Source organism: Exiguobacterium aurantiacum (assembly GCF_001766415.1).
Classification (GTDB): domain Bacteria; phylum Bacillota; class Bacilli; order Exiguobacteriales; family Exiguobacteriaceae; genus Exiguobacterium; species Exiguobacterium aurantiacum_A.
On record NZ_MKXO01000003.1, the window covers coordinates 1 to 55,299 of the forward strand.

The 55,299-nt window shown below is 53.5% G+C and carries 61 protein-coding genes, 1 riboswitch and 1 other annotated feature (1 of these 63 only partly in view); of the genes, 30 read left to right on the forward strand and 31 right to left on the reverse strand.

Annotated elements, in window-relative coordinates:
• Positions 1-269 precede the first annotated feature (269 nt).
• From BJU60_RS07635 to BJU60_RS07650, 4 genes are all read right to left on the reverse strand, one after another.
• Positions 270-1,694, reverse strand: a complete 1,425-nt coding sequence (locus tag BJU60_RS07635) for a dihydrolipoyl dehydrogenase family protein (protein ID WP_070328307.1) — start codon at positions 1,692-1,694, stop codon at positions 270-272.
• Positions 1,691-2,056 (reverse strand): DUF1499 domain-containing protein, encoded by a 366-nt coding sequence (locus BJU60_RS07640; RefSeq protein WP_070328308.1) that lies wholly within the window; start codon positions 2,054-2,056, stop codon positions 1,691-1,693. The genes BJU60_RS07635 and BJU60_RS07640 overlap by 4 nt, the downstream gene beginning before the upstream one ends.
• A gap of 65 nt (positions 2,057-2,121) precedes the next feature.
• The gene (locus tag BJU60_RS07645; protein ID WP_070328309.1) at positions 2,122-3,501 is read right to left on the reverse strand and encodes a sensor histidine kinase; all 1,380 of its coding nucleotides are present in this window, start codon (positions 3,499-3,501) and stop codon (positions 2,122-2,124) included.
• Entirely contained in the window at positions 3,498-4,190 is a 693-nt protein-coding gene (locus BJU60_RS07650) for a response regulator transcription factor (protein ID WP_016509883.1), read from the reverse strand. The genes BJU60_RS07645 and BJU60_RS07650 overlap by 4 nt, the downstream gene beginning before the upstream one ends.
• 125 nt (positions 4,191-4,315) lie before the next feature.
• Between BJU60_RS07650 and BJU60_RS07655 the strand changes: the two genes are divergently transcribed.
• Together BJU60_RS07655 and BJU60_RS07660 are read left to right on the forward strand one after the other, a co-directional pair.
• On the forward strand, positions 4,316-5,137 hold the full coding sequence (locus BJU60_RS07655) for a Cof-type HAD-IIB family hydrolase (RefSeq protein WP_070328310.1): 822 nt from the start codon (positions 4,316-4,318) through the stop codon (positions 5,135-5,137).
• 32 nt (positions 5,138-5,169) lie between these two features.
• On the forward strand, positions 5,170-6,159 hold the full coding sequence (locus BJU60_RS07660) for an alpha/beta hydrolase (protein ID WP_070328311.1): 990 nt from the start codon (positions 5,170-5,172) through the stop codon (positions 6,157-6,159).
• 39 nt (positions 6,160-6,198) lie between these two features.
• Here BJU60_RS07660 and BJU60_RS07665 read toward each other — a convergent pair whose 3' ends face one another.
• The 4 genes from BJU60_RS07665 to BJU60_RS07680 all read right to left on the reverse strand — a co-directional run bounded on the left by BJU60_RS07665 (position 6,199) and on the right by BJU60_RS07680 (position 10,074).
• Positions 6,199-7,761: an aromatic amino acid hydroxylase gene (locus BJU60_RS07665; protein ID WP_070328312.1), complete on the reverse strand. Its 1,563-nt coding sequence runs from the start codon at positions 7,759-7,761 to the stop codon at positions 6,199-6,201.
• 53 nt (positions 7,762-7,814) lie between these two features.
• Positions 7,815-8,009 (reverse strand) — a binding site (T-box leader).
• A gap of 123 nt (positions 8,010-8,132) precedes the next feature.
• The gene (locus tag BJU60_RS07670) at positions 8,133-8,810 is read right to left on the reverse strand and encodes a uracil-DNA glycosylase (RefSeq protein ID WP_070328313.1); all 678 of its coding nucleotides are present in this window, start codon (positions 8,808-8,810) and stop codon (positions 8,133-8,135) included.
• A 78-nt stretch (positions 8,811-8,888) separates the two neighbouring features.
• Positions 8,889-9,524 carry an FMN-dependent NADH-azoreductase gene (locus BJU60_RS07675; protein WP_070328314.1) on the reverse strand — a complete coding sequence of 212 codons (636 nt, stop codon included), beginning with the start codon at positions 9,522-9,524 and terminating at the stop codon, positions 8,889-8,891.
• Between the two features lie 118 nt (positions 9,525-9,642).
• Entirely contained in the window at positions 9,643-10,074 is a 432-nt protein-coding gene (locus tag BJU60_RS07680) for a MarR family winged helix-turn-helix transcriptional regulator (protein WP_016509745.1), read from the reverse strand.
• Between the two features lie 159 nt (positions 10,075-10,233).
• Between BJU60_RS07680 and BJU60_RS07685 the strand changes: the two genes are divergently transcribed.
• The 3 genes from BJU60_RS07685 to BJU60_RS07695 all read left to right on the forward strand — a co-directional run bounded on the left by BJU60_RS07685 (position 10,234) and on the right by BJU60_RS07695 (position 12,158).
• A complete protein-coding gene (locus BJU60_RS07685; RefSeq protein WP_070328315.1) occupies positions 10,234-10,608 on the forward strand; it encodes a hypothetical protein in 375 nt (124 codons plus the stop codon).
• Positions 10,609-10,699: 91 nt separating this feature from the next.
• A complete protein-coding gene (locus BJU60_RS07690) occupies positions 10,700-11,584 on the forward strand; it encodes a diacylglycerol/lipid kinase family protein (protein WP_070328316.1) in 885 nt (294 codons plus the stop codon).
• Positions 11,585-11,633: 49 nt separating this feature from the next.
• Positions 11,634-12,158: a GNAT family N-acetyltransferase gene (locus BJU60_RS07695; protein WP_070328317.1), complete on the forward strand. Its 525-nt coding sequence runs from the start codon at positions 11,634-11,636 to the stop codon at positions 12,156-12,158.
• Between the two features lie 33 nt (positions 12,159-12,191).
• Here the strand turns inward: BJU60_RS07695 and cbpA are convergent, their stop codons facing one another.
• Positions 12,192-12,827, reverse strand: coding sequence for a cyclic di-AMP binding protein CbpA (gene cbpA / locus BJU60_RS07700; RefSeq protein WP_070328318.1), 636 nt, complete (start codon positions 12,825-12,827; stop codon positions 12,192-12,194).
• 186 nt (positions 12,828-13,013) lie between these two features.
• Here cbpA and pdxK point away from each other — a divergent pair, with 186 nt between their 5' ends.
• Genes pdxK through bshB2 form a run of 3 tightly spaced genes read left to right on the forward strand, consistent with a single transcriptional unit; the run spans position 13,014 to position 14,916 of the window.
• Positions 13,014-13,838: a pyridoxine/pyridoxal/pyridoxamine kinase gene (pdxK, locus tag BJU60_RS07705; RefSeq protein WP_070328319.1), complete on the forward strand. Its 825-nt coding sequence runs from the start codon at positions 13,014-13,016 to the stop codon at positions 13,836-13,838.
• 56 nt (positions 13,839-13,894) lie between these two features.
• The gene (locus BJU60_RS07710; RefSeq protein ID WP_016509734.1) at positions 13,895-14,266 is read left to right on the forward strand and encodes a YojF family protein; all 372 of its coding nucleotides are present in this window, start codon (positions 13,895-13,897) and stop codon (positions 14,264-14,266) included.
• Entirely contained in the window at positions 14,263-14,916 is a 654-nt protein-coding gene (gene bshB2 / locus BJU60_RS07715) for a bacillithiol biosynthesis deacetylase BshB2 (RefSeq protein ID WP_016509728.1), read from the forward strand. Before BJU60_RS07710 ends, bshB2 begins: the two co-directional genes overlap by 4 nt.
• Positions 14,917-15,081: 165 nt before the next feature.
• Here bshB2 and BJU60_RS07720 read toward each other — a convergent pair whose 3' ends face one another.
• The 4 genes from BJU60_RS07720 to nhaC all read right to left on the reverse strand — a co-directional run bounded on the left by BJU60_RS07720 (position 15,082) and on the right by nhaC (position 18,701).
• A complete protein-coding gene (locus tag BJU60_RS07720; protein WP_070328320.1) occupies positions 15,082-15,915 on the reverse strand; it encodes an undecaprenyl-diphosphate phosphatase in 834 nt (277 codons plus the stop codon).
• Between the two features lie 154 nt (positions 15,916-16,069).
• The gene (locus BJU60_RS07725; protein ID WP_070328321.1) at positions 16,070-16,582 is read right to left on the reverse strand and encodes a type 1 glutamine amidotransferase domain-containing protein; all 513 of its coding nucleotides are present in this window, start codon (positions 16,580-16,582) and stop codon (positions 16,070-16,072) included.
• A gap of 71 nt (positions 16,583-16,653) precedes the next feature.
• On the reverse strand, positions 16,654-17,244 hold the full coding sequence (locus tag BJU60_RS07730; RefSeq protein ID WP_070328322.1) for a DNA-3-methyladenine glycosylase: 591 nt from the start codon (positions 17,242-17,244) through the stop codon (positions 16,654-16,656).
• Between the two features lie 80 nt (positions 17,245-17,324).
• Positions 17,325-18,701 carry a Na+/H+ antiporter NhaC gene (gene nhaC, locus BJU60_RS07735; RefSeq protein ID WP_070328323.1) on the reverse strand — a complete coding sequence of 459 codons (1,377 nt, stop codon included), beginning with the start codon at positions 18,699-18,701 and terminating at the stop codon, positions 17,325-17,327.
• 208 nt (positions 18,702-18,909) lie between these two features.
• Here nhaC and queC point away from each other — a divergent pair, with 208 nt between their 5' ends.
• From queC to queF, 4 genes are read left to right on the forward strand one after another with little or no spacing between them, the layout of a single operon-like run.
• Entirely contained in the window at positions 18,910-19,554 is a 645-nt protein-coding gene (queC, locus tag BJU60_RS07740; RefSeq protein ID WP_035386372.1) for a 7-cyano-7-deazaguanine synthase QueC, read from the forward strand.
• Entirely contained in the window at positions 19,551-20,006 is a 456-nt protein-coding gene (gene queD, locus BJU60_RS07745) for a 6-carboxytetrahydropterin synthase QueD (protein WP_016509716.1), read from the forward strand. The genes queC and queD overlap by 4 nt, the downstream gene beginning before the upstream one ends.
• Complete coding sequence (queE, locus tag BJU60_RS07750) at positions 20,006-20,701, forward strand: 7-carboxy-7-deazaguanine synthase QueE (RefSeq protein WP_254281671.1); 696 nt, start codon at positions 20,006-20,008, stop codon at positions 20,699-20,701. Before queD ends, queE begins: the two co-directional genes overlap by 1 nt.
• A 13-nt stretch (positions 20,702-20,714) precedes the next feature.
• A complete protein-coding gene (queF, locus tag BJU60_RS07755) occupies positions 20,715-21,203 on the forward strand; it encodes a preQ(1) synthase (protein WP_070328325.1) in 489 nt (162 codons plus the stop codon).
• A gap of 31 nt (positions 21,204-21,234) precedes the next feature.
• Here the strand turns inward: queF and BJU60_RS07760 are convergent, their stop codons facing one another.
• Entirely contained in the window at positions 21,235-21,891 is a 657-nt protein-coding gene (locus BJU60_RS07760; protein ID WP_070328326.1) for a TVP38/TMEM64 family protein, read from the reverse strand.
• 115 nt (positions 21,892-22,006) lie between these two features.
• Here BJU60_RS07760 and BJU60_RS07765 point away from each other — a divergent pair, with 115 nt between their 5' ends.
• A complete protein-coding gene (locus tag BJU60_RS07765; protein ID WP_070328327.1) occupies positions 22,007-22,516 on the forward strand; it encodes a hypothetical protein in 510 nt (169 codons plus the stop codon).
• 33 nt (positions 22,517-22,549) lie between these two features.
• On the opposite strand, the gene BJU60_RS07770 is transcribed toward BJU60_RS07765, so the two are convergent.
• The 3 genes from BJU60_RS07770 to BJU60_RS07780 all read right to left on the reverse strand — a co-directional run bounded on the left by BJU60_RS07770 (position 22,550) and on the right by BJU60_RS07780 (position 24,424).
• Entirely contained in the window at positions 22,550-23,053 is a 504-nt protein-coding gene (locus BJU60_RS07770) for a hypothetical protein (protein WP_070328328.1), read from the reverse strand.
• A 92-nt stretch (positions 23,054-23,145) separates the two neighbouring features.
• Positions 23,146-23,601: a GNAT family N-acetyltransferase gene (locus tag BJU60_RS07775; protein ID WP_236633530.1), complete on the reverse strand. Its 456-nt coding sequence runs from the start codon at positions 23,599-23,601 to the stop codon at positions 23,146-23,148.
• A 58-nt stretch (positions 23,602-23,659) separates the two neighbouring features.
• Entirely contained in the window at positions 23,660-24,424 is a 765-nt protein-coding gene (locus BJU60_RS07780; protein WP_070328329.1) for a TrmH family RNA methyltransferase, read from the reverse strand.
• 221 nt (positions 24,425-24,645) lie between these two features.
• On the opposite strand from BJU60_RS07780, the gene BJU60_RS07785 reads away from it, so the two are divergent.
• From BJU60_RS07785 to BJU60_RS07795, 3 genes are all read left to right on the forward strand, one after another.
• A complete protein-coding gene (locus BJU60_RS07785; RefSeq protein WP_070328330.1) occupies positions 24,646-26,274 on the forward strand; it encodes a PTS transporter subunit IIBC in 1,629 nt (542 codons plus the stop codon).
• Positions 26,275-26,326: 52 nt separating this feature from the next.
• The gene (locus BJU60_RS07790; protein WP_070328331.1) at positions 26,327-27,118 is read left to right on the forward strand and encodes an endonuclease/exonuclease/phosphatase family protein; all 792 of its coding nucleotides are present in this window, start codon (positions 26,327-26,329) and stop codon (positions 27,116-27,118) included.
• Between the two features lie 91 nt (positions 27,119-27,209).
• On the forward strand, positions 27,210-28,415 hold the full coding sequence (locus BJU60_RS07795; protein ID WP_083274074.1) for an MFS transporter: 1,206 nt from the start codon (positions 27,210-27,212) through the stop codon (positions 28,413-28,415).
• Positions 28,416-28,447: 32 nt separating this feature from the next.
• Here the strand turns inward: BJU60_RS07795 and BJU60_RS07800 are convergent, their stop codons facing one another.
• Positions 28,448-29,152 (reverse strand): alpha/beta hydrolase, encoded by a 705-nt coding sequence (locus BJU60_RS07800; RefSeq protein WP_070328333.1) that lies wholly within the window; start codon positions 29,150-29,152, stop codon positions 28,448-28,450.
• A gap of 75 nt (positions 29,153-29,227) precedes the next feature.
• On the opposite strand from BJU60_RS07800, the gene BJU60_RS07805 reads away from it, so the two are divergent.
• Complete coding sequence (locus tag BJU60_RS07805) at positions 29,228-30,493, forward strand: purine/pyrimidine permease (protein ID WP_070328334.1); 1,266 nt, start codon at positions 29,228-29,230, stop codon at positions 30,491-30,493.
• Between the two features lie 25 nt (positions 30,494-30,518).
• Here the strand turns inward: BJU60_RS07805 and BJU60_RS07810 are convergent, their stop codons facing one another.
• The 4 genes from BJU60_RS07810 to BJU60_RS07825 are packed head-to-tail and all read right to left on the reverse strand — an operon-like array spanning position 30,519 to position 33,471.
• Positions 30,519-30,911 carry an RDD family protein gene (locus BJU60_RS07810; RefSeq protein WP_070328335.1) on the reverse strand — a complete coding sequence of 131 codons (393 nt, stop codon included), beginning with the start codon at positions 30,909-30,911 and terminating at the stop codon, positions 30,519-30,521.
• A complete protein-coding gene (locus BJU60_RS07815; protein WP_070328336.1) occupies positions 30,908-31,555 on the reverse strand; it encodes an NAD(P)H-binding protein in 648 nt (215 codons plus the stop codon). The genes BJU60_RS07810 and BJU60_RS07815 overlap by 4 nt, the downstream gene beginning before the upstream one ends.
• Before the next feature lie 33 nt (positions 31,556-31,588).
• Positions 31,589-32,893, reverse strand: coding sequence for a nucleobase:cation symporter-2 family protein (locus BJU60_RS07820; RefSeq protein WP_070328337.1), 1,305 nt, complete (start codon positions 32,891-32,893; stop codon positions 31,589-31,591).
• Complete coding sequence (locus tag BJU60_RS07825) at positions 32,890-33,471, reverse strand: xanthine phosphoribosyltransferase (protein ID WP_070328338.1); 582 nt, start codon at positions 33,469-33,471, stop codon at positions 32,890-32,892. The genes BJU60_RS07820 and BJU60_RS07825 overlap by 4 nt, the downstream gene beginning before the upstream one ends.
• A 78-nt stretch (positions 33,472-33,549) precedes the next feature.
• A riboswitch (purine riboswitch) is annotated at positions 33,550-33,651 on the reverse strand.
• Positions 33,652-33,783: 132 nt separating this feature from the next.
• Between BJU60_RS07825 and BJU60_RS07830 the strand changes: the two genes are divergently transcribed.
• From BJU60_RS07830 to BJU60_RS07840, 3 genes are read left to right on the forward strand one after another with little or no spacing between them, the layout of a single operon-like run.
• Entirely contained in the window at positions 33,784-34,392 is a 609-nt protein-coding gene (locus tag BJU60_RS07830) for an NAD(P)-dependent oxidoreductase (RefSeq protein WP_070328339.1), read from the forward strand.
• A gap of 60 nt (positions 34,393-34,452) precedes the next feature.
• The gene (locus tag BJU60_RS07835; RefSeq protein ID WP_070328340.1) at positions 34,453-36,006 is read left to right on the forward strand and encodes an ABC-F family ATP-binding cassette domain-containing protein; all 1,554 of its coding nucleotides are present in this window, start codon (positions 34,453-34,455) and stop codon (positions 36,004-36,006) included.
• A gap of 21 nt (positions 36,007-36,027) precedes the next feature.
• Positions 36,028-37,152, forward strand: a complete 1,125-nt coding sequence (locus BJU60_RS07840; protein ID WP_070328341.1) for a DUF418 domain-containing protein — start codon at positions 36,028-36,030, stop codon at positions 37,150-37,152.
• A gap of 46 nt (positions 37,153-37,198) precedes the next feature.
• Here BJU60_RS07840 and BJU60_RS07845 read toward each other — a convergent pair whose 3' ends face one another.
• From BJU60_RS07845 to BJU60_RS07860, 5 genes are all read right to left on the reverse strand, one after another.
• Positions 37,199-38,128: a manganese-dependent inorganic pyrophosphatase gene (locus tag BJU60_RS07845; protein WP_070328342.1), complete on the reverse strand. Its 930-nt coding sequence runs from the start codon at positions 38,126-38,128 to the stop codon at positions 37,199-37,201.
• Between the two features lie 97 nt (positions 38,129-38,225).
• Positions 38,226-38,360, reverse strand: a complete 135-nt coding sequence (locus tag BJU60_RS15445) for a hypothetical protein (protein WP_016507966.1) — start codon at positions 38,358-38,360, stop codon at positions 38,226-38,228.
• Positions 38,361-38,456: 96 nt separating this feature from the next.
• Positions 38,457-38,741: a HesB/YadR/YfhF family protein gene (locus BJU60_RS07850; RefSeq protein WP_016507928.1), complete on the reverse strand. Its 285-nt coding sequence runs from the start codon at positions 38,739-38,741 to the stop codon at positions 38,457-38,459.
• 67 nt (positions 38,742-38,808) lie between these two features.
• On the reverse strand, positions 38,809-39,768 hold the full coding sequence (locus tag BJU60_RS07855; protein WP_070328343.1) for a LacI family DNA-binding transcriptional regulator: 960 nt from the start codon (positions 39,766-39,768) through the stop codon (positions 38,809-38,811).
• Between the two features lie 11 nt (positions 39,769-39,779).
• Entirely contained in the window at positions 39,780-40,013 is a 234-nt protein-coding gene (locus BJU60_RS07860) for a hypothetical protein (RefSeq protein WP_016508014.1), read from the reverse strand.
• 236 nt (positions 40,014-40,249) lie between these two features.
• Between BJU60_RS07860 and BJU60_RS07865 the strand changes: the two genes are divergently transcribed.
• From BJU60_RS07865 to BJU60_RS07880, 4 genes are all read left to right on the forward strand, one after another.
• On the forward strand, positions 40,250-41,539 hold the full coding sequence (locus BJU60_RS07865) for an NCS2 family permease (protein WP_070328344.1): 1,290 nt from the start codon (positions 40,250-40,252) through the stop codon (positions 41,537-41,539).
• A gap of 238 nt (positions 41,540-41,777) precedes the next feature.
• Positions 41,778-42,515, forward strand: a complete 738-nt coding sequence (locus tag BJU60_RS07870; RefSeq protein ID WP_070328569.1) for a (Fe-S)-binding protein — start codon at positions 41,778-41,780, stop codon at positions 42,513-42,515.
• Between the two features lie 2 nt (positions 42,516-42,517).
• Positions 42,518-43,921: a LutB/LldF family L-lactate oxidation iron-sulfur protein gene (locus tag BJU60_RS07875; protein WP_070328570.1), complete on the forward strand. Its 1,404-nt coding sequence runs from the start codon at positions 42,518-42,520 to the stop codon at positions 43,919-43,921.
• On the forward strand, positions 43,918-44,613 hold the full coding sequence (locus BJU60_RS07880; protein ID WP_070328345.1) for a LutC/YkgG family protein: 696 nt from the start codon (positions 43,918-43,920) through the stop codon (positions 44,611-44,613). Before BJU60_RS07875 ends, BJU60_RS07880 begins: the two co-directional genes overlap by 4 nt.
• Before the next feature lie 112 nt (positions 44,614-44,725).
• Here the strand turns inward: BJU60_RS07880 and BJU60_RS07885 are convergent, their stop codons facing one another.
• Positions 44,726-44,983 (reverse strand): PadR family transcriptional regulator, encoded by a 258-nt coding sequence (locus BJU60_RS07885; protein WP_070328346.1) that lies wholly within the window; start codon positions 44,981-44,983, stop codon positions 44,726-44,728.
• A 155-nt stretch (positions 44,984-45,138) separates the two neighbouring features.
• Here BJU60_RS07885 and BJU60_RS07890 point away from each other — a divergent pair, with 155 nt between their 5' ends.
• Positions 45,139-47,094, forward strand: a complete 1,956-nt coding sequence (locus BJU60_RS07890) for an ATP-binding protein (RefSeq protein ID WP_070328347.1) — start codon at positions 45,139-45,141, stop codon at positions 47,092-47,094.
• Between the two features lie 41 nt (positions 47,095-47,135).
• Here the strand turns inward: BJU60_RS07890 and BJU60_RS07895 are convergent, their stop codons facing one another.
• Entirely contained in the window at positions 47,136-47,933 is a 798-nt protein-coding gene (locus BJU60_RS07895; RefSeq protein ID WP_070328348.1) for a glucose 1-dehydrogenase, read from the reverse strand.
• A gap of 201 nt (positions 47,934-48,134) precedes the next feature.
• Between BJU60_RS07895 and BJU60_RS07900 the strand changes: the two genes are divergently transcribed.
• Together BJU60_RS07900 and BJU60_RS07905 are read left to right on the forward strand one after the other, a co-directional pair.
• Positions 48,135-49,445, forward strand: coding sequence for a hemolysin family protein (locus BJU60_RS07900; RefSeq protein WP_070328349.1), 1,311 nt, complete (start codon positions 48,135-48,137; stop codon positions 49,443-49,445).
• A gap of 193 nt (positions 49,446-49,638) precedes the next feature.
• On the forward strand, positions 49,639-50,631 hold the full coding sequence (locus BJU60_RS07905; RefSeq protein ID WP_070328350.1) for a 5'-3' exonuclease: 993 nt from the start codon (positions 49,639-49,641) through the stop codon (positions 50,629-50,631).
• A 12-nt stretch (positions 50,632-50,643) separates the two neighbouring features.
• Here the strand turns inward: BJU60_RS07905 and BJU60_RS07910 are convergent, their stop codons facing one another.
• Positions 50,644-51,444: a VOC family protein gene (locus BJU60_RS07910; RefSeq protein ID WP_070328351.1), complete on the reverse strand. Its 801-nt coding sequence runs from the start codon at positions 51,442-51,444 to the stop codon at positions 50,644-50,646.
• A gap of 106 nt (positions 51,445-51,550) precedes the next feature.
• Between BJU60_RS07910 and BJU60_RS07915 the strand changes: the two genes are divergently transcribed.
• Positions 51,551-51,877: a winged helix-turn-helix transcriptional regulator gene (locus BJU60_RS07915; RefSeq protein WP_070328352.1), complete on the forward strand. Its 327-nt coding sequence runs from the start codon at positions 51,551-51,553 to the stop codon at positions 51,875-51,877.
• Positions 51,878-51,941: 64 nt separating this feature from the next.
• Positions 51,942-52,949, forward strand: coding sequence for a S66 family peptidase (locus BJU60_RS07920; protein ID WP_070328353.1), 1,008 nt, complete (start codon positions 51,942-51,944; stop codon positions 52,947-52,949).
• A 4-nt stretch (positions 52,950-52,953) separates the two neighbouring features.
• Here BJU60_RS07920 and BJU60_RS07925 read toward each other — a convergent pair whose 3' ends face one another.
• Entirely contained in the window at positions 52,954-54,144 is a 1,191-nt protein-coding gene (locus tag BJU60_RS07925) for a helix-turn-helix domain-containing protein (protein ID WP_070328354.1), read from the reverse strand.
• 110 nt (positions 54,145-54,254) lie between these two features.
• Between BJU60_RS07925 and BJU60_RS07930 the strand changes: the two genes are divergently transcribed.
• Positions 54,255-55,299, forward strand: the 5' portion of a protein-coding gene (locus BJU60_RS07930) for an MFS transporter (RefSeq protein ID WP_070328355.1). The gene runs 221 nt beyond the window's last position; 1,045 of the gene's 1,266 nt are visible here — the first part of the coding sequence; its start codon is at positions 54,255-54,257; the stop codon falls past the right edge of the window.

The following is a 55,299-nucleotide window of genomic DNA, read 5'->3' on the forward strand; positions in this document are numbered from 1 at the left end:
GTTATAGCCAGTTTAGTCCGAAACGGCAAGGACGTACAGCGTCGCCCCGAGGGCACGCCGACTCCCGGGGGAACAGCGGGCAAGGCGAGACCCAGCAGCGACATCGTCGCGATGCGGCTCGCTGACCGCCCCCAGGAAAGCGGCGTGCCGGACAGGGCGGCTTTAAAGGGCAATGAAAGCAGAGGAGCGCCATCCCATCCGGGATGACGCTCCTCTGCTCAAAATTATTTGAAGTTTTTCAGTGCCCTCGCGACAGAGTGGGCTTTTTGTTAACGTGTCCATTCAAAATATTTTCGGGCGAGCTCGGTGAGCGGGCTCTCGAAGAGCCGCTTCCGCCAGTATAGATCGGCCGCTTTCTTAACGGCCTCGCTCCGCGAAGGATACGGATAGATCATACGTGACAACTTGCCGATCTTATCACCGCGTTGCATCGCATAGACGACAATCTGCATCCAATCGCCAGCCGTCATCCCGACCGCGTGTCCTCCGAGAATCTTGCCGTTCTTCCGGGTAATGATTTTGACGAAGCCTGTCTCTTGGCGATCGGCGACGAACCGATCGACTTCGGACAGCTTCGCCTCAAAGATTTCGATGTCATCCCCGTGACGCTCACGCGCCTCGGCCTCGGTCAATCCGACATGGAACACTTCCGGGTCGGTGAACGTGATCCAAGGCATCTTGCTGTAATCGACCTTGTTCCATAGCCCGAACAAGGCGTTGGCGACGACCGCCTTGCCTTCTTCGCCGGCCGCATGTGTGAACGGTAACGTCTTGATCGTATCTCCGATGGCGAAGATGTGGGACTGTGACGTCCGATACGTCGACGTCACATCGACATAGCCGTCTTTCACGTCGACTTTCGCCCGATCAAGACGAAGTTCTTCGATGCGTGGAGCACGTCCTGTCGCCATGAGCAGTTTTTCCGCTTCATACTCGACAGTTTCCCCATCGACTTCGGCTGTGACTTTGATGCGTCCTGCCACTTCAGCAATCTGTTTGACCTTGACACCGATTTCTAGATGCAGCGCCATCTCAAGCTGTGAGCGGAGCAACGCACTGACAGACTCGTCTTCTTTCGGCAAGAACGCGTCTTGCGCCTCGAGCACGGTCACTTGGCTACCGAGCCGCGCGAACGACTGTGCCAGCTCAAGTCCGACCGTGCCGGCCCCGATGACGATGATGCTCTCTGGGAGCGTCTCTTCTTCAAACACGTTTTCATTCGTTAAGTAGGAAACGTTGTCCAATCCATCGATTGGCGGGACGGTCGGTTTCGACCCGGTCGCGATGACGAACTTTTTACCGATCAGTAAATCGTCACCGACTTTCAGTTCGTACGGGCTTTGGAACGACGCTTCTCCGATGTATACATCGACCCCGATCTTTTCGAAACGCTCCGTCCCATCGTGTTCTTGAATGATCGCCCGCGCTTTGTCGACTCGTGCTTTCGTCGTCTTATAATGATCGCGCCCGTCAAACTCGGCTCCGAGCACACGTGCGGCCTGCATCATCGAACTCGCATCTTTCGAGGCTGCGATGAGCGCCTTCGACGGGATACAGCCGACGTGGAGACAATCGCCACCCAGATGTTTTTTCTTCTCAATCAGTGCGACTTTCACACCTAAATTCGCGGCACCGGCTGCGACCGTCATCCCGGCCGCGCCTCCCCCGATTACAATCAACTGATAGTCCTTCATCCCATCAACCTCCGATATCGTTTGCTTACGTCGTCCATCCGTTTCCGGTTCACACCGAAGTCGGAATGACCGAGTCGTGAAGCAGAACGAAATTCTACTTGTCTCGCTTCATCGTCAAATAAAAATTCCACATCATCTTTAAAACGCATCACTTTCGAAGAGACGACGTAATGGAGCGTGTCCGTCGTCTCCTCGGCAAGCTCCGTCCGAGGTAGCTGCCCCATCACCATTTTGATGGTTTCGACCGTTTGATCGCGGTCTTTTCCATACGGAAGCGGGTCCATGTGCAGCGCTTTGATCGACGTTTGTGTCGATACGGCATTCGGACTTCCTTTCAACGGTTTCAATGTTTTTGCGGCCACGACAAAAAACCTCCCTCATTCTACATACAATTGTATGTATCCTGAATTCGGAAGGTTTAACCCTTTTATTGCAGTTCGCTCGGGTCGAGCGGTAACAGAACTGTCACAGTCGTCCCTTGTCTGACTTCACTTTCGATGACAAGTTTCCCTTCATGCGCCTCGATCAACTCCTTAGCGATCGCAAGGCCGAGGCCGCTGCTGCCTTTCGTCACTTGCGCTTGATAGAACATTTCCGTGATGCGCTGCAAGTGTTCTTTCGAGATGCCAGGCCCTTGATCGATAATCGAGATGAAGGCGACCCGCTCCGACTGGACGAAGCGAACCGTGAGCGTCCCGCCGACTGGTGAGAACCGGATCGCGTTTTCAAGTAAGTTTAAGAATACTTGCTTGAGCCGGTTCTCATCGAATAGACCGACCGACTTGGCCGGGTAGCGCTCGATCAACGTAATCTGCTTATCTTCAAGCGATTGTTTCAGTTGAATCGTTACTTTGCGTAACAGTGAGACGAGATCGAGCTCTTGACGATAGAGCACGAGACGACTCTCCTCGATTTTCGTGTAGTCGAGTAATTGCTCGACGAGACCGATCATTCGCTCGGTCTCCGAATGAATGATACTCAGACCGAGCTCTGTCTCGTCTGACAGTTGTTCATCCCCGCCTCGGATCGTCTCAGTCCAGCCTTTGATCGAAGTGAGCGGCGTCCTGAGCTCATGGGAGACGTTCGACAAGAATTCGTTGCGCGTCGATTGGTGCTGTTGCACTTTAGCGCCTAAGTAAGTCAGCGTCCGGGCAAGCGCCCCGAGCTCGTGCTTCTCGTTCGAATATACCTCGACGTCGAAATCACCTTGCGCCATCTCGTCAGCCGTCTCAATAATCTCGCGGATCGGACGGACGAAACGGTCCGCGATTCGGATGACCGCGTATAGTGCCACGAGCCAAATCAAGACACCGATCATGAGGACCGCCATCCAAATCTCGCGGATGAGCGTGTCTAAGTCTGCGAGCGGACGCGTGAAACTGATGGCGAACTCACCCGTTCCCTCGGTCATGATTGGGCTCGTCACCGACAGAAAGTGTTCTTCGTTCACGTCATAGTCTTGGACGACCGACTCTCCTCTAGCAAGACGCTCGAGCTGCTCAGGTGTATACGACGCTTGTTGTGCTCGCTGTCCGGTCGTTTTTATAATCGCGCCAGAGCGGTCGACCATCGTCAAATCGGTACCCGGATACCCGAACGTCCGGACGAGGACCGAGAACGCGCTCGGTGTCTCAAATCCGACTTGCGCCTGTGGATACAAATAAGCGCTTGTCGTCGCATGGCTGACCAACGCATCGGACTCATACTCGTAGTAATAACGGTACGTACCGTACGACAGGACGCTTACGAGCAGTAAGAGCACGAGTGTCACGACAATCATCATGCGGATGACGAGCTGTTGTCTCATCCGTCATGTCTCCGCCACTTATAGCCATGCCCCCATAGCGTCTCGATATAGGCCGGATGGCTCGGGTCGTCTTCAATCTTTTGCCGTAAGCGGCGAATGTTGACGTCCACCGTCTTCCGGTCCCCGAAGTAGTTGATGCCCCAAACCGCATCAAGAAGCGCATCACGTGATAAGACGACTTCTTCGTTTTGGACGAGATGACAGATCAAGTCATATTCGGTCGGCGTCAAATCGATCGATTGTCCGTATTTCGTCACTTGTTTCGCCGCCAAGTCGATGGCGAACGGTCCTGACTTGAGACGTTTCTTCTCTTTGCGCTTCACTTTTTCGACGCGTCGCAGGAGCGCATGAATGCGCGCGACGAGCTCGCCCGGGCTGAACGGCTTGGCGATATAGTCGTCTGCCCCTTTCCCGAGACCTTCGATTTTATCTTCTTCAAGCGTACGTGCCGTCAACATGATGATCCCGACGTTCTCGTCTAAGTCACGAATCGCGGCGCACGCTTCAAAACCGTCCATCTCAGGCATCATGACGTCTAGCAAGACGATATCAAACGGTTCACGATCGAACGCGGTGACCGCTTCACGGCCGTTCGTTGCCTCAAAGACATCAAATCCGGCTCGTTTTAAATTTACGATGATAAAGCTGCGAATCGCATGCTCATCTTCGGCTACTAATATCCGATTCATATTTCCACCTCTTCTGGAGTTCACTACTCTACATTATAGTTACGTTTTTGCGACAAGGTTGTCAATTGACCTCAAATCGTATTAGGATGGAGTCATTAGATTCTGAAGGAGGACTCCTTACCACTATGAGTTATAACATGATTGTTTTAGATATGGACGATACGCTCCTCACGAGCGACCACACGATTTCCCCTGTCACGAAAGCGGCGTTACTTGACGTCCAAGAACGCGGCCACAAAGTCGTTTTAGCAAGCGGACGTCCGACGTACGCCATGTGGGAAGCAGCTCGTGAACTCGAGCTCGCCAAATATGGTAGTTACATCTTGTCATTCAACGGTGCTTCAATCATCAATTGTGAAACAAATGAAGAAATCTTCTCAAGCACGTTAATGCCAGACACAGTCGCCCACCTCCATGATATCAGTGTCCGGGAGGAAATCGCGATTCATACGTACATCGGTAACGAAATCGTAACCGATCAGCCGAACCCGTATACCGATCTCGAAGGCGAATTGACGGGCATGCCGGTCATCCACGTCAACGATTTCAAAGAAACCGTCACGACCCCTGTCGTCAAATGCCTCATGCTCGGCGACGGCGATACACTCGCCCCAATCGAGACGAAGCTGCAACTCGAGCTCGAAGGCAAGCTCGCCGTCGCTCGTTCGAAACCGTTCTTCCTCGAGTTCACGGAAGCCGGTGTGACGAAAGGGACGAGCCTCGCCTTTTTGGCTGACCACGTCGGAATCGACCAAGCACACGTCATCGCTTGCGGAGACGGCAACAACGACTTGACGATGATCGAATGGGCCGGACTCGGTGTCGCCATGGGTAACGCCAACGCCACGGTCAAAGGGAAAGCCGACTTCATCACGAAGTCAAACAATGAAGATGGGATCGCCCACGTCATCGAGACGTACATGAGCAGTGTCGTTACGAATCGTTAAGCAATAACCGTTTGAACCAAGGAGGAATCACGATGAATAAAGGATTGAAACGAGCTGGACTCGGGCTAGTCGGAACGGCCGTCGCCGGTGCCGCCTACGTCTTCTTGTCACCGAAGCCTGCGTCCCGTCTCGTCAAAACTTCATTTACTGGAGGCAAGGAAGTCGCGATCAAAGGATTCGACGAAGTCGTTCAAAAGACGTCGGTCCGTAAAGACATCGATTACTATTCTGCCTACGAGAACGGGACGTTCGATTTGATTCGCTATGAAGGCGATAAGCATGTCGTCCCGACGATCTTTTGGGTGCACGGTGGCTCGTTCGTTGGCGGTGATAAGGCCGATGTGTTCAAGTATGCGACATCGATCGCAAGCAACGGCTACAACGTCGTCAGCATCAACTACGCCCTCGCCCCGGACGTCACGTATCCGGTGCCGCTCCAGCAAATCGAAGAGGCGTACACGTATATTGCCGACAACAACGATCGCTTCCGACTCGATCTCGACCGCGTCTTCTTCGCCGGAGACTCGAACGGAGCGCAGCTCGTCGCCCAATTCATCGGGATTCAACTGAACGATGACTATGCACCGTCAGCCGAAGTGAATCAAGTCGTCCCGCAAGACTCGATCCTCGGCGCGGTTCTCTTGTCTGGCCCGTATGATTTGAAACGGACGATTCTCGAGTCTTCGAAAGCCGTCAACCGTTTCTTGTTCAAGCGGATCGGTTGGGCCTACTTCGGGACGTACAATTGGGAGAACCTCCCCGTCGTCACCGAAGCGTCCCCTCTCGTCAACATCCCGGCCACGTTCGTCCCGACGTTCATCACCGACGGGAACACGGGGTCGTTCGAGACGCAAGCGAAAGAGTTCGCGACAATTCTCTCCGGACGGACTGATGTGACGAGCGTCTTCTATAATCGAGATGAATACGAACTCGGAAACAGCTATCACTTCGAGATGGATCAACCAGCAGCCAGTTCAACGTATCGTCGCTTGATCACGTTCTTGCGCGAAACGACCAAATAAAAACAACCCCGACTTTTTTCAAAGTCGGGGTTGTTTGCGTCATTTGAGCAAATCCATTGCGCGGCCAATCAGCTCGTTGCGAGAGTCTGAAGTTTTCCGTAACGCTTGTAGCCGGTCGATGAGTGCTTGACGAAGCTCGTCTGACTGAACGAGTTCCAAGCATTCAATCTGAGCCAACCAGGCGTCCGCATGCTCAGAGAGGACCATCGGGACGAGAGCGTCGATCGACTCCCCTTGTTCACGCATGAGCCGGATGCGATTGAAGAGCGGGTCGTCTTCCGTCCACGTCCGGGCGTCCCGTTCGATTTGAACCGGTTTCTCTAAGACGACGAGCTCTTCGACGTCCGTGCCCGGGAAGATCGACGGTAGCGAATCGTGTCTCACTTCAAGCGTCGCGAGCTCGATTTGTTTGCCGTCGATCTGCACGCTCACGTCTTCTAGCGTGATCTCGTCTGTCGTCTCGCTGACGATGCGGCCATCGAGGCGAACGTCCGCTTCCGCGAGCGCTTCTTGGATTGGTCCATCTAAAACGAGTAGTCCGTGATTGCTCAAATTGCGAAGCTGGCCGTGGTCAACTTTCACGCAGTCCCCCCATTGAACGAGGGCAACTCGGCCTGTGTTCGTCACGTGTCGAACCGTTCCGACACGGTCGGTCCCATCTTCGAGCCGGATCGTCGATTGACTTCCTGAGGCGAGCGCCTTCTCAAGCGATGCGATTCCGCCCGTGTGGACGGCCATCCGTGATTCGAGTTCATCGAGCGCATCCGTCAACGCCTCGAAGTCAGGGATGACGAACAGTTCACTTTGCATATTCGTCACATCCTGTTTCGTCTCTAGCGCATGCTCGAGGTTGAACGGATGTTTCGTGACGGCGTCGGTCAGGCAGTGACGGCTCTCGCCGACCGAAGACAACAGTCCGGCCCCGTAAATGAGCGGGCGCTCGATGTCGCCGATCAGTCCGAACTCGACCGTCCACCAAAAGATACGTGCCACTTGCTGCGCTTCGGAGAAGCCCGTCACTTGCGCTTTCGCTTCATGCAGCGCTTCTAAGGCGGCTTTGACATCCGCTTCCGTCGAGTTGGCATTCTCTTTCACGATCGTCAGTCGTTTGAGTGCCGCGAACGAGGCGTGTTCCTCACGGTTCATGAACGCTTTCGCGCCAAGTTGACCGAACCGTTTCACGATTTTAGAAAACTCAGGGTCCATCAGCATCGGCGCGTGACCGGCCGCCTCATGGATAATGTCTGGTGCCGGGCTGTACAAGATGTTCTCGACTTTCCGGATGTCGGTCGCGACCGGTAACATCCCGTTCCCTTGGAAGTCAAAGAACGCGACGCCAGGAATCAATCCGTCGACCGCGACCGTCGACCAACCGGCCGCTCGCATCTCGGCGGTCATTTTTTCGACGTCCGGGAGGCGTTCTGGTCCCATGCCTGTCTTTTTCAACCCTTCGATGTAGAACGGATGGGCCTTGCCTTCGAGCGTATGCAAATTGAGCCGTAATACGAAGCGCCAGACCGCGTGATCGGTCGGTGTGTACTCGTTGTAAAACTGGGGCGAGATATGAGGCGCCAAGTGGCGTGGGATTGATTGTGTGAGCATGATATTTCCTCCTTTTGTCTACTGGACGTCAAAAAGTCCCTATCGATTCACTCGATAGGGACGACTTAGCCGCGGTACCACCCTGATTACTAGACGTTGTCTAGTCACTCTAATCCGATAACGGGGGACCGCTCACATGTGAGAGCTCACAAACTGTAATTCGATTCATCTTTTGGGCGTGTTCGCAGCACCACACGCTCTCTGGGCCAGGGAAGATGTCTCTACTTCGGTTTGATCATCGCTTTTGTTACTGTTATGCAGTTATGCTTCTATGCGAACTTGCTTTTAAGCATTAAAGTATCTTGTTGGTTGTAACTTTACCAAATCGTTTTGTCGACGTCAACAAAAAAACAGTCCGCAACTGCGAACTGTCACAAACACCAATCAATTTCAGGTTGTCCCCACTGTTTCAGCAAATCGTTCACTTGCGAGAACGGACGGGATCCGAAGAAGCCGCGGTGTGCCGACAGCGGACTCGGGTGGACCGATGTCAAGATCGCGTGCTGCGGCCCGATCAGCTTTTGTTTCTTTTTGGCATCGTTTCCCCAAAGAATAAACACGATCGGTTGCTCACGCTTCCCGAGTTGCTCGATGATCGAGTCCGTGAACTGAACCCATCCTTGTCCGCGGTGTGATCCGGCCTTACTCGCTTCGACCGTGAGCGCGGTGTTGAGCAACAATACGCCTTGGCGGGCCCAGTTCTCTAAATTCCCGCTCTTCGGCACGCTACAACCCAAGTCTTCATGCAACTCTTGAAAGATGTTGCGCAGCGATGGCGGAAAACGGACACCGTCTTGGACCGAGAAGCTGAGTCCGTGCGCCTGATTCGGACCGTGATACGGGTCTTGGCCGAGGATGACGCATTTGACGTCTTTAAACTTCGTGTAGACGAACGCGTTCCAAATGTCTTCCCGCTGCGGATAGACGGTCGTCGTCGCATATGCCTCATCGACGAACGCTTTCAAGTCAACGAAGTACGGCTGCTCCATCTCTGCCTCAATGATGTCACTCCAGTCGCCGAGCAAGCGGTCTGATAACTGTTCTCCCATTTAATTCGCCCCTTTCCGTCTTATCATACCCGAATCGACGGCACACAAAAAGACGAGCCCAGTGGACTCGTCCGATGATTATACTGTGACTGTGCCTGCTACTTCTTTCGCAAGTGCTTCTGCTTTCGCTGTCGCGTCAGCAACGATGTCTTCGATCTTGTCTGGGAACTGGTTCATTCCTTCAACCGCAAGTGTCGTCACTTCGTTCACGCCGACGAACGCAAGCGCTTGACGGAGGTACGCGTCTGCAAAGTTGAGGTCTGTACCTGTGTAGATGCCGCCTGTCCCTTGAATGTGGATCGCTTGTTTGTTCTCAAGGAGACCGACCGGCCCTTGCTCTGTGTAACGGAACGTCTTGCCGGCTGAGAGGACGCTATCGAGGAACATCTTCATGCGTGCCGGGAAGAAGAAGTTCCACATCGGCGTCGCGAACACGTAAAGGTCTGCTTCCATGAACTTCTCAAGCATGCCGTTCATCGTCGCGACTTTTGAAGCTTCGACGTCTGTGAGTGCTTCACCAGACGCGAATTTTCCCCAAGCGCTTAACACGTCGCCATCAATTTCTTGGACGTCGACATCGTAAAGCTCGATTGCTTCGACTTCAAACGATGCGTTCTCTTGTTGAAGTTTCGTCATGAACGCCTCGGCGACTTGTTTGCTGTATGACAATTCTGTCGGTTTTGGGTTAGCTGATACGTATAATACTTTATTCATAATGGGTTCCTCCACTGGTAATCTCTATTTTGATAACAACAGTTAGAACTATATCATCTGTATATCTCACCGTCAATTATTTCAACTTCAAGATAATTGACAAAAAAAACAGCAGGCGTTATTTGCCTGCCGCGTTGTAGCCGACGCGTTTCAATAAATCAATCAACGTCTCGGTCTCTTGTTCGCTGAGCGGTCCATAAATATCTTTGAAGATTTCAATATGCTCAGGATAGACGACGTCCATCAATTGCTTGCCTTCGCCTGTCAACGACGCGTACGTGACACGACGGTCTGACGGGCAGGCGACGCGCTCGATGAGCCCTCGCTTCTCAAGCTTGTCGATCACATACGTGACGCTACCACTCGTGATCAAAATTTGATCACCGATTTGTTGCAGCGGCGTATCTCCTCGTTTATACAATACGGATAGAACACCGAACTCTGTTGAATTCAATTGGTGGCGTCTAAGATCGTCTTTGACACGATCACTGATTGCGTCCATCGCTCTGGCTAAGACGACCCATGCCTTCAATTCGAGTGATTCAATCATGTCGGTTTCACCTCAATTCGTTCATCATTTACCTTTAGTATAGCAGGACATGAGCAGTATACGTCGCTAAAAACACTTCGTCAAGAAACTTCTCCGTTGTCGCGTCTCCTTGAAACGTTTAGAATAGAACTATTGTGATTTTTAGAAAGGGTGGACGGTATGCGTGAGTATTATGAGATTTCATTGACGATTAAAGCAGGCTATTTGAGTTCGGTCATCGAGTTGTTGAACCGGGAAGGCATCGCCCCTGACTATGCCCTTGAAAAAGAAGGCGCGGTCTTTTTACTGTTCAACCACTTGCCATGGCCGAACGTCACGCGCGAACCGCACGCAGTCGAGCGTTTCTTGTTGACGTTGTCGCGCGAAGACTACCTGTTCGTCAAGACGAAACGAAAATCGCCCGTACCCGGCCATGAACCGGTCGCCTGCATGGGAGCGTACGATTCGCCTTTCCACGAATATTTGAAAATCGAGCTCGCCGTCGACGAATCCGATGCGAGCCATCTCGATATGTCGGCGTTCCGCCATTACTAAACAACGCACGCGCGTTGTTTTTTTGATGACTAGGTTTGAGCGCGGACGGGAATATAGGACAATATCTGACTGATAAAGGGGAATGTCTTGAATGGATACAGTTATGTTGATCGTCAACCCATCGTCTGGGAAAGAATTAGGGAAAGAGCACGCGCCGTTCGCTGAAGAAGTGCTACGCGAACGTTACGGAAACGTCGACGTCCGTTTTACTGAAAAAGCCGACGACGCCACACACTTCGCGCGAGAAGCTGCGTCGAAACAATATAAAGCCGTCGTCGCCATGGGTGGCGACGGAACGTTGAACGAGACGGTGGCCGGTCTCGCCGAAGCCGATCATCGTCCCGACTTCGGAATCATCCCGCTCGGAACGGTGAACGATTTGGCACGGGCTCTCGGCGTACCGAGCGACCCGAAAGAAGCGATTGAAGCGCTGCGAACGGCAAAACCGTCACCGATGGACATCGGGAAGTATGAACACGGCTACTTCATGAACGTCATCGCCATCGGCCTCATCGCTGAGGCGGTCGATGAAGTCAGCGTAGAAGAGAAGACGAAATGGGGCCCGTTCGCCTACTTGATTGAAGGCATCAAAGCGTTCCGGGAACACAGTCCTTACTCGTTATCAGTTCAGGCCGAAGAGCACACGTTCGACGGGGACGCTTTTCTCGCCGTCATCGCGCTGACGAACTCGGTCGGCGGCTTTGAAAACTTCGAGCCTGATGCGAAGTTGAACGATGGCCTGCTTCACGTCTACTTGTTTGAGAATCTCGGTTTCACAGACGCCTTCCAGCTCGCCCCGGCCTTATTTACCGGCAAGCTTAAAGAAACAGACAGTGTGACCGCATTCCAGACGAAGCGGGTGTATGTCGATTCGCCTGATTCGCTTCCGGTCAACGCCGACGGGGACACGGGCGGGAAACTCCCGCTCACGTTTGAAGTGCTCCCAAGCCATCTCCAAGTGCTGAAACCAGTCTAATCTCTCGCCTCGGCATAGAAGGCTCGTTCGAGAAAGGAGAGATCGTTCGATGAACATCACACTCGTTCCGCTGCTCGAAGCGTCAGACGACATCGTCCAGACGTTCAACCGGTGGAACAACGATCCCGAAATCGTTCATTTGATCCGCCCTGCTCGCTCGGAAGAAGAACTCGCGGCCGAGCAACAGATGACCGTCGCCGACTTGACGGATCGACTTCAGACACACGATATCTTTCTCATTTACGCTGACGACAGGCTCGTCGGCGAGGTGAACGTGATGTATGACGCAAACCATCTATACGTTCAAGAACCAGGGAGTGCCTGGCTCGGACTCGTTATCGGGGAAGCGGCGGGTCGCGGCAAGGGTGCGGGCAGCGAGGCACTCCGACTTTTGGAGGAACGGCTTCGTCACCAAGGCACGCCGCGCATCGAGCTCGGCGTGTTCGGGTTCAACGAGGCGGCACACCATCTCTATAAGAAGCTCGGCTATGAAGAAATTGCGCGCATCGATGCGTTCACGTACTGGAACGAACAATTTTGGCCTGATATCCGCATGGAAAAGCGACTGACATGACAAAGACCTTCCTCAAGCGAGGAAGGTCTTTCGTCAGTTGTTCAAGTTTTCGACTTCGACGACGCGGAACCCTTTTTGTTCGAGTTTGGCGACGATCTTGTCTTTCTTCGGCTCATCACAGTCAGGCGGCAACGTGATCAAAACACGGCGAAGGACTTTACTCTTCGCGTCGAGCGTCATCAAACTCGCGATAGACGAGTATTTGCTGACGACTTTCGTGATTTTCTCGAGCGCACCTACCTGCTCGCTAAGTGCGATCGTGACGACGTAGCTGCCTGTGTCACGGCTCCACGCCTCTTCGAGCATGCCGAGCATCTTCCCGTGTGGCAAAATGCCGTAAAATTCATTGCTCTCGTCTTTTAGGACCGCGATATACGGTAACTCTTTGATCGAGAAGAAGACTTTGAAGAATCCGTCCGACTCGTGGACGTATTTCTGCGTATTTTTAATCAATTCCATGACGTTGTCGTCAAGGCTCGCGCCACTCATTCCGTGACGGTAAATATGCATCTTATAAATGTTACCGCGGAAAAATATTCCCGTCTCATCGAGGACAGGGACACAGCGGTATCCTGTCTTTTCAAGCGTATCGAGCGCTTCACGTAACGTCGCCTTTTCACTGATTGTGACGACGTCTTTTTTTGGAATGCATAAGCTATGCACTAACATGCGGTTTTCCTCCTAGCAAATTAAAAGTGGTCTACACCCTATTCATTACTATTCCCCAAATATGATTGAAATCCTGCCATCTTTTTCAAAACTTCGATTCAACCTTTGGCGGTCATGGGATTTGTCGTAACGCCTAAAAGTCGTTATAGTGAAACTATCCAAACAGACAAAGGGGATTGAACGACTATGACGATGAAAAAAGCATTAACGATCGCTGGTTCAGATACGAGTGGCGGTGCAGGCATTCAAGCTGACTTGAAGACGATGGAAGAGCTCGGTGTGTATGGCATGACCGCACTCACGGTCATCGTAGCCCAAAACCCGCATAACGCTTGGCACCATGAAGTCTTCCCGATTGATACGACGTTGATCGAGAAGCAGATTGACACCGTCCTCGCCGGAATCGGCGTCGATGCCGTCAAGACAGGGATGCTCCCGACTCCAGAAATCATCGAGCTCGCGGCTCGTAAAATTAAAGAGTACGGCATTCAAAACGCAGTCGTCGACCCGGTCATGGCTTGTAAGGGAGCCGACGAGATCCTCAACCCGGACGTCGCCGTCGCGATGCGTAAGCACCTCGTCCCTGTCGCCAAAATCATCACGCCGAACTTGTTCGAAGCGCGTATGCTCGCTGGCCTCGACAAGACACCGTCGACGATGGAAGAAATCAAAGAAGCCGCACGCTTGATCCATGAGCTCGGTGCTGAAATCGTCATCGTTAAAGTCGGTGGAAAACTTGGGTTCGACACGGCGTTTGACGTCCTCTATGACGGTAACGAGTACCGTCTGCTCGAAAGTGAAAAGATCGAACCTGCTTTCACGCACGGTGGCGGTTGCACATTCTCTTCAGCCATCGCCGCATCACTCGCGAATGGACATTCCGTCGACGAGTCGATTCGCATCGGGAAAGAGTTCATTACAGAAGCGGTCCGTCACTCGTTCCGCCTCAACCAATACGTTGGGCCGACGAACCATACCGGTTATCGTCAAAAACTAGCAACACAATCATAAACAAGGTGGCCCGGGGCGAACGTCCTGGGTCATTATTGCCATTGGAGGAGACTAGCGTGAAACCGATTCAACCTGAAACGATTCAAACGTATTTAAACGCACACGTGTCGACGCCTTTATACGCTCACGTCGAGACGACGAACGGCGCTTACGCCACACATAACGACCCGGATTTCCATAACGCCGGGATGTTTATCCGTAACGTCGTGATCGAGTACAGTATCGGTCAAATCAAAGGAGACGGACCGTATCGAGTCGGACTAAAGCTCGATCACGGCTGGCTCTACGTCGAAGGATTGACCGACTTTGAACAACACGGTGAACAGTTGCTGCTCGCCGGGCACGACCGTCTCGGACGCCTCGCCTGCGCGCTGCATCTAGACGTCAAACCGCTCCCGCAAGGAGCATCGGAGGTGGACAGCCAATGAACGGACCGTTACTTGTTATTTTCCCACACCCGGACGATGAGGCGTTCAGCTCGGCCGGAACGATCATTCAACATCAGAAGAACGGCTTCCCCGTCACATACGTCTGTCTGACACTTGGTGAGATGGGCCGTAATATGGGCTCGCCAATCTTCACGACGCGTGAAGAACTGCCAAGAATCCGTAAACGCGAGCTCGAGGACGCCTGTGCCGTCATGGGCATCGACGACCTCCGGATGTGGGGACTGCGCGACAAGACCGTCGAATTCGAAGACGAGACCGAACTGACGAATCGCTTCAGCAAGTTGATCGCCGAAGTGAAACCGACCCGCGTCATCTCATTTTATCCAGGCTATGCCGTCCATCCCGATCATGAGGCGACGGCACGAGCGGTCGTCCGGGCGCTCCAAGAGATGGACGAAGCGAAGCGTCCCGAATTTTTAGGTGTCGCTTTCGATCACCGGACGGAAGATGAGCTCGGCAAACCTCACGTCCTCATCGAAGTCGGTCAGGAGAGTGCCGCCAAACGTGAGGCGTTGCTCGCCCACCGTTCACAGACGGAAGGGTTGCTCCGTGCAATCGACAACGCAGAAAACGCCCACGTCATGGAGTTACTCCAACGTGAGCGCTTCTATCATTATCCGTTCTCATGATTCAAACGCGTAACGCGTCATATACAGCAACAAACCTACAGTCCCTAACCCGATCAACGTTCCTAGCACGACGACGATATGTCCCATGTTCTCACCTCTACTTGGTTTTACGAACTGAATGAGTAATAAGTTTCAATAACGCGTGTGCGAACACGCGTTTTTTTATTAAAAGTACAAAACGTAGATAACGGCCGCTAAGACGAGCCGGTAAATCGCGAACGGCGTCAGTTTCACTTTGTTGATCAACTTCAAAAAGAATTTGATCGACAGCAACGCGAACAAGAACGCGCTGACGAAACCGATCAGGAAAACAGGCAGCGTGTCGACCGTGAAATAGCTCCACTTGCTGTAAAGCGAGAGCGCGCTCGCCCCGAACATGATCGGGACGGCCATGATGAACGTGAAGTCGGCCGCAGCGCGGTGACTCATCCCGAGCAACACTCCGCCCGAAATGGTCGAGCCCGAACGTGAAAAGCCTGGCCAAAGCGAGAAACATTGAATCAAGCCGACTCCAAGCGCTTGTTTGTATGTGATGTCGTCGAGTGTCGGCGTCGTCTGTCGTTTCACGCCGGACAAGTCGGCGGCAATCATGAAGAACGCACCGATGACGAGTCCGATCAATACCGTCTTAATCGAAAACAGATGCGTGTCGATGTAGTCCTCAAACATGAGTCCGAGCACGGCCGCCGGGAGCAGACCGATAAAGATATGTAGCAGGTTCAACTTTTTCGTCGGCCCTTCGTGTCGAATCGCGAGCAATTCCTTCGGATTCAATAACGCTTTGAACCGACTCCTGAAAACGACGATGACCGCTAAGATCGAACCGAGCTGAATCACGATCTTGAACGTGTTGGCTACTTCTTGGCCTAGAAAACGACTCGAGTTGAGCCAAATATCATCGACCAAGATCATGTGTCCGGTCGAAGAGACAGGCGCGAACTCCGTCAATCCTTCGACGACGCCTAATAAAAAACCGATGAATAATTCATACCATTCCATTGCATTGTCCCCTACTCCAGTATTGCTTTTTATCATACACGGACGGGACGACGTTCTCTCTCGGTCTTGAGACGTAAAAAAGAGGACGCAATGAAATGCCCCCTTTCCCCTCATGTACATAAAAAAGCCACGGAACATGTCCGTGGCCGATAGATTATTTTAATAGGTTGAGCATCTCACGGTTAAACGCCGGAATGTCGTCCGGTTGACGGCTCGTGACGAGCTGATCTTGGCAGACGACGACTTCTTTGTCGGCATACTTCGCACCGGCATACTCCATGTCGACTTTGATCGACTTATAGCCGGTCGCGTCGCGGCCTTCGAGCGTCTTCGCCGTGATCAACAGTTGCGGCCCGTGACAGATGGCGAATACTGGCTTCTTCGCATCCATGAACGCTTTCGCGAACTGGACGAAACGTTCGTCTTCGCGCAACAAGTCAGGTGAGAATCCGCCTGGTAAGAGCAGAGCGTCAAAGTCTTCTGGCGACACATCGTCGATCGCTTTGTCGATCGTGACTTTCGCCTCGCCTTGTTTGCCTTCGACGGTGTTACCGGCTGCCTTTTCGATCGTGACAACTTCGTGCCCCGCTTCCACCAATGCGTCGCGTGGACCTGTGAACTCTACGTCTTCAAACATATCCGTGATTAGCGTTGCTACTTTTGCCATATCGGAAACACTCCCTAATTTTTGTTTTACGCACATAAGGACTGTTCCACACGTCACGGGCCATTAAACATTCAGCGGAATTTCGAGACGTACGGATTGTCCCGCTCGAAGAAGCGGTACGCATAGTCACGCGCCTCACCACTGTTCGGGATACCGATGCGCGGGCCGGCCTCAATCTCGTTCACACCGTCCCCTTCGACAATATAGAGCGGTTCATGTTGGAGCGAGTGTCCGTATAAGTCCATCGTGATCCCGAGCGCCTTCGTCAGTTTACCGGGTCCGTTCGTCCGGTCGAACCGTTTGATGCCAGGACGATTGAATTCAATCAACTCCTTCCCGGCGACGGGTTCGACCGCCCGGATCAACACGGCTTCCGGTGATCCGATCGGACCGCTGACGACGTTCAAGAGCGTATGCGTGTGCATTTGATACGTGTACACATGTCCAGACTGCCCGAACATGATCTCGGTCCGATTCGTCCGTCTGCCGCCAAAACTGTGGGCTGCCTGATCGACCGCCCCGAGATACGCCTCCGTCTCGACAATTTTGCCAATGATCTGTCCTTCGAGATGATCATGGACGAGATAGTGCCCGAGCAACGACCGGGCCAGTTCGAGCGTCGGTTGTTCATAAAATGATGGGTCGAGCCGTTTCATCGTCATCCCTCCTCGTCCTTATTTTCTCAAACGAGGCTTGGCGACACAAAAAAGATGCCCTGAACGCGTTCAGGACATCACTTTCATTACGATGCGAGCTTGATCGCATCACGCTGCTTCCCCAACTTCACGTAACCGAGCACGATTGAGAAGATCGGGCTGAGCCAAAGGAAGAACGCGAACGGTGCGTATTCGAGTACCGGCACGCCGAGTGTGGCGGCGAAGAAGGCACCGGACACTCCCCAAGGAATGAGCGGGTTGATGACCGTCCCGCCGTCTTCAAGCGCACGCGACAAGTAACGCGGGTCGATGCCGCGGTCGATAAACCCTTGTTTGAACGCTTGTCCCGGGAGCAAGATCGACAAGTACTGCTCGCCGGCGAGCAAGTTGACGCCGATCGAGCTGAGCACGACCGACAGCACCGAGCTACCTGGTGACTTCAGACGCTCTAGTAACGCATCGACGATGGCTTGGAACACGCCCAGCTCACGGAGCAGTCCACCGAAAGCGAGGGCAATCAACACGAGGCTGACCGACCAAAGCATCGATTCGAGGCCACCGCGGTCGAGCACGGCCGCGATCGTCTCGTTCTCGACGCCCGACTTGAATCCGGCCTGCATGACACCGAACCAGTTCGAGACGTTCCAATTACCTTGGACGAACCCGGCCGTCAACACACCGGCAAACATCCCGACGAGCATCGTCGGCAATACCGGCATCCGACGGAAGGCGAGCACGGCGACGAGGACCGGTGCGAGCAGTGTCAACCATGACAAGTTGAACCGTCCGGCGAGTGCTGTCTGTGCTTCCGCGATTTGCGTCGTGTCGGCCGCTTGACCGCTCCGTCCGAGAACTGTGAATAAGATGAGTGTGATTACAATCGCGGGAACGGTCGTCCCCATCATGAAGCGGATATGGTCGAACAGTTTGACACCGGCCACAGCTGGCGCAAAATTCGTCGTATCCGACAGCGGGCTCATCTTATCACCGAAGAGCGCACCTGACACGATGGCTCCGGCGGCGAGCGCCGGGGAAATCCCGAGTGCCATCCCGATCCCGAACAAGGCGACCCCGACGGTACCGACCGTCGTGAAGGCACTCCCTGTGAACGATGACACGATCATCGTGATGAGCAACACGCTCGGTAAGAACCACTGGGCTGAGATTGTATTTAAACCGATGGAGAGGATCGTCGCCACCGTACCGGACATTTGCCATACTCCGATCAGCATCCCGATCAACAATAAAATCATGATCGGCATAATCGCTTCACGAATCCCGTTGATCATCGCGGTCTCGATGCGTTTAAAGTCGCGCGTGCGATAATACGCGTATCCCCCTATTAGTACCATTGTGCCAAAGATCGCCATATGTGGCGTCGCTTTGGCCAAAAACATCAGTGCGAGCAAGGAAATCCCGCTCATCAGCACGACGAATACAGCCTCTTTCCCTTTCATCTGCATCGACGTCCCCTCCTTTCAGTTCCATTATTTTCTACCTAACCGCTTAAACGCTTTTATGCATGAAAGTGTGTCAGTGATGTTCTTTACTATACCTACTTCTCTTTTCCCTGTCAAACGTCTTTTTATGGTAAAGTAAACGCTCGAGGGTGACCTCCGGAGTTCGTAACCTCCTCCGACATCAAAACTAGCGAAAAAGGAAGTGTGCACGTTGCAACACGAAAAAGCATTGGTCGTCTTCAGTGGCGGTCAAGATTCAACCACTTGCCTGTTTTGGGCAAAACAACAATTCTCTCATGTGGAAGCCGTGACGTTCGCCTACGGGCAGCGCCATGATGCGGAAATCGAGGTCGCGAAAGAAATCGCGGCCGAACTCGATGTCCCGCACCACATCCTCGATTTGTCCTTACTCGGACAACTCACCTCAAACGCGTTGACGAGACATGATCTCGACATCGATAATGCGGACGTCCCAAATACGTTCGTCGATGGACGCAACCATTTATTCTTATCCTTTGCGGCCGTCATGGCCAAACAACTCGGTATGCATCACATCATCACCGGTGTCTGTGAGACCGACTTCTCGGGCTACCCGGACTGTCGCGACCAATTCGTCAAATCATTGAACGTGACGCTCAACTTAGCGATGGACTACCCGTTCGTCATCGATACGCCGCTCATGTGGCTCGATAAAAAGCAGACGTGGGAACTCGCGGACCGGCTCGGAGCGTTCGATTTCATCAAAGAGCGGACCCTCACCTGCTATAACGGTGTGCTCGGTTCAGGCTGTGGCGAATGTCCGGCGTGTGTGCTCCGTCAAAACGGGCTCGCTGCATACGAGGAGGTACGCGTATGAAACACGCCCCATTCCTCGCCCCGACGAGCGTCGAAGCCAAACAAGACGGCTCGCTCATCTACTGCCCGCACCGCGTCCAAATCGTCAAAGAAGTGACGTTCGATGCGGCCCATCACTTGTTTGATTACGATGGGAAGTGCCGAGCGCTCCACGGACACACGTACAAACTTCAAATGGGAATCAGCGGTTTTCTCGACAATCGTGGGATGACGCTCGACTTCGGTGACTTGAAAGCCATCTTTAAAGAAGAGCTCGAACCGTATCTCGACCACCGCTATTTAAATGAGTCCCTTCCATATATGAATACGACAGCAGAAAACATGTGCTACTGGATTTTCGATCAGCTCGCTAAGCACTTGCCTGACGAACGCGACGTCCGCGTCGAATTCGTCCGCCTTTATGAGACACCGACGTCCTACGCCGAGTTCCGGCGCGAATGGCTGGTGGACTGATGAAGATCCCTGTCCTCGAAGTGTTCGGGCCGACGTTTCAAGGTGAAGGCCGCGCCATCGGACAGAAGACGATGTTCGTCCGGACCGCCGGTTGCGATTATCGCTGCGCCTGGTGCGACTCCGCCTTCACCTGGGACGGTTCGGAAAAACCCGACATGCTGACGGCTGATGACATCATCGTGCGTCTCGACGAGCTCGGAATGTACGATTACGTCACGATCTCAGGCGGCAACCCGCTCCTCATCGCCGGTATGAAAGATTTGGTCGAAAAGTTGAAGGCACGCGGCGTCAAGCTCGCCGTCGAGACACAAGGTAGCCGGTATCAAGACTGGCTCCAAGACATCGACGACGTGACGCTCAGCCCGAAACCACCGTCGTCCGGCATGACGACCGATTGGGAAAAACTCGACGCCATCGTCGAACGGCTGCGTCCCGAACAGACGACGTTCAAAATCGCCGTGTTCGATGAGGTCGATCTCGCCTATGCGAAAGACGTCCAAACCCGCTACACCCCGGACGTCATGTACTTGTCGGCCGGCAACCCTGAGCCCGGGGCGGACGGTGACATCACCGACGCGCAGCTCAGACGTTTGAAAGAGTTGTGGGAAGACGTCGCGCGTGACCCGTCATGGCAAAGCGTCCGTGTCTTGCCGCAGCTACACACATTACTGTACGCCAACGAACGTGGCGTCTAAGGAGAAGATATCCATGAGACCAGAAGACTTACAAGACTTGTCGCTCCTCGGCCAGAAGAGCGTCCCATACATTTTTGAATACGCCCCGGACGTGCTCGAGGCGTTCCCGAACCGGCATCCGGAAAACGATTATTTCGTGAAGTTCAACGCACCGGAATTCACATCGCTCTGTCCGATTACGAATCAGCCGGACTTTGCGACGATCTACATCTCGTACATCCCGGACGAAAAACTCGTCGAGTCGAAGTCGCTCAAGCTTTATTTATTCAGCTTCCGTAACCACGGCGACTTCCACGAAAACTGCATCAACGTCATCGGGAAAGATCTCGTCAAGCTGATGGAACCGCGCTACCTCGAAGTGTGGGGCAAGTTCACGCCCCGCGGCGGCATCTCGATCGACCCGTACTACAACTACGGCAAGCCGGGCACGAAGTACGAGCAAATGGCCGAACATCGCCTGTTCAACCACGACTTGTACCCTGAGACGGTCGACAACCGTTAAGCAAAAAGTAGGCGCTCATCCAATTGAGCGCCTACTTCTTTTTGTAACGGTTGATTTGTTGCTTGATCGGTTCGCGGAACACGGTCGCGACGAGTGTCAACACGACAAAGACAGCGAGCGCGAGGATGACCAGCTTCATATCCCCGCTCGCGAGGCTACTACCGAGAAAATTATTAGCGAACGCCCCCGGAATCATACCGACCGAGGTCGCGAAGACATAAGCCGGGAGTCGCACTTTCGCCAAACCTGAGGCATAACTGACCAAATCAAAGTTGACGAGCGGGATCAATCGTAAGATCAAGACGTAAAAGAATCCGTCTTCTTCGATTTTGTGCTGAATCTTCTCATAATCGCTCGATTCGAAATGGCGCAGAAACCGGTCTCCGAAGCGAACCGCTACATAATAAGCGACGAGTGCGCTGAGCGTGGCGCCGATGACCGTATAGATGACACCGGGCAGCGTCCCGAACGCCAACCCGCCCGCAACCGACAAGACGGACGTCGGAAATAAAATCAACGGGCGAACGGTGAACAATAAAATATAAATGAGCGGGGCGAGCCAACCGAATTGAACGATATAATCTCGGATCTCCCCCGGTCGCAAGTCGATCCACTGATAGAGAAACGTCGCTGTCCCGAATACGAGTAAAACGACGGCAATGACCCATTGTGTTTTCCACTTGTTCATCGGTCGACCTCCCCTCTTTCTTTCATCATATCGCCTCACCTCGAAAAAGTAACGCCTTCCTTTTTTTAGGAATCACAGTGTGGTACGGTTAGAAAAAGCAGAAGGAGGAATCCCAATGTACCTGGCAGATGCCATCAAATTGAAACACCTGCTCTTGAAGCAGATTGATAAGTTGTTACAAGAAGTCGAACGGGTCGCGTTCATCGAGCTCGAGAAGGATGAGCCGCTCCCGACGATCCAATCCCGCTCGCTCGAAGATATCGAGGTCGAGCTCCAATCGATTCGGACCGACATGCGTCGTCTCGACCGCCTCGTCTGTGAAGCGCACTTGCATAACGTCATCGAGACGAACGATGGACCGCTCCCGCTCGTCGAGGCGATCGAGTTCGCCGTTCAGTTGCGAGCTCAGGCTCGGATGTATCAAGACTTGGCCGAACGTCCGAAACGCGAATTTCAATCGGGTCACGGTGAAGGCACTTCTGTCATCAAGCACGCGCTTTATGATCCGGAACTGTACCGTCTGAAGGCGCTCGACGTCGAGAAACGGGCCAACCGTATCTCAAGCGCTATCGATGCGGCCAATCACCGGACCGAAATCGATTTTGATGCGAGCCGATATATGTAAGCTAAAAACGCGCCGGGACCTTCCCGGCGCATTTTACATGTGATGATGGTCGTTATGATGATTGTGGTGGTCATGATGGTGCGAACCAGACCGACGTCTCGGCGCCGGCTCATCGGCGAACTTCTCGCCGTCTAAAATACCGAGCCGCTTATATTGGCGGTCGACCCGTTCTTTCGTCTCGTCTCCGACGTGCGGTGATTCCATGACGAGTTGATAGCTACCGAGCGCCACCCGGAACGGCTCCATCTGCGTGCGATGGACCGGAAACGACTTCACGTCCCGTAAATAATCGGCGAGCCGGTTTGCTGATGCGTCATCGGGATGATCTGCGAGGTCTGAGGCGAAGCGTTGCATGTCTTTTAAGAGACCGCTCGTCTTCACTTGTTGGCTGATACCTGCAATGAAGGCGAATGCAATTAGACCGATGATTCCAATAATAAAAATCGGAAAAATACTGAACATCCCACTAAAAAACGAATCTCCCATCCCTGTCGAATCGATGTATACTTCTTCCCCGAATGCGAACGTGTTGATCATAATGTCTCCCCCTTTTTTCCTAATATACGGACGCCGCTTCATTTGGTTTCATGCCTACAAAAAAAGCCGCGGCACTCGCCACGGCTCAACTGTCAGTTCAATTGTTTCTCCATCATGATGCGCGGTGCGCCATCTTCCGTGTACGCCCCCATGATGTCGTAACCACAGAGCAGGTTCAAAATGATGACGCCTTTGTTCGTGTTGCGCGCTTTCGTCCGAATCGAGTGGAATCCTTGCGCTTTCACCCATTCGAGTTGCGTATCCATCAACTTGCGGCCGATCCCGTACTTTTGGAACTCAGGATGCACGCCGCCAGCCCAGCTATAGAAGCGATATGGCTCAGCCTCGTAGCCGATCTTGAATCCGACGGGCCGGTCGTCAGAAAATGCGAGTAACACGAGCGGGTTGGCATGGCGGTACAGTCGTTCTTTAAAACGAAGTTGGTCGATGTCGCCGTACAGATGGCGATACAGGTTGAAGAATTCCTCTTCAAACTCGCTAAAGTTCGTCGTCACATCTTTCACGATAAATGAACTGGTCGTACTCATCTTTCCATCCCCTTTCGAAATATGGACAAGTTACTCGTACGCCTGTTTATTTCGCCATCTACTCGGATTTTCCTGTTTCTCGCTCAAATGCGTTCAAACCTTTTTGTTTGTACACCCCGAGCGAACGTTTCGGGAGGCTCCGCACCATCCAGTTTTTGAACACACGTTGTTTGTCCTCGATCGATAGTCCGTATCCTTCCGTCACGATATGACGGGCCCGCGTCGTCACATCATAAAGCGAGATGGCGGCAGCGACCGAGATATTTAAACTTTGGACATAACCTTGCATCGGGATGACGTAATTCCCGTCCGCTTTCGCGAGTGCCTGCTCCGACACACCGTGATGCTCGTTCCCGAATAAGAGCACGGTCGGTTTTGACACGTCGACGTCTTCGAGTGGGATCGCCTCTTCGCTGAGCGCCGTCGCGAGTATTTGATAGCCGTCCGCTTTCAACTGATCGATCGCCTCCTCAATGGAAGCGTGTTCGACGACGTCGACCCAGCGATCGGCACTCTTGGCGATAATCGAGTTCGGTTTGAACTTGGCCCGTCCCTCGACGACGTGAAGCGTCTGCACACCGAACGCGTCCGCCGAACGCAATACGGCCGACTGATTGTGCGGATCGTCAACGCCCTCGGTCAATACCGTGATGTGATTCGTCCGCGTGTTCAATACGTCTTGCATCCGCTTGACGCGGTCTGGCATGAGCATCGAGAACAAGAGCCGATCCTCTTCTTTCATCACGCCCGTTCGTAACAACTCTTCAAGCAACGTGGCCTGCTCTTCTTTTGACAATGCTGATGTCGTCTGTCTCCATCCCATTCTTCTCGCCCCTTTCAACCTCTAGTATTTTATCGGGATTCGTTTCGACTGACAAGCGACGTCGTAAAACAGCGTATTTTCATCCTTCCATGAAAATTTATGAATTTTAGGAAACCGGTTGCACAAATTTATGCAATCGATTACAATCATTAATGCAAGCGATTGCATTGGCGATCGTTCTTAACAGAGAAAAAGTTCCGAACAGGAAGGAAGCGTATAGCATGAAACAGCTCATCTCATTTGATTTTTGGCAAAAACTCGGTAAGGCCTTGATGGTCGTTATCGCCGTTATGCCGGCAGCAGGACTCATGATCTCGATCGGTAAATTGATCGGCATGTCAGCCGGAGACGTCAGCATCTTGCTCACGACGGCACGCATCATCGAAGACTTAGGTTGGGGCATCATCGTCAACTTACATATCTTGTTCGCGGTCGCCATCGGTGGCTCGTGGGCGAAAGACAAGGCCGGTGGTGCGTTCGCCGCACTGATCGCCTTCATTTTGATCAACCGTGTCACAGGCGCCATATTTAACGTCAACGGCGCCATGCTCCAAGACCCGGAAGCGACAGTCCAATCCCTCTTTGGGGCCGACCTCGTCGTCGCTGACTACTTCACATCAGTCCTCGGTTCACCTGCCCTGAACATGGGTGTGTTCGTCGGGATCATCGCCGGTTTCCTCGGTGGTGCACTTTATAACCGGTTCTATAATTTCAGTAAATTGCCGAACGCCTTGTCGTTCTTCAACGGGAAACGGTTTGTTCCGTTCGTCGTCATCCTCGGTTCGGTCGTCGCGGCGATCGCGCTGTCGATCATCTGGCCAACGATTCAAGGGGCACTCAACAGCTTCGGCCAATGGATTGCCACGTCACGTGACACGGCACCGATCCTCGCGCCGTTCATCTACGGTGCGCTCGAACGTCTGTTGTTACCGTTCGGTCTTCACCACATGCTCACCGTCCCGATGAACTACACGGAGCTCGGGGGCACGTACACGATTTTAACGGGCGCGACAGCTGGTTCAGTCGTCGCCGGTCAAGATCCGCTTTGGTTAGCTTGGGTGACGGACCTCGTCAACCTTCGCGCCGCTGGAGATACAGCTGCTTACAACACGCTGCTCGCTGACGTCGTACCGGCCCGTTTCAAAGTCGGTCAAGTCATCTTGTCGTTCGCCGCGCTCATCGGTGCCGCTTATGCGATGTACCGTAACGTCGACGAGGACAAGAAAGCCCAGTACAAGCCGATGTTCCTCTCGGCCGGTCTCGCCGTCTTCTTGACGGGTGTCACTGAGCCGATCGAGTTCATGTTCATGTTCGTCGCTCCAGTCCTTTATGTCATGTATGCACTCATGGCCGGTGCCGCCTTCGCCTTGGCGGACATTATCGACCTTCGTGTCCACGCGTTCGGTGCGATCGAGCTATTGACGCGAATCCCGATGATCATCAAAGCCGGACTCCTGCAAGACTTGATCAACTTCTTCCTCGTCTCGGCTGCGTTCTTCTTCATCAACTTCGGGGTGTTCAACTTCTTCATCAAGAAGATGAACTTGCCGACGCCTGGACGCAACGGCAACTATATGGAAGAAGCGACAGAGCAATCGACGGTGACCGGCAACGAGCAGGTCATGGGGATTATCGCGCTACTCGGTGGGGAAGATAACATCGAGGACGTCGATGCCTGCATGACACGTCTTCGTGTCACAGTGAAAGATATGTCGCTCGTCTCAGAAGAGCGCGAATGGAAAAAGAACGGCGCCATGGGTCTCATCTTGAAAGACCGTGGTGTCCAAGCAATCTACGGCCCGAAAGCCGACGTATTGAAGTCTGACATTCAAGACGTCATCGGTGCATAATCAACAGGCCAGCTCGTGCGAGTTGGCCTGTTTTTTCTAAAGGAGGACTACTGTGAATATTTTGACGCTCAACTGTCACGCCTGGTTAGAAGATCGGCAACAAGAGAAAATCGACTCGATCGTGGAACGGATCGCGAGCGAGGAGTATGACATCATCGCGCTCCAAGAAGTGAACCAACATAAAGAAGCACCGCTGATTGACGGTCTCATCCGTGAAAACAACTTTGCCCACGTCCTCGTTGAAAAACTCCGTGAGCAAGGGGTCGCCTATTACATGACATGGGATTTCGCCCATTACGGCTATGATATCTACGAAGAAGGCGTCGCGATCTTATCGCGGACACCGTTCGTCTCGACCGAGTCGTTCTTTGTCTCCCAAACGACCGACCCGAACGATTACAAGTCTCGGAAAATCGTCAAAGCCGTCGTCAGCGGCACGGACGAACCGACGGCCGTCTACTCGTGCCATCTCGGTTGGTGGCATGATGCGGACGAACCGGCTCGTCACCAGCTCGATGAACTGCTTCGCCGCGTCGAAGATGACGACCGAGCTCTCCTGCTCGGCGACTTCAACAACGACGCGTTTCTGCGCGGTGAAGGCTACGACTATTTGATCGACCACGGTCTTCAAGACTTGTTCTTTCTCGCGGCTGAGCGCGAAGGCGATGCGACCGTCCAAGGCAAAATCGCCGGTTGGGACGAGAACAAGCAGGCGCTTCGCATCGACTTGATGTTGACGAACGCCCCGATCCACGTTTCGCGCCACGCCGTCGTCTTTGACGGCGACAACGGACCAATCGTGTCAGACCATGCCGGTGTCGAAGCGACCGCGTTTTGGCGATGAGACAACCCCTTTCTTTCTGAACTGGAGAGAAAGGGGTTTTGCTTTGCCAAAAAATCCTGTATGGTTGGAAACGACTGATGTCTAACAACCTTTGAACGAAAGAAGTGATTACATCTTGACGACCACCCCATCGCTCAGTCGCAACGACTGGACGCTCATCTTATCACTGGCGCTGCTCACGTTCGTGCTCGGCACGAGTGAGTTCGTCATTGTCGGAATTTTACCCGATATCGCGGATGGACTGACCATCTCGATTGCCACCGCCGGGACGCTCGTGTCCGCCTTCGCCATCAGCTTTGCTATCGGCACCCCGCTCATGATGTCGTTCACGAGCCATTTGCCGAAACGAAGACTTATGCTCGGACTCACGCTCGGCTTCATCGTACTCAATTTCTTGAGCAGCCAAGCACCGAACTACGGTCTTCTGCTATCGACACGCATGGTGACCGCGGTCGTGACCGGTGTGCTCATCTCGCTCGCCATGCTCGTCGCCAGTGAATCGGTACCGCCGACGAAGCGCGGCATCGCCGTCTCGTTCATCTTCGGCGGCTTCACGATGGCGAACGTGTTCGGTGTGCCACTCGGGACGTTCATCGGGCAACGCGCGGGCTGGGAAGCGACGTTCTTCATGACGACCGCACTCGGTATCGTCGCCTTGTTCGCGGTCTACCGCGTCGTCCCCAACCAGTTATCGAGCGCGAAGACATCGATCTCTGACCAGCTCCGGCTCTTGACGAATCCGCGTATTTTGATCGCCTTCTTCATCCCGGCTTTCGGATTCGGTGCGACGTACGTCGTCTATACGTATCTCGTCCCGATCTTAAAAGGCGTGCTCGGCGTTCCGGTCGCATGGGTCAGTCCGATCCTGCTCGCCTACGGTTTCATCTCGATCTTCAGCAACATGGCGGCCGGGAAAATCGCGAGCCATAACCCGATCGGTCGGCTCCGGTTCGTCTTTCTCATCCAAGCGGTCGTGCTCGCGGCGCTTTATGTGACGACGTCGAACGTGACGCTCGGTCTCATCAACATCGCCCTCATGTCGTTCATGGCGATTCTGCTCACGACGTCGACGCAAATTTATTTGATCGACTTGGCCGAGAAGTTCAACCCAGACGCCAAAGGTCTCGCCTCGTCACTCATGCCTGTCGCGAGCAACGTCGGCATCGGCATGGGGTCTGCTCTTGGTGGTCTCGTCTATGCGAACGCACCGGTCATGATGCTCGCCCTCGTCGGTGGCGCCGTCGCCTTACTGACCGCGGCTTTGACGTCACTCAGTCATCGTCTCGACCAACACTAAACAGCGTGCCCAGGTTCGGGCACGCTGTTTTTTTAGAGCCAATCTACGATTTGATCGATCGTCTCATCAAGTTGTTCTCTTGCGCTGAGCGGGCTGTCGTTATCCCCGTCTTGCGGCCCGTACATGCCGAAGTTGGCATGATTGCCACCTTCGATCTGATGGAACGTGGCGTCACTCGGCACGCTGTCACGGCTCGTCTCGATATCGGCCGGTGTCGCCAGACCATCCAATTCACCCGAGATCGACAAGACGCGCAAGTCGCTATCCGTCATCGAGCTGATCGGATACGAGGCGAGGAAGATGACCCCGTCGACTTTATCTTCGTTTTCGAGCGCATAGCCCGAGGCGGCCGAACCGCCGAGCGAATGACCGGCGACGTACCAGCGCTCGATATCGGGATGTGCCTCGATGATTGTTTCCGCCGCATCGATATCTAAGATGCCGAGGTTCAAGCGCAGCGACGGGATCGCGACAAAATGCCCTGCTTCCGCCAATCGGGTCCCGTAATAGGCGTACGCCTCTTTATCGACTTTTGCACCCGGGTACAAGATAATCCCGACCTCACTCGTCCGGTCACCGAACTCGAGTCGGTTGTCGACCTGTTCAGCTTCAGCCGCATAGCCAAGCGCTTCATCCGTCGGTCCGTACGTCATTTGCGTCCAAACGACGAAGCCGATCACGGCGACAAGGATGACAGCAAGCAACGACAGTCCGATCCACTTCAGTTTTCTCTTCATTATATACCTCCATTTGCATCCACTTCGTCGTCACGGTACACTAGTAGTAAAAAAGGGAAATATCAGGGGGACACCATGACGAAAAGTTCTGTAACCACGACGATTCAGTGGTTTATTTTTATTTTAGCTACCAACATTGTACCACCGCTCGCCATCGCCGCCCTATTTGAACTGTCGCCGGCCGAGACGATGACGTTCATCTCGCGCTCGCTGTTCATCTTCGCACTGTTCAGCATCATCCAGACGCTATTCGGCCACCGTCTGCCGATCTTAGAAGGACCGGCCGGCATTTGGTGGGGTGTGTTCACGCTGTACGCCTCGATCGGCCCTGCCCTCTATGGTAGTGGGCAAGAGACGCTCCAAGCGCTCGGCTTCATGCTGTTCTTGAGCGGTGTGCTCGGCGTCGTCATGACCGTGACCGGACTGTTACGGCGCATGCTGTCGCTGTTCACGCCTCAAGTGCTCGGCGTCTATATGATCCTGCTCGTCCTGCAACTATCCGGTGCCGTCATTAAAGGCGGTTTCGGTGTGAGCGAGGACGGCATCAATATCGTCCAAGCCGTCGCGACAGCCGGGCTCGTCTTGTTCGCGCTCACGCTCGAGCGGAGCCGCTTCAAACAATACGGTCTCGTCATGACGCTTTTCGTCGGGTTCGGATTGTTCAACCTGCTCGGTCTCGGCAACCCGATCGTTCGTTCGGACTCGTTCTTCCTCGTACCTGAGCTGTTCCCGTTCGGCGCTTGGGTATGGGATTGGAACTTACTTCCGACCGCTTTCGTCATCACACTTCTACTCATGACGAACGTGCTCGCGAACATCAAATTGATTGAGCGCATCGTCAGTTCACGGACGAAACAACAAGTCGAAGGCAACGTCGCCGCGTCTGGCGTCGTCAGCGGTGTCAGTCAGATGGTCGCTGGTTTGTTTGGAACGCCTGGACCGGTCGCGATCTCTGGGACAGCCGGTTTCTTGTCGTCAACGGAGAGCGTGCACCGTGCCCCTCACCTCGTCGCTCACGGCTTGATGATGGTGCTCGCTTTGATCGGACCGTTCGTGTCGCTCATCGCAAGCATCCCGGCCGCGGTCGGGTACGCCATCGTCACCCCGCTCATCGCGACGATGATCATCATCGGGATTAACGAGGCCGCGTTCGAGTTGAACCAAAAGACGGCGTCGCTCACCGTCGGCCTCCCGCTCGTCATCGGGGCCGGGGCGATGTTGCTCCCGCCTGGAGCGATGAACGATTTACCGCCGCTCCTTGCGACCGTGTTCTCGAACGGTCTCGTCCTCGGGACGGTCGTCTCTTTGACGACCGCCATCCTGAGCCGAATCCACGACTAAAAAAGAACTGACCTCGCGCCTGAGGTCAGTTCTTTTCGGTTACATGCATATGGAAAGCTTTGTCGTGCGGCAAGACGGCACCGTCTTCCGCCTCGAAGTGTTCGCGGTCCTTGAAGTAAGCCGCAACCGTCAACGTGTCCCGATGAAGGGCACGCTTGAACGCTTGCTCGGCCGTGACCGGTGTTCCGTCATCGTTCTTCAGTTCGAGACCCATCAGCTTGTAGCCGATCGTTTGACCACCACGGCTCATCTGGCACGCCTCGATCGCATAAGAGACGAGTGTCGGTGTGATGACCGCGTGGACGAACTCGCTCTTCACTTTCTTCCGAACGAGCTGTTCGACACCGAAACTAAAGAGCCCGGCAATGACACCGTCGATCAAGACGGCTTTCGTGCGTTTGCTCGTCACTCGCTTCATTGGCTCATTCGCTGCATCATTCCGGACGTCAACACTTCCGTGCCTTGTCCTTCTTCTCCGGCCATGATCAAAGCCCGGGCCACGTGTAACGCTTGGATTGGGGCCGCATTTGGCACTTTTTCGAGCAACAGCGGTTGGAACGGACGGCTTACGACTTCAGCCGCTTTCTCACCGAGCCGGAACGACTCGCGGTCGCCGAGCAAGAGCGACGGACGAGCGATAATCAAGTGCTCGAACCCGAACACTTTGAGCCCGTTCTCGAGTTCGCCTTTCACTCGGTTGTAGAAGAACGGCGAGCGCAATGACGCACCTTGTGCCGAGACGACGGCGTAACGTGTGGCGCCGTGGCGTTTCGCGACACGCGCGACTTCGAGCGGCAACTCGAGGTCGACATGTTTGAACGCCTGACGTGATCCGGCGACGGCAATCGTCGTACCGAGTGCACAGTACACATCGTCAATGTGAGGCAACGTCTCATCCATCTTCTCAAAGCCGACAACTTCATGTAATTTCGGGTGACTCCAACGTTTCGAGCGGCGGACGACGATCCATACCGCGTCATACCGTTCTTGTTCGAGCAACTGCTCGACGAGCTCGCGTCCGATCAAACCGGTCGCGCCGACAACGAGTGCTGTTTTTCCCATCCTAGTTCCCCCTTGTTACGTACTCCTTTCAGTCTAGCTGACTTGCCGTTCATCGGCAACGACCTCGTCGGGACTGAACCGATCGACGAGACGGAAGAAACCGTTTAAGAACAGGGCTGTGAATGAGCCGGCAACGATGGCGCTATCCGTGAACAGTTGGATCGATTCCGGCATATTGGCGACAATGCCTGGGTTGGCTGTGATGCCGAGCCCGATGCCGATCGAGAGCGCGATCGTGATCAAGTTCTCGTTTTTCGCAAAATCGGCTTGGCTAAGGATGCGAATCCCCGACGCGGCGACCGTTCCGAACATGACGAGCATCGCCCCACCGAGCACCGGTTTCGGGATGAGCGTCGTGAACGTCGCGACTTTCGGCAAGAAGCCGAGCAAGATCAAGAGCCCGCTCGTCCAAAAGATGACACGACGTGATTTGACACCCGACAGCTGGACGAGTCCGACGTTTTGACTGAACGTCGTGTACGGGAAGCTGTTGAAGATCCCGCCGAGGATCGTCGCCACACCTTCGGCTCGATACCCTTTCGTCAATTCGTTCGATCCGATTGGTTTTTTCGTGATATCACTCAATGCCAAGAACACACCAGTCGATTCGATCATCGAGATGATGGCGACGAGCGTCATGACGAGAATGGCCGACACGTCAAACGTCGGCACCCCGAAGTAGAACGGCTGCACCATTTGGAACCAGCCGGCCTCACGGACCGGGCTGAAATCGACGAGACCGAGGAACGCGGCGACACCGGTACCGATCAAGACGGCGAACAAGACCGCTGCCGCCCGACTGAACACGGTACCGACTCGGTTCAAGACGAGAATCAAACCGATCGTCAATCCGCCGAGCGCCAAGTTTTGCATCGAAGCGAAACCAGGCTCACCCGGTGTCCCGCCGCCGATATCATTGATGGCGACCGGGATAAGCGAGAGGCCGATGATCGTCACGACCGAACCAAGGACGACCGGCGGGAAGAATCGGGCCAGTTTGCCGACGAAGCCTGAAATCAAGATGACGATGACACCGCTCGCAATCAACGCCCCATAAATCGCTGTAATACCGCTCGAACTGCCGATGGCGATCATCGGACCGACCGCTGTGAACGTACAACCGAGCACGACCGGTAGCCCAACACCGGTGAAGCGGGTCGTCCATACTTGAAGCAATGTCGCGACGCCGCACATGAACAAATCGATGGCGACGAGATACGCGAGCTCAGTCGGTCCGAGCCCGATGGCCCCACCGACGATAAGCGGGACGATGGCCGCGCCTGTGTACATCGCGAGCAGATGTTGGAACCCGAGACTGGCCGTTTTGAACGTGTTCATCGGACCACCTCTACGAATGAGATGCTATCTGCTCCAAGTTTGGCGATACGGGCGAGTGATTCGACATGATACCCTTTGTCGATCAGTTTGTCCCGTCCTGGCTGGAACGACTTCTCGATGACGATGCCGACACCCGCGACGGTCGCACCGGCCGACTCGACGAGCTGCGTCAAACCGAGCGCCGCTTCCCCGTTCGCGAGGAAGTCATCGATGACGAGGATACGCTCATCCGGTTGGACGAAACGACGGCTCAAGCTGATGCGGTTCGTCTCTTGTTTCGTGAACGAATAGACGTCCGCTTCGACGAGGTCGTCTTGGAGCGTGAGTGATTTTCGTTTGCGGGCGAACACGAACGGGATGCCGAGCTCGAGCGCCGTCATCATCGCTGGGGCGATCCCGCTCGATTCGAGTGTGACGATTCGGTCGATCTGGTCATCACGGAATCGGTCTGCGAATTCACGACCGATCGCCTGCATCAATTCAGGATCGACTTGGTGGTTCAGGAACGCATCGACTTTCAATACTTGGTCCGACAAGGCACGGCCTTCGTCTCTAATTTTGTCTTCTAACTGCTTCATTGTGTTTCCCTCCAATAAAAAAATGCGATTCGTCACCCCTACCCGGGGACGACGAACCGCATGAAAACACAAAGAATGCACACGACAAGCGTCACCCGTAGTCGAACCATTTACGGTGGTTCGGTAGAGACTTGTGAGCCATATTCTCACGGATATACGAGTGCGAATCTTTTTAGTTATATAAGATAAGGTTTATTGTAGACGAGATTGTGGAAATTGCAACCCGTTTATGAAAAGGCGGCTAAAAGTCCGATTTTTCTGAAACTCCTGTATACTGAAGATACTGGAAAAACGAGAGGAGCCACATCCATTATGAAGCTATTCGTTCTTGGTGCCACCGGCCGGACCGGTCATCAGTTTGTCGATCAAGCCATCGAGCACGGCCATCACGTGACCGCCTTCGTGCGCGAACAGAAAAAACTCATCCCGACCCCGCAGCTCGAGATCATAGAAGGCGACGTCTCGGACAGTTCGGCGTTGACCGACGCGCTCAAAGGGCACGACGCCGTCATCAGCTGTCTCGGGACCGATTTGAGCGACGCCGATTTCTTGGCCAGCGTGACCGATGCGCTCGTCCCCGCCATGAAAGCGAACGATGTGACGCGCATTCTGTACCTCGCGTCTGCCGGGATTGACAAAGAGATTCCCGGGATCGCCGGAACGGTCGTGACGTTCATGCTCCGGAAGCCGCTTCGCGACCACCGGGCCGCGGTCGACCTGTGGCGCAACTCGTCGTTCGACTACACGATCGTGCGGCCGATGCAACTGACTGACGGTCCGCGAACATCGGTGTACCGGACGGACATCGACGGGATCCCTGCCGACGGTAAACAGATTTCACGCGCTGACGTCGCCCAGTTCATGTTGAACACGGTCGAAGAGAACAGTTTCGTCCGGCAGTCGGTCGGACTGGCGTACTAATTTTTTTGAATCCATGCTACAATATCGGATAGTCAACTTTGAAGGGAACGAATACGAATTATGAGTATATTAACAGTACAAAACTTGAGCCACGGTTTCGGTGACCGCGCCATTTTAAATGACGTGTCTTTCCGTCTATTAAAAGGTGAACACATCGGCCTCATCGGAGCAAACGGTGAAGGAAAATCGACGTTCATGAACATCATCACGCGCAAACTGCAACCGGATGAAGGGAAGATCGAGTGGGCGAAAAACGTCCGCGTCGGTTACCTCGACCAGCACGCCGTCCTCGCACGTGGGATGACGATTCGCGACGTGTTGAAGAGCGCATTCCAATACTTGATCGACATGGAGACACGCATCGGCGAACTCTACATGGAAATGGGTGACGCGTCACCTGAACAAATGGACGACATGCTCGCTGAAGTCGGCGAACTGCAAGAGACGCTCGATTCGAACGACTTTTATATCATCGATGCGAAAGTCGAAGAAGTCGCCCGCGGACTCGGTATTTTAGACGTCGGTCTCGACCGCGACGTCGCTGACCTATCAGGTGGACAACGGACGAAAGTGTTGCTCGCGAAGCTGCTCCTTGAGAAGCCGGACATCCTCCTCCTCGATGAGCCGACCAACTATTTGGACGAGATTCATATCGAGTGGTTGAAGCGTTATCTTCAGAACTACGACAATGCGTTCATCTTGATCTCGCACGATATCCCGTTCTTAAACAGCGTCATCAACTTGGTCTACCATATGGAGAACCAAGATTTGTCGCGTTACGTCGGCGACTACGACAAGTTTATGGAAGTGTACGAGATGAAACGGTCGCAGCTTGAGTCGGCTTATAAACGCCAACAAGCGGAAATCGCTGATTTGAAAGACTTCGTCGCCCGTAACAAGGCCCGCGTCTCGACACGAAACATGGCGATGTCACGTCAAAAGAAACTCGACAAGATGGACGTCATCGAGCTGAGCGCGGAACGTCCGAAGCCAGAGTTCCGTTTCTTGCAGGCGCGCACGTCAGGCCGTCTCATCTTTGACGCGAAAGGTCTCGTCATCGGTTACGATGAGCCGCTCTCACGTCCGCTCGACTTGCAGATGGAGCGCGGTCAGAAGATCGCCCTCGTCGGCGCGAACGGAATCGGGAAGACGACACTCTTGAAGAGTCTGCTCGGCTTGATCAACCCACTTGAAGGAACGGTCGAACGCGGCGAGTTCTTAGAGATCGGCTACTTCGAACAAGAAGCGGCCGTCAGCAACAACACGTGTATCGAAGAGATCTGGAGCGAGTTCCCGTCGCTCAACCAGCAACAAGTCCGGGCCATGCTCGCGAAGTGTGGTCTCATGACGAAACATATCGAAAGTAAAATTGCCGTCCTCAGTGGTGGCGAGAAGGCGAAAGTCCGCCTCTGTAAGCTCCAAAACAACGAGTCAAACTTACTTCTTTTCGATGAGCCGACGAACCACTTGGACGTCGACGCGAAAGAAGAGTTGAAGCGTGCGTTGAAAGAGTATAAAGGCAGCATCTTGCTCATCAGTCACGAGCCTGAGTTCTATCAAGACATCGTCACCGACGTCTGGAACTGCGAATCGTGGACGACAAAAGTATTCTAAAACGTGTAGAGGAAGTGTCGCATGACAGGCCCAATCCAATTGAACGAACGCATCGTTCTCTATGACATCATTCGAGGGTTTGCCCTGTGCGGCATCTTCCTCGTCAACATCCCGAGCATGCTCGGGAGCGACTGGATCTTCGGTAAACCGATGTATGAAGGTAGTGACCTCGTCGTAAGGACACTGTTCGACTTGTTCATCCAGACGAAGTTCTATACAATTTTCTCTTTACTGTTCGGCATCGGCTTCTCGATTTTCCTCGAACGCTCTTACGCGCGTGGGGACTCGGCGAGTCGCTATGTCCGACGCATCATCATCCTTTTCCTGTTCGGACTTGCTCACCTGGCCATCTGGTCGGGTGACATCTTACATACGTATGCGATGTGGGGGTTGTTGCTCCCCTTGTTTTATGGATTGAGCAACCGCGCGATTTTGACGTGGGCGTGGAGTTTGTTGATCGGGAGTTTTCTCTTGTTCTATGGCTCATCTGTCTTGATGGAGTGGACGACGGGGTATTTCAATCCCGGCTATCCGTTCCCGACCGCGTATAACGCCGGCTTTGGCGCTTGGTTCGATTACCGGCTCGACGTCGAGATCTTTAGCGCGATCTCAAACTCTCTGCTTGTCGGGATTGAAATCTTTTGCCTATTCTTATTCGGTCTCTATATCGGGCGTGAGCGGAAGCTGCTCACATGGACGCTTCAAGGATTGACGCGGACGGCCATCATTTGCAGTGTTCTCGCCTTGCCGTTTTTCGGGGTCATCCTTTGGCATCGTTATGGCGGTGGCGGCGCTTACTACTGGACGAACCTAGCAGCCGTCCTCATCTCCGGAAAACTGCTCGCGACGACGTACGTCTGTCTGTTCACCGTCGCCGTCCGGAAAGGACTCACGTTCCGTCCGCTCCAGGCGCTCGGCCGGATGGCGCTGACGAACTACTTGACGCACACGCTCGTCGTCGTCCTTCCCGTCATCGCCCTCGGGTATTACGGACGTCTGTCGCTCACTGAAGGATTGTTCTTGAGCATCGCGATTTTGATTGCCCAAACGTTCTTCTCGATGTGGTGGCTCAAATCGCATCGCTACGGACCGTTCGAGAAGTCATGGCGGATCGGGACGTACGGGATTCAGAAGAAAGTATCATAGCATGCAGAAAGGCTCGAAGCATCTCGCTTCGAGCCTTTCTCATTTCTTAGTTCGTCGCCGCTGCTGTCAACACAGGAACGATTTGTTTTTTACGTGATACGACGCCAGGAAGTGTCGCCAGGCCGTCTAACAGTTCGACGTTGAACGCTTGTTCAAACAAATCATGCTTCGCACCGACAACGAGTGCTTCTGAATCATTCGTCAAGATGTTCGTGATGGCGAATACGAACAAGTCGAGCTGTTTGTCAGCAATCGTCTTCGCCATCGCCGCCTCGACTTCACTTTTACGGCTCAACACGTCGTTCGCGTCAACCGTGTTCACTTGGGCGATCTCGATGCGGTAGTCGCCCATCGCGAACTCTTTCGCGTCGAGCGAGATGAGTTCAGGCACCGTCTTCTGGCTCAAGTCGGCTCCTGCTTTCAACATTTCGAGACCGTACGCCTCGACGTCAGTTCCGGCGATGTCTGCAAGCTCTTTCGCTGCTTTGACATCCTCGTCCGTGCATGTCGGTGACTTGAACAAGAGCGAGTCCGAGATGATCGCCGATAGCATCAATCCGGCCATGTCAGACGCGATTTCGACACCGTGCTCTTTGTACAGCTTGAGCAAGATCGTCGCCGTGCAGCCAACCGGCTCCGCCCGGTAGTAGAGTGCGTCTGCTGTTTGAAAGTTAGCGATGCGGTGATGATCGATGACTTCAAGGATTCGCACGTCAGCAATGTCGGGCGCACTTTGTTGGAACTCGTTATGGTCGACCAAGATGACCGAGCTCGTTTCGTCCGATACACGTTCGACGAGGCGCGGCGCCTTGACACGGAAGTGGTCGAGCGCGTATTGCGTCTCCCCGTTCACCTCACCGAGACGGACCGCCTCGGCGTCCATGCCTAATTTCTTTTTCAGTTCAGCGTAAGCGAGCGCCGAACAGATTGTATCCGTATCTGGATTTTTATGTCCGAAGACAAGTACTGTACTCATGATGCATTCTCCTCACTGTTGTAGTTTTCCCTTATCCATTATACCGTCAATCCCCATTCTTTCAATTCCAAAACAAAAAGAGCCTAGACTCGGCTCTTCACGATTGTTCGTCTTCGTCTGTCTCTTCGAGGTCCGAATGATCCCCTTTTGAATCTTCTTCGTGCGAGATATCCGGTTGGTCCCGGTTCAACTTCTCTTGTTCTTCTTGTTCACGTTTGTCTTTGTCTGACATTTGTCTCATCCTTTCGGTACTGAGTCTTGTCGTAGACTGTTCCCCAAGGTTGACACGGTCAAACGGATGTCTCACATCCGTAAACAAACTGTCATGTCAGTCAGCTTGGACGAACACGACTTCATCCCCGCGGATCTCGACGTTGACGTCTTGTCCTTGGAACAACCATTCGTCCTGCTCGGCGACGACGAAACGAATTCCATCTGCGTTCGTCTCGACGACGGCGTTATCGATCTCTTCTGTGATGACACCGACCGAGAACCCGTGCGTCAAATCAGTCGAACCCCCGTATTTGGCGAACAGACGAACCGTCTGTCCCGCCTCGACTTCCATTTCGTCTTTAAAAAATTGGAGTGCTTCTTCCGTCACGTTGATCTTCATGTAACATCCTCCTCTCGACTTCTGTCTTCATTCTAATCGTTTCTCAAAAAGCGAGCGAGGAAGTTGCCTATAGTGTCATACCCGGGAAGTACGTGACGGTCAGACTTTGCGTCCTAACCGCACCGCCGTCCATCTCATCGAACGTCACGTCGAACAAGGCGCGACCGATTTCTTCATGCGGCGCGTGCATCGTCGCTAATCCGAACGCCTGGCTGATCGGGTGGCCGTCAAACCCGAGGATGGCGACGTCTTCCGGTATTCGGACGCCACGCCGGTGCATCTCCCCTAAAAAACCGAGCGCGACGTAATCGGACGACAAAAAGAGCGCGCGGGGACGCTCTTTTCGTTGAAGGAACTCTGCCGCTAAGCGGATCCCGTCTTCACTCGTCAAGTAACCGGTCCATACCCATCGCTCACGCGCGGACGCCACTTCATCGAAGTAGGCCCGCTGACGCGCGATTGAGCTCGGACTAGACTGCCGCGATAAGACGATGCCGATATCTTCATAGCCGCCTTGTTTCAAAACCTGTAACCCAGTGGCGAACGCCGCGTAATGGTCGACATGGACCGAGGAGATCGTCTCAGGCGCACCGACCGTCGCGACCGAGATCGGGCCGAAACTACGGTACGTCTCCAATTCTTCGAACGACATCGCATGCGACAACAGAATCGCCCCATCAACTTCACGATGCCTCAGTAAGTCGAGTGCTTGCCGCTCTTGATCAAGCTTGTACTCGGTCTGCCACATGACGAGACGGTACCCTTTCACGAGCGCCGCTTTCGCGAGTCCGTTGACGAACAGTCCGTAATACGGATGGTCCATATACGGCAACACGACGACGAATCGCTGCGTGCGCCCAGTCGACAGCGTCAGCGCCTGCTGATTCCGTAAATAGCCAAGCTCTGCCATCGCCGCATGGACACGCTGTCGCTTTTCTTTTGAAACGTATGGATGTTCATTAATCACCCGCGAGACCGTCGTCACCGACACGTCCGCTTGTTTCGCGATATCTCGAATGTTCGCCATCCCGCCTCACCTCAATCTGTCAGTCTTTCCATATAGTGTACCCATTCTACTGACCGACTGTCATCTCTTGCCATCACTTGTCGCCGAATCGCTTGGGCGAGACGAAACCGTTCTTCGACAGGTAAGCGAAGAAACTCATCTTGAAACTGGGCGCACAACATGCGTCCGAACGGTGTGTACAATTGATTGATGACCAGTTCATAGACAATCCCGCTGCACCAAGCCTTCCACGTCGTCGGATTCATCAGGCTTCCCTCCTTTGACTCTACCGTACATTCTGAAACGCGTTTCAGAGCAAGCACTTTATTAAAAAACTCTAATTCCGAACATTAAACGCTCAAATGAGAACTTTTTTAGTTTTTTAACTCGAAATCATTGACGATGTCGATTCGATTTCGTATAGTCAACAAGTTGATAACGTGTATTCCATTTTACCGGACAGTTAATGTTCGGAAATTACTACTTATAAGGAGTCTTCCTAATGAACTTATTCCGTTTACAGCAACACGGGACGAACGTTAAACAAGAAGTGATGGCCGGCATCACAACGTTCGTCACGATGGCCTACATCTCGGTCGTCAACCCGGCGATTTTGTCGGACGCAGGCATCCCGTTCGCGCAGGCGTTCACGGCGACGATCATCGCCATCTTGATCGGAACAGGGTTAATGGCGTTCTATGCCAACCTGCCGATCGCGGTCGCACCTGGGATGGGCTTGAACGCCTTCTTCGCCTATACACTCGTCGCGCAACAACAGATCGCACCAGAAGCCGCGCTCGGCGTCGTCTTCGTCTCGTCGGTCTTCTTCCTGATCTTGTCGCTGTCACCGATCCGGACGAAACTGATTCAAGCGATCCCCGCTTCATTGAAGCACGCCATCACGACCGGTATCGGGTTGTTCATCGCCTCGCTCGGCTTGAAGCTGTCCGGACTCATCGTCGCGGATGAAGCGAACCTCGTCCGTCTCGGGGAGTTGTCGTCACCGAGCGTCTTGCTCGTCCTCGGTGGACTGATCGTCTCGGCGCTTCTGTTCTCACGTAACGTACCGGGTTCCCTTCTTATCGGGATGGTGCTCACAGGTATCGCGGCCTACTTCATGGGTCTATTGAAAATCGAAGGCGTGACGGCGATGCCGACGCTACCGGAAGGGTTGATGGTCAACCCGCTCACCGCTTTCTCTGACGTCATCCAATATGGCTTGTTCGGGGCCGTATTGTCATTCTTCCTCGTCACGTTGTTCGACACGACGGGAACGCTCGTCGGTGTCGGCAAGCAAGCCGGTTTGTTGAAAGAAGACGGGACGATCGAGAACGGGCACCGGGCCTTGTTCGCTGATTCGCTCGCAACGATGGGGGGCTCACTCGTCGGAACGAGTCCATCGACGGCCTACATCGAGTCGGCCGCAGGTGTCGCCCAAGGCGGACGGACCGGACTGACGACAGCCGTCGTCGCCGGCTTGTTCGGTCTCACATTGTTCTTCAGCCCGCTCATCGGTGCGATCTCAGGTGTCGCCGCCATTACGGCGCCGGCCCTCATCATCGTCGGCGCACTCATGCTGACGAACGTCCGCTATATCGATTGGACAGATTTCAGTGAATACTTCCCGGCGTTCATGACGATCCTCATCATGCCACTCTCAGGCAGTATCGAACGCGGGATCGCCTTCGGGTTCATCCTCTACCCGATCTTCAAGGCGATGAACAAAGAAACGGTCCACCCGCTCATCTACTTGTTCGCCGGATTGTTTATTTTGGAAATGTTTTTCCTATAATACTTTACTTTAACCCTCGTCCCCGACGAGGGTTTTTCTGTTATTAATCAGGGAATCACTGTCTTATAGCAGTTTCTTCATGAATATGTATTCATTATCATTTAGTTCTCAATTAGACAGTATTTTACATTTTTTTGAGAAAATGATTCCATTTTTCTGTTTTGTGCTCATTTGTTATGGAATAATAACTGTGAAACCGTTTTCGAATTTGACTAAAATCAGGAAAGAAGGAATGGACATGCCAAACGTGGCGTTGTTCGTCACTTGTCTCTCCGATACGTTATTCCCATCGGTAGGACAAGCGACGGTCGAACTATTAGAACATCTCGGTTGTGACGTCAGCTTCCCGTTCGAGCAGACGTGCTGCGGTCAACCGGCCTATAACAGCGGCTACCATGAAGAGACGAAAAAGATTGCCAAACACATGATCGAGACGTTCGAGAAAGCAGACGCCGACTATATCGTCGGACCGTCCGGCTCGTGTGTCATGATGATGCGCGATTATCCGCACTTGTTCAAAGACGATCCCGTCTGGAAAGAGCGGGCCGAAGCCCATGCGGCGAAGACGTTCGAACTGACGCAGTTCATCGTCGACGTGCTCGAAGTGACAGACGTCGGGGCAAAATTCCCGGCGAAAGCGACGTATCACGCCTCGTGCCATATGACGCGCCTGCTCGGGATCGAGGCGGCACCGGGACAGTTGTTGAAAAACGTTGATGGGTTGACGATGGTCCCACTCGAAGGGGTACATAACTGTTGCGGCTTCGGCGGGACGTTCTCGGTCAAGATGCCGGACGTATCGGTACAGATGGTCGACGAGAAAGTCGAGTCGATTTTAAAATCAGGGGCTGACGTATTGATCGGCGCTGATGCGTCTTGTTTGATGAACATCGGGGGACGCCTGCATAAACAAGGGCATCCGATCAAAGTGATGCATATCGCGGAAGTGCTGAACGAAGGGGTGAAACAAGCATGAGCATGGGGATTCGGTTAGATGAGAAGTTTCAAGATCGGCGGAAAGACGGGATCGATAACCCGTTCATGCGTCAAGCCGTCAGCTCGGCGCAAAATCGCCTGCGCGACGGACGTTTGAACGCGGCTGGGGAACTCGGGGATTGGGAAGCGTTCCGCGACCATTCGGAAGAGATTCGCCAGCACGTGCTCGAGCATCTCGATTATTACTTACACCAGTTGAGTGAGAATATCTCGAAGCGGGGCGGCAACGTCTTCTTCGCCGAGACGCCGGAAGAAGCGAACCGCTATATCCGCGAAGTCGTGCGCGCAAAAGACGCCAAACACGTCGTCAAATCGAAGTCGATGGTGACCGAGGAGATCGGGTTGAACGAGGCGCTTCACGAAGAAGGGTGTACGGTCGTCGAGTCGGATCTCGGGGAATGGATCCTTCAGCTCGACAACGACCCACCGTCGCACATCGTCGCACCGGCGCTCCATAAAGACCGGAACGATGTCCACAAGACGTTCACGACCCATGGCTACGACGGAACGAACGACCCGACCGAGCTCGGCCGCTATGCGCGCCGCGAGCTGCGCAAAGACTTCTTGAAAGCAGAGGTCGGCATCACCGGTTGTAACTTCGCCATCGCCGAGAGCGGCGCCGTTGGTCTCGTCACGAACGAAGGTAACGGGCGGATGGTCACGTCACTCCCGAACACCGTCATCTCGGTCATGGGGATGGAGCGGGTCGTCCCGTCTTACGAAGAGTTCGAAGTGCTCGTCAACATGTTGTGCCGGAGCGCGGTCGGCCAACGGCTCACGTCATACATCACGACGTTCGCCGGCACGAAAAGCGTCGGTGAAGTCGACGGCCCGGAAGAATTCCATCTCGTCATCGTCGACAACAAGCGGTCCGGCATTCTCGGGACTCAGTTCCAGTCCGTGCTCCAATGTATCCGTTGCGCGGCATGTATCAACGTCTGCCCGGTCTATCGCCATATCGGCGGCCACGCCTACGGTTCGATTTATCCGGGACCGATCGGCGCCGTGCTCGCTCCGCTGCTCGACGGTTACGAGAACTATAAAGAACTGCCGTATGCGTCAAGCCTTTGTGGTGCCTGTACGGAAGCGTGTCCGGTCAAGATTCCGCTCCATGAACTGTTGATCGAGCATCGCCGCGTCATCGTCGAAGACAAGAAAAAATCACCGTTCGTCGAACGCATCGCCATGAAAGGCTTCGCCGTCACGTCATCGAGCCCGTTCTTGTTCGAGGCGGCCGAACAGATCGCGCCGTTCGCGTCGTCCCCGTTTGCGACAGCGGGGCAAATCGACAAAGGCTTACCGGCTTGGACCGACTCGAAAGACTTGCCGCAGCCGGCCAAACAGACGGTCCGCGACTGGTTTAAGAAACGGGGGAATGCACAATGAATCCAGGAACGATCACCAACCGTGAAGACTTTTTAAAGCGGATCGCGGGACAACTCGGACGCGACGTCGATTTGACGCCTCCGAAACGAGTATACAAGCACCGTCCGCAAGACGAGGTGTTGAAAGACGCTTCAACAGAGGAACTCCTCGAGACGTTCCGTATGGTCGCGACGCGCATTCATACCGACGTCGTCGAATGTGAGTCGACTCATCTCGATGACACGCTCCGTCTTCTCCTCGAACGATACGACGGCAAGACGATTATCGCCGAGGACGATGCACGCATTAAGGAATGGGCACCCGAAACGAGCCGGTCGTTCGACTGGTGGGATGCCGCGCGTCCGGATGACAGCCGCGCCCTTGCCGTGAAAGCTGACGTTGGGATCACGATTGCCGACCAAGCACTCGCTGAAAGTGCGACCATCGTCCAATATGCGGCCCCCGGAAAATCGCGGACGATCAGCTTGTTGCCACAAGATCACATCGCCATCATCCCGAAATCGGTGCTCGTGCCCCGGATGACGCAAGCGGCGAAACAACTGGCCGAACTCGATTGCAACGGCGAGCTCGCCTCACCGCAAGGCGTCAACTTCATCTCGGGCCCGTCAAACTCGGCCGATATTGAGATGAACTTGATCGTCGGTGTCCACGGACCGGTCCGTGTCGCCTACGTTCTCGTACATGATCTCTAACGAAAAGACTCGCCACGACGGCGAGTTTTTTCGTTTATTCTTTATTCGACGGTGATGCTTCCGTTCGTCGTCTTCAAGCGAAACGGATGTTCGATGTTTGAACGTCAAAGTCTTATCCCGCACTCATCGCTTCGTCAATTTTTCCCATCGAGTCGCCCGCTCGCAATTCGTCTAACCGGGCCTTTCCTTGCTCCGTGATCGCGTAGTATTTCCGTGGCGGTTTTTCTGCCAACTCCTTCAAATACGTCGTGAAGTAGCCTTCCGACGTGAGCCTCCTCAGGAGCGGATAGACCACACCTTCTGAGATGGCACCTTTTTTTAACTTAGTATCCCTCTCACCCCTTCCACTATCTATTAGGCAACAACACATCGTTCGCTATTGTTCAATTGAAACTAGTTAGCACGTTTACTGCATCTCGATAAGTGGTATATCGCTGCAGAAATCTGTACAATAGGGGAACGACACTCGTAGTAAAATAATTGTCACAGCCGGAATGTATGTAGTTCCAGGAAGGAACGGTCCCTATGAAAGCTTGGATTGACGAGCGGATCGGAAGGCAGTTTTTATTCGTCTTCTATTTATTCATTGGACTGATCCTCCTCACCTCACTCGCCGTATACGTATATACGGAAAATCGAATCGAAGAGACGACTTCATCGCTCGAGAACGTCAGCGAACGTCGCACGAATGCGACCGAGCTCTTCGAGACATGGCAGTCGATGCAATATGAGATGCGCGGTTACGTCCTCCTCGGTGACGAGGAGTTACTTGCCCGCGTCAAAGAGAAACAAGTCTTGATCGAGACACAGACCGCCTGGTTCGAAACGAACGCGGTCACAGAAAAAGAACAGACGTATGCGGGGGATGCCCGATCGTTATTCTCGGCCTATCAACAACGCGTCATGCCGAGCCTCGAGCGCTACGTCGTCGCGAAGCGGGAAGGCACGGTCACCGAGCCGTTCCTGCAAATGCCGACGCTTGGGAAAGTGACGCCTCAAACCGAACCTCAGGCCGATCGGAAATTCAAGATCAACTCGAAGAGCGCGGCTGACATGAGCGCGAGTATCGTCGACATGGAGACGGTGTTCACCGAATACCGCAACGCCTTGAACGCGGAAGAAAACCAACTCCGTGAACAGCTCGCCACCCATACGAAATGGGCGCAAGTGCTCTGGCTCCTGTCGCTACTCACGGTACTACTCGTCCTCTTCATTGCGGCTCGGCCTTACGTACAACGGTTGACCGGTCAACTGCAAGAGTTGATCACGAATAGCGAACGGCTCACCGACGATCGGGTCATACCCGTCCCTGTTTTGGTATCGACTCGGAACGAGGTCGGCCAACTGACCGAATCGTTCCGTCAAATGGCGTCGTCGCTGTCGTCACAACGTTATCAAGTCGAAGAAGAGCGTGAGAAGACCGCGCGGCTCTTGCACTCGATCCGTGATGCCGTCATTTACGTTGAACATACGACGCATGAGAAACTCGCCAACCAGGCGCTCTTCGTCATGTTCAATCAGGCCATCACGAAGCAAAACGAGACGGACCTGTATCGGCTTGATGCCGACCTTGAAGAACTCGGTCTCCAAGTCGATCAAAAAGACTCGTTCTTCTCGTTCATGCGCCGTGCTTTTGACGGTGAAGCGATGGAAGAGAGCGTGACGTTCTCGATGAATCAAGAAGAACGCTTCATCCAAATGTACGCCGAAAAGATTCATTTGCGTGGCACACGCCACGGCACGATGCTCGTCTTCCGGGACGTGACGCAAGAAACCGAGGTCGACCGCTTGAAGACAGAACTCGTCGCGACAGTGTCTCATGAATTGCGCACTCCACTCACGAGCATCATCGGGTTTACCGAACTTATGCGCTATCGGACGATGCCGGCTGAACGGACCGATCAATATTTAGGGATGATTCATCAAGAGACGCTCCGTCTCGAGGATTTAATCTCCAACTTACTCGACGTTCAGCGAATGGAGTCGGGTAAACAGACGTATCAAAACGAGCCCGAAAGCTTGTACGATATTTTGGCAGAAACGATTGCCGTCCATCAAGGCGCGAGTCAACACCACGACTTATCGTTTGAATGTGATAACGACATCCTCGTGTACGGGGACCGGAACCGGCTCAGCCAGCTGTTCACGAACCTGCTCCATAACGCGATCAAATATTCACCGAACGGCGGAAAAGTTGCGGTGTCCGTCACGAATGACCAGTCGGACGGCGTCGAAATTTCCGTCACGGACTCTGGCATCGGAATTCCGACTTCAGCGCTCCCGAAACTGTTCGACAAGTTTTATCGCGTCGACAATTCGGCCAGCCGGAAGATCGGTGGCACCGGTCTCGGTCTTGCCATCTGTAAAGAGATTGTCGAAGGGCATGACGGGACGATCCGGGTCGACTCACGTGTCGGTCTCGGATCGACGTTCACGATCGTCTTGCCGAAATATATCGAGGAAGATCAAATGAGCGGCTAAACAATAAGGGATGACTCGCCTCGGGCGAGCCATCCCTTATGTTATTGAACTTTGTTTTCTGGACCGAATGCCGGATAGAGCGACAAACCACCGTCAGCAAAGATGGTCGTGCCCGTGACGTAAGACGATTCGTCTGACGCGAGCCACGCTGCCACCGCAGCAATCTGTTCAGGTCGCCCGATCTTATGCGTCGGGATGAGCGCTTCGAGTCCTGTCTTCTCTTCCGGATCTCGCATCGTCTCTTCGTTGATCGGTGTGTCGATCGCACCAGGCGCGATGGCGTTGACCCGAATCTGATTCGGCGCATATTCGAGCGCGACCGACTTCGTGAACATCTTGACCCCGCCTTTACTCGCTGCGTAATGCGTATAGCCCGGGCGCGGGATCACCTCGTGCACCGAGGACATGTTAATGATGTTTCCTTTCAAATCATGCTCGACGAAATACTTGAGTGCGGCCCGCACCCCGAGGAACGTCCCGGTCAGGTTCGTATCGATAATTTTCTGCCAGTTGTCGAGCTCCATCTCGTGCGTTTTCGCTTCGACTTGGACACCGGCGTTGTTGACGAAAATGTCCATCTGTCCAAATTCAGACACTGCTTTTTCGATCATCTTCTCGGCGAGCCCTTCTTCGGCGACGTCACCTTGGACAGCGACGGCTTTGCCTCCGGCCGCCTCGATCCCGCGGATGACTTCCTTCATCTCGTCTTCACTGCTTCTATAATTTAAGACGACGCTGACGCCTTCTTTCGCGTAGCGTTCGGCCACCGCTCGCCCGATTCCTTTTGAACTACCTGTGATTACTGCGACTTTCCCTTGAAGTTCTGGATAGTTTGCCATGTCGTTTCCCCTTTCGTCTTCTCGGTTTGTAGTTCCCGCATTCCCCTCTTCATGAAACCTTTCGGGCTGTCTTTTGAATATTTATGGGAAATCTACTATACTGAAACAAACTATTCGTTTTCAGGACTCGCCTGAAAAACGTACAAACTTATTCTTATGGAGGTGAATCCCCGATTTTTTGGGGAATTTTTGGACAGTCCCATGTTACTCAGTTTATTGATCGTCGCCTTTCTCATCTTCATGACCGCCTTTTTCGTGGCGGCCGAATTTTCAATCGTCAAAGTCCGGAGCGCACGGCTCGACCAACTCGTTCTAGAAGGAAACTCACGAGCGTCCGTCGCTAAAAAAGTGATCGAGAACCTCGATGACTCGCTATCCGCCTCGCAGTTCGGCATCACGCTCGCCGCGCTCGGCCTTGGTTGGATCGGTGCCGATCAAATCGAAGGAATGATTCAACCGCTCGTCGACCGCTTGAGCGTCTCGCCGTCGGTTTCTACATTCCTGTCGTTCTTAATCGCCTTTTTGCTCATCGCCTTTTTACACGTCGTCATCGGCGAACTTGTCCCGAAGACGCTCGCCGTACATGAAGCCGAGAAATTGACGCTGCTCGTCGCCCGGCCGCTCTACTTCTTCACGAAGCTGTTGTATCCGTTTATCCGGGTGCTCAACAGTATGGCCCGGCTCACGCTCCGCTTGTTCGGTGTCAAGACGACGGCGCAAGAGACGGCGCACTCGGAGGAAGAACTCAAAATTATCATGACGGAGAGTTTTCGAAGTGGCGAAATCAACGAGAACGAACTCGCTTACGTTCAAAATATCTTCTCGTTTGATGAACGTGTTGCAAAAGATGCGATGGTGCCGCGGATGAATATGGTGACGATTGATGAAGAAGACTCGATCGAGACGATTATCGCGACCGTCCAAGAGCATCAATATACGCGCTATCCGGTCACACGAGACGGTGACCGCGATGACGTGCTCGGTTTTATTAACGCCAAACAGGTGTTCACGGCCCAACTCGTCAAGAGTGACGCCCCGCTTGAATCGTTTATCCATCAGTTACCGCTCGTCACGGAATTCACACCGCTCCAAGAAGCGATGGTGAAAATGCAGAACGCACGGACGATGATGTGTCTCGTCATCGATGAGTACGGCGGCACCGCCGGCCTGCTCACGATCGAAGACATCCTTGAAGAGATCGTCGGTGAGATTCGCGACGAGTTCGACCGGGACGAACAAGCCGAGATCACTGAAGTCAATCCAGGCCATTATCGCTTGTCTGGTCTCGTGCTCACGCAAGAGATCGAAGAGCGCTTCGGCATTGAGATCGAGGATGACGTCGACACGATCGGTGGTTTCGTCCTCTCGCAAAAAGCGAATGCACGCACCGGCGAACGCTTCATCCTGCCAGGTGAGCACGAACTGATCGTCCGCGAGATCGACAATCACCGCATCGTCTTCGTCGACTTGATTCTTGCGCATAAAGACCAGCTTCGAGCCGAAATGGACTAAGTGTCTTTGACCGCCCTCCCTTGAACATTAGGGAGGGCTTTTCGATTGACGCTCGAACTGTCGCTATATTTTCAAGGCTTGTCGTGATATACTGCACATATGTTGCTAATTTGAGTGCGTGTCACTCATTGACACAACATCACCGAACAGTTCATTAATGTTCGGTCCAACAACTACAGAAAGAAGGTTACGCATGGAACGTAAACTATTTTTAATTGACGGAAACTCCATGCTGGCCAGTGCCTACTACGGTGCCGCCGCGAGCCGAACGAAAAAAGGACGCGAGGTATCTAAAAACGATCGGAGTGCCGTCATCGGTATGACCGGCCTCATCCGGACGATTCTACGCAGACATCGTCCGTCTCATTTTGTCGTCGTATGGGACGTCTCACGTGAAACATTGTGGCGTCGCGAGCTTTATCCTGGCTATAAACGCCGCCGTCGCCAGACACCACCCGAGTTGAAGGCTCAAATGGAACTCATGCGCCAATTGCTTGAAGAGAGCGGAATCCCGCAATATCAAGTCGAAGGCTATGAGGGAGAAGATTTGATTGCCCACATCGCTCGGAAGTTCAGCTGCAGCGCGCCTGTCGTCATCATGACGAAGGATAAAGACTTGCTTCAGCTCGTGAGCCCACGTATCACAGTATGGCTTCAAACACAGGAGCTTCAGCAAATGCAAGCTCGTTGTGATATCCAAGACAACCGCCCGCTCCCACTCAAGCGACATCTCGAGATTCGTCCTGAGGAGATTGCAGCGTTGTACGAAGGATTGAAGCCGAAACAGCTCTCAGCGGTCAAAGCGTTGACGGGAGACCGTTCAGACGGCATCCCACCTGTAGCCGGCCTTGACGAAAGTCAATCGGTACAGTTGATCAAACGCTTCGGTTCGCTCGATAAGCTTTACACGGCGCTTAGCGTCAAAGGCGATAAACGACAACTGATCAATGAAACGATCGCGGCACTGACGTCAGAGGAAGTGCCCCGTAACTTGAGACGTACACGCAAAAAAGCCGAGCGCAACATGGAGCTCGTCCGTCTCGATGTCACGGTGCCAGAACTTGAACATTTGAAACTGGCTCATCTTGAGCTCAGCATCAATTCAAAACGGGTCGAACAAGCGTATCAAAAACGCGGCATTCGCCTCTCGTTTGATTCGAGTCAAAAGAAAATTTCAGCACGTTAAAAAGCGCGGACATTAGTCCACGCTTTTTATATTGACCGTAATCCCATCGTCGTCGGTGAGCGACCATTCCGACGTCGTCCCTCCGAGTTCGTGGTTCGTCGAAGCGTCGACAAAAAGCGTCCATGCTTCAAGTCCCGCCTCGTCGTTCATCGGTTCAGTCGGACGGGCCCAGACGTTCGCACCGATGTGATGATGATACCCGTCGGCCGCGAGGAACAGTGCACCCGGGTATGAATCGGTCGTGACGGTAAACCCGAGTCGATGTTGATAGAATAATTTCACCGCTTCGAGGGAACGTACCTTAAAGTGAACGTGTCCCATCGTCGTCCCGACAGGAAGACCTGTGAACGGACGGTCCGCTGCCGCCTCGAGCATCGATTCGTACTCAACCGGATCGGTCGACATCTTCACGTGACCGTTCGCTTCATATTCCCACTTCTCACGTGGCCGATCAGCATACAGCTCGATGCCGTTCCCTTCCGGATCGTTCAAATAAAACGCCTCACTGACCAAATGGTCGCCTTGACCGACTTCAATCCGTCGCTCGATCAAATGACGGAGAATGCGTCCGAGTTCGACGCGGTCCGGCAGCAAGATTGCCATGTGGAACAAGCCGGCCGCCTTTCGGTTCGGACGCACACCTTTGACTTCATGCAAGATGACGAGCGGCGTATTCGGCGCACCGAGCGTGACGCGGTCGATACCGACTTCGAGTACGTCCATTCCAATGACTTGTTCGTAAAACTGTTTCATGTTTTCTAACTCACTGACCCGGAGCGTGACCGGTCCGAGTTGGATATTGGTTAATTTCATGTTTTCTCACCTCTCTCTTTACTATACATGCCGTGTCCCGTTTGCAGAAGACGGCACAAAAAGGTGGTATAGTTACCGAAAGGATACTTAGAGAGGAGTGAGACTCATGACGATGATCTCAAGCTGTGAAGTCGATACCGCACTCGAACTGATTACCGGTAAATGGAAACCATCGATTTTACTCGCGCTCATCAACGGGGGGACGCTCCGGTTCAGTGAACTGAAACGCTCGCTCCCGAACATTAGCCAAAAGATTTTGACAGCCCAGTTGCGTGACTTAGAAGAGCAAGATATCATCATCCGTACCGTCTATCCGGAAGTCCCGCCGCGCGTCGACTATCAGTTGAGCGAGTACGGCAAGACGCTTATCCCGGTACTCGAGACGATGAACGCTTGGGGCATGAAGCACGCTAAGCGCATGCAACAAAAATAAATTGTCCACATGTGGATAACTCATTTCCGTATCACTGCCCATCACTTATCCACAGGAGGATCTCATGATTCGTTATCCACAGTTGACCGGTCGCCACGTCGGCGTAACCGCCCCGTCGTCCGGAGTACCAGCCGCGCGTCATAGTTTACTTCACGACGCCGAGACGACGTTCGCACGCCACGGCTTCACGCTTCAATTTGAACCGTCTGTTTGGACACAACACAAAGCAAAATCGGCGCCGGCCGCAGTGCGTGCCGAAGAGATGACTCGACTGTTCCACGATGAGGACGTCGATTTGATCATCCCGCCATGGGGCGGCGTCTTGTTGCTCGAGCTACTCGATAAAATCGCTTGGGACACGCTCCCAGCGAAGTGGATGCTCGGCTACTCTGACGTCAGCTTATTTTTATTCGTCTACACGCTCAAGACCGGCATCGCCTCGGCTCACGGGACGAACCTTGTCGATCTGCGCGGGGAATCGTGGGATGCGACGAGTTCGCGTTGGCTCGACGTCTTATCGACGAAACACGGCGAGACCGTCATTCAACTGTCTTCAGAGCAATTTCAAAAAGAATGGCAGCACGGTAATCCGAGTCCATGCGTCTACCATTTGACCGAGCCGACCGAATGGAAATCACTCGGCGGGACGAAAGCGACCGGTCGTCTGCTCGGCGGTTGTATCGACGTCCTCTTGCATACGATCGGGACGCCTTACGGTGACGTCGCTCAGTTCCAACAGACTCATTTGAACGATGAACCGATTCTTTGGTATTTCGAGAACGCCGAGATGGATGTACCGGCACTCAAACGGACCCTGCTTCAAATGAAGTGGGCCGGTTGGTTTGATCATACGACAGGCATCTTGTTCGGTCGCAGCGATGCCCAACCACCGGTACAAGGTTATACGGCAGAAGACGTCTACGCTGAACTACAGGAACTGCTCAACGTTCCCATCATTTATGACATCGACTGCGGGCACGTGCCACCGCAACTGACACTCATTAATGGTGCCCATGCCTCGATTCAAGTCGAGGACGGGAAAGGCACGCTCATTCAAACGTTCAAGGGCTGAGGATTCAGCCCTTGATTTTTTGTAGCAATTCGGTCAAATGTGTCCGATAAAATCCTTCGGGAAACCTTTGAACAGATTCTTCGATTGAAGGCACTAATTCGAGCCCACACCCGTAACTCGCACCAATCAGCACCCCTTCAAAATAGACGGCCTGATCGATCAAGCTATGTGTCTTCCAACCGTCCATCCCTTCCCATAGCCGCTTGAAAGCCATATCTCCGAGTTCCATCTCACCTTTCATCGCATAATAGACTCCTTGTGACATCTCGATCGCGGCGATGAACGGGTAATCATCACCCAACAGTCGCTCCATTTCCTCGATCTGTTGCCCGAGCTGCTCGACGCGGCCGTAGTGGATGGCATAAAGTGCCTCTGACAAAGCGAGACGCACTTTGGCCACGTGTTCGTCCGTGAACTGAATGTACTGCCTTGCTTTCACAAACGCCTCGTTGATCCGTTGTTCGTCTTTCAGGTAAAGAGCACATAATGCAATCGTCCGATTCACATCGTCGGCTCGATAATACGTTCTCGTCTGATGCATATGTTTAAGGGCAGAATCTAGATGATGGATGGCCCCAGATAGATTCCCTTCATACGTCATTTCTTTCATGACGAGAAGCATCGCATATTCAATCCGAGTTCGTGACGACATGTTTCGCACGTCTAACAATTCCAATCGATCAAACTGTTCGCTCGCTTCCTCAAACTGATTCCACAAAATGTAGTAGTAAGCTTTCCCGATGAGTGCCATCGCCAGCTCATCTTTTTCATCGAGCCGTTCGAACACATTGATTGCACGCTCATAATAAGTTAACAATTCACTGCGCTTATCGCCATGTTTTAAGTTATCTCCCATAATGACGTATGCCTTCCCTTGCCACACCGAGTTCATCTCTGTCGTTAAATATGGGGATAGCGCCTGCTTGGTAGCTTCCTCGTCCCATGGATTAAGGCTCAATTGGGCGTATTCGATGTCTTCGACGAGCGCTTGCAGCTCCGCCTCGCGAGGATCGACAAGTAACGACTGAACCGACACGTCCAACCGCTTGGCAATCTCGCGCAGACTGCGCATCGACGTTTCGGCTTTCCCGTTCTCAATCATACTGAGCATCGATTTCGTGATGATGCCGTCTGCGAGTTGACTTTGCGTCAACTTTTTTTCTTTTCGTAACGTCTTAATCCGTTGTCCAATCATAGAACACCTCTTAAAAGTTAAATTTAATTGAACTTATTGTTTACAAATCTCTCTTTGTCGTCTATTATAATGTTAAATCACATTGAACTTAATTGCAAAGGAGACTATGTATGACTACTTTCACCTCGAACCTGCACGTGTTGTTGCTCGGGAAATTCATGTCGTTGTTCGCTTCCAGTCTATTCACGTTCGTCGCCGGATTGACGGTGCTGACAACTTCCGGTTCTGGGCTCCAGTTCGCCCTCGTCTTACTGGCCGGGACGTTGCCTCGTGTTCTATTATCGCCGTTTGCCGGTGCGTATGCCGACAAATTGAACCGAAAACGCGTCATCATCACGATGGAATCGCTCAACGGGCTATTGTTCTTCTTGGCCGGGGCCGCGAGCCTCATTTGGACGTTCGGCGTCCCTGCTTTCTTGATTATTACATGTCTGCTTTCTATCGTCTCCACTTTCTTGTCCGTCACGTTGACGAGTTCGATTCCACTCCTGTTCGACGAAGACGGGCTTCAACGCGCCAATTCGCTCATCCAAAGTATCATTTCCGTCTCAAGCATTGGCACGCCACTTTTAGCCGGGGCGCTGTTCAAGCTATTACCGATTTCAGCGTTCTTGTTCAGCTCATCCCTCTTGTTCCTCATCGCCGCCCTGTTCGCCTCACGTCTCACATTCCAAGCGTATGAACATGTTTCCACCGATCAATCGACGTGGGACGACGTCCGCTCCGGTTTCCGCTATTTGAAACGCCAACGCGTGCTATGGACGCTGACGATTCTCGCGGCGTTCCTCAACTTCTTCTTCGTCGCCTCGGAAGTCCTATTCCCGATTGCCGCCTTGCAGGAGATCGGGGTCAGCCCGCTCCAGTTCGGCTTTTTGGAAAGTATGTTCGCAGTCGGATTTTTAGTCGCCTCACTTGCCCACGCGCTGCCGTTCTTTAAGATCAAGTATCGTCTAGCGACGGTCCGCACATCGCTTATCGTCATGGGTTGCCTCTTTATCGGCCCGGCCGTCCCGCTCTATTTCGACTTCTCGGTCACACCCGCCATCGTCTTCCTCACCGGATTCGCTTTGTTGAGCGGTTTCTTCATCATCCGCGTCAATATTCCCATCCAACTGTTTTTGCAGACGAACACGGAACCAAGCTACCTCGGTCGTG

Excerpts from the sequence above, each read along its gene's own strand:
- BJU60_RS07825 (WP_070328338.1), bottom strand. The coding sequence starts at position 33,471 with ATGAAGCAGTTAGAAGACAAAATTAGAGACGAAGGCCGTGCCTTGTCG.
- BJU60_RS07850 (WP_016507928.1), bottom strand. The coding sequence starts at position 38,741 with ATGAAGATCAACGTGACGGAAGAAGCACTCCAATTTTTTAAAGACGAA.
- BJU60_RS07805 (WP_070328334.1), top strand. The coding sequence starts at position 29,228 with ATGACGAAAAGTTCTGTAACCACGACGATTCAGTGGTTTATTTTTATT.
- BJU60_RS07875 (WP_070328570.1), top strand. The coding sequence starts at position 42,518 with ATGGGGATTCGGTTAGATGAGAAGTTTCAAGATCGGCGGAAAGACGGG.
- BJU60_RS07900 (WP_070328349.1), top strand. The coding sequence starts at position 48,135 with ATGTTACTCAGTTTATTGATCGTCGCCTTTCTCATCTTCATGACCGCC.
- BJU60_RS07910 (WP_070328351.1), bottom strand. The coding sequence starts at position 51,444 with ATGAAATTAACCAATATCCAACTCGGACCGGTCACGCTCCGGGTCAGT.
- BJU60_RS07680 (WP_016509745.1), bottom strand. The coding sequence starts at position 10,074 with ATGATTGAATCACTCGAATTGAAGGCATGGGTCGTCTTAGCCAGAGCG.
- pdxK (WP_070328319.1), top strand. The coding sequence starts at position 13,014 with ATGACGATGAAAAAAGCATTAACGATCGCTGGTTCAGATACGAGTGGC.
- queE (WP_254281671.1), top strand. The coding sequence starts at position 20,006 with ATGAAGATCCCTGTCCTCGAAGTGTTCGGGCCGACGTTTCAAGGTGAA.
- BJU60_RS07690 (WP_070328316.1), top strand. The coding sequence starts at position 10,700 with ATGGATACAGTTATGTTGATCGTCAACCCATCGTCTGGGAAAGAATTA.
- BJU60_RS07780 (WP_070328329.1), bottom strand. The coding sequence starts at position 24,424 with ATGGGATGGAGACAGACGACATCAGCATTGTCAAAAGAAGAGCAGGCC.
- BJU60_RS07925 (WP_070328354.1), bottom strand. The coding sequence starts at position 54,144 with ATGATTGGACAACGGATTAAGACGTTACGAAAAGAAAAAAAGTTGACG.
- BJU60_RS07660 (WP_070328311.1), top strand. The coding sequence starts at position 5,170 with ATGAATAAAGGATTGAAACGAGCTGGACTCGGGCTAGTCGGAACGGCC.
- BJU60_RS07865 (WP_070328344.1), top strand. The coding sequence starts at position 40,250 with ATGAACTTATTCCGTTTACAGCAACACGGGACGAACGTTAAACAAGAA.
- BJU60_RS07775 (WP_236633530.1), bottom strand. The coding sequence starts at position 23,601 with ATGAGTACGACCAGTTCATTTATCGTGAAAGATGTGACGACGAACTTT.
- BJU60_RS07635 (WP_070328307.1), bottom strand. The coding sequence starts at position 1,694 with ATGAAGGACTATCAGTTGATTGTAATCGGGGGAGGCGCGGCCGGGATG.
- cbpA (WP_070328318.1), bottom strand. The coding sequence starts at position 12,827 with ATGTTAGTGCATAGCTTATGCATTCCAAAAAAAGACGTCGTCACAATC.
- BJU60_RS15445 (WP_016507966.1), bottom strand. The coding sequence starts at position 38,360 with ATGTCAGACAAAGACAAACGTGAACAAGAAGAACAAGAGAAGTTGAAC.
- BJU60_RS07830 (WP_070328339.1), top strand. The coding sequence starts at position 33,784 with ATGAAGCTATTCGTTCTTGGTGCCACCGGCCGGACCGGTCATCAGTTT.
- BJU60_RS07860 (WP_016508014.1), bottom strand. The coding sequence starts at position 40,013 with ATGAATCCGACGACGTGGAAGGCTTGGTGCAGCGGGATTGTCTATGAA.
- BJU60_RS07760 (WP_070328326.1), bottom strand. The coding sequence starts at position 21,891 with ATGAACAAGTGGAAAACACAATGGGTCATTGCCGTCGTTTTACTCGTA.
- BJU60_RS07785 (WP_070328330.1), top strand. The coding sequence starts at position 24,646 with ATGAAACAGCTCATCTCATTTGATTTTTGGCAAAAACTCGGTAAGGCC.
- BJU60_RS07845 (WP_070328342.1), bottom strand. The coding sequence starts at position 38,128 with ATGAGTACAGTACTTGTCTTCGGACATAAAAATCCAGATACGGATACA.
- BJU60_RS07670 (WP_070328313.1), bottom strand. The coding sequence starts at position 8,810 with ATGGGAGAACAGTTATCAGACCGCTTGCTCGGCGACTGGAGTGACATC.
- BJU60_RS07720 (WP_070328320.1), bottom strand. The coding sequence starts at position 15,915 with ATGGAATGGTATGAATTATTCATCGGTTTTTTATTAGGCGTCGTCGAA.
- BJU60_RS07810 (WP_070328335.1), bottom strand. The coding sequence starts at position 30,911 with ATGAAGCGAGTGACGAGCAAACGCACGAAAGCCGTCTTGATCGACGGT.
- BJU60_RS07695 (WP_070328317.1), top strand. The coding sequence starts at position 11,634 with ATGAACATCACACTCGTTCCGCTGCTCGAAGCGTCAGACGACATCGTC.
- BJU60_RS07835 (WP_070328340.1), top strand. The coding sequence starts at position 34,453 with ATGAGTATATTAACAGTACAAAACTTGAGCCACGGTTTCGGTGACCGC.
- BJU60_RS07895 (WP_070328348.1), bottom strand. The coding sequence starts at position 47,933 with ATGGCAAACTATCCAGAACTTCAAGGGAAAGTCGCAGTAATCACAGGT.
- BJU60_RS07665 (WP_070328312.1), bottom strand. The coding sequence starts at position 7,761 with ATGCTCACACAATCAATCCCACGCCACTTGGCGCCTCATATCTCGCCC.
- BJU60_RS07815 (WP_070328336.1), bottom strand. The coding sequence starts at position 31,555 with ATGGGAAAAACAGCACTCGTTGTCGGCGCGACCGGTTTGATCGGACGC.
- BJU60_RS07645 (WP_070328309.1), bottom strand. The coding sequence starts at position 3,501 with ATGAGACAACAGCTCGTCATCCGCATGATGATTGTCGTGACACTCGTG.
- BJU60_RS07915 (WP_070328352.1), top strand. The coding sequence starts at position 51,551 with ATGACGATGATCTCAAGCTGTGAAGTCGATACCGCACTCGAACTGATT.
- BJU60_RS07685 (WP_070328315.1), top strand. The coding sequence starts at position 10,234 with ATGCGTGAGTATTATGAGATTTCATTGACGATTAAAGCAGGCTATTTG.
- queF (WP_070328325.1), top strand. The coding sequence starts at position 20,715 with ATGAGACCAGAAGACTTACAAGACTTGTCGCTCCTCGGCCAGAAGAGC.
- BJU60_RS07765 (WP_070328327.1), top strand. The coding sequence starts at position 22,007 with ATGTACCTGGCAGATGCCATCAAATTGAAACACCTGCTCTTGAAGCAG.
- BJU60_RS07880 (WP_070328345.1), top strand. The coding sequence starts at position 43,918 with ATGAATCCAGGAACGATCACCAACCGTGAAGACTTTTTAAAGCGGATC.
- BJU60_RS07820 (WP_070328337.1), bottom strand. The coding sequence starts at position 32,893 with ATGAACACGTTCAAAACGGCCAGTCTCGGGTTCCAACATCTGCTCGCG.
- bshB2 (WP_016509728.1), top strand. The coding sequence starts at position 14,263 with ATGAACGGACCGTTACTTGTTATTTTCCCACACCCGGACGATGAGGCG.
- BJU60_RS07905 (WP_070328350.1), top strand. The coding sequence starts at position 49,639 with ATGGAACGTAAACTATTTTTAATTGACGGAAACTCCATGCTGGCCAGT.
- BJU60_RS07885 (WP_070328346.1), bottom strand. The coding sequence starts at position 44,983 with ATGTGTTGTTGCCTAATAGATAGTGGAAGGGGTGAGAGGGATACTAAG.
- BJU60_RS07870 (WP_070328569.1), top strand. The coding sequence starts at position 41,778 with ATGCCAAACGTGGCGTTGTTCGTCACTTGTCTCTCCGATACGTTATTC.
- BJU60_RS07770 (WP_070328328.1), bottom strand. The coding sequence starts at position 23,053 with ATGATCAACACGTTCGCATTCGGGGAAGAAGTATACATCGATTCGACA.
- BJU60_RS07730 (WP_070328322.1), bottom strand. The coding sequence starts at position 17,244 with ATGACGATGAAACGGCTCGACCCATCATTTTATGAACAACCGACGCTC.
- BJU60_RS07920 (WP_070328353.1), top strand. The coding sequence starts at position 51,942 with ATGATTCGTTATCCACAGTTGACCGGTCGCCACGTCGGCGTAACCGCC.
- BJU60_RS07855 (WP_070328343.1), bottom strand. The coding sequence starts at position 39,768 with ATGGCGAACATTCGAGATATCGCGAAACAAGCGGACGTGTCGGTGACG.
- queD (WP_016509716.1), top strand. The coding sequence starts at position 19,551 with ATGAAACACGCCCCATTCCTCGCCCCGACGAGCGTCGAAGCCAAACAA.
- BJU60_RS07840 (WP_070328341.1), top strand. The coding sequence starts at position 36,028 with ATGACAGGCCCAATCCAATTGAACGAACGCATCGTTCTCTATGACATC.
- BJU60_RS07725 (WP_070328321.1), bottom strand. The coding sequence starts at position 16,582 with ATGGCAAAAGTAGCAACGCTAATCACGGATATGTTTGAAGACGTAGAG.
- BJU60_RS07800 (WP_070328333.1), bottom strand. The coding sequence starts at position 29,152 with ATGAAGAGAAAACTGAAGTGGATCGGACTGTCGTTGCTTGCTGTCATC.
- BJU60_RS07655 (WP_070328310.1), top strand. The coding sequence starts at position 4,316 with ATGAGTTATAACATGATTGTTTTAGATATGGACGATACGCTCCTCACG.
- nhaC (WP_070328323.1), bottom strand. The coding sequence starts at position 18,701 with ATGCAGATGAAAGGGAAAGAGGCTGTATTCGTCGTGCTGATGAGCGGG.
- BJU60_RS07890 (WP_070328347.1), top strand. The coding sequence starts at position 45,139 with ATGAAAGCTTGGATTGACGAGCGGATCGGAAGGCAGTTTTTATTCGTC.
- BJU60_RS07650 (WP_016509883.1), bottom strand. The coding sequence starts at position 4,190 with ATGAATCGGATATTAGTAGCCGAAGATGAGCATGCGATTCGCAGCTTT.
- BJU60_RS07675 (WP_070328314.1), bottom strand. The coding sequence starts at position 9,524 with ATGAATAAAGTATTATACGTATCAGCTAACCCAAAACCGACAGAATTG.